At 69.2% G+C, this 57,671-nt stretch carries 48 protein-coding genes and 1 pseudogene (1 of these 49 cut by a window edge); 32 read left to right on the forward strand and 17 right to left on the reverse strand.

Features of this window, described 5'->3' with window-relative positions:
• The 6 genes and pseudogenes from AUV07_RS17795 to AUV07_RS08500 all read left to right on the forward strand — a co-directional run.
• Nucleotides 1-184: pseudogene (locus AUV07_RS17795) on the forward strand (hypothetical protein); the annotation flags it as partial.
• Nucleotides 181-4,155, forward strand: coding sequence for a type VII secretion protein EccCa (gene eccCa, locus AUV07_RS08480; RefSeq protein ID WP_062635417.1), 3,975 nt, complete (start codon nt 181-183; stop codon nt 4,153-4,155). The pseudogene AUV07_RS17795 and the gene eccCa, both read left to right, overlap by 4 nt.
• A 19-nt stretch (nt 4,156-4,174) precedes the next feature.
• Entirely contained in the window at nt 4,175-4,477 is a 303-nt protein-coding gene (locus tag AUV07_RS08485) for an SAV_915 family protein (RefSeq protein WP_062635419.1), read from the forward strand.
• Nucleotides 4,474-4,770 (forward strand): hypothetical protein, encoded by a 297-nt coding sequence (locus AUV07_RS08490; protein ID WP_062635420.1) that lies wholly within the window; start codon nt 4,474-4,476, stop codon nt 4,768-4,770. The genes AUV07_RS08485 and AUV07_RS08490 overlap by 4 nt, the downstream gene beginning before the upstream one ends.
• A complete protein-coding gene (locus AUV07_RS08495) occupies nt 4,770-5,969 on the forward strand; it encodes a hypothetical protein (protein WP_062635421.1) in 1,200 nt (399 codons plus the stop codon). The genes AUV07_RS08490 and AUV07_RS08495 overlap by 1 nt, the downstream gene beginning before the upstream one ends.
• Nucleotides 5,894-6,724, forward strand: a complete 831-nt coding sequence (locus tag AUV07_RS08500; RefSeq protein WP_157523985.1) for a hypothetical protein — start codon at nt 5,894-5,896, stop codon at nt 6,722-6,724. The genes AUV07_RS08495 and AUV07_RS08500 overlap by 76 nt, the downstream gene beginning before the upstream one ends.
• A gap of 467 nt (nt 6,725-7,191) precedes the next feature.
• Here AUV07_RS08500 and AUV07_RS08505 read toward each other — a convergent pair whose 3' ends face one another.
• The 4 genes from AUV07_RS08505 to AUV07_RS08520 all read right to left on the reverse strand — a co-directional run bounded on the left by AUV07_RS08505 (nt 7,192) and on the right by AUV07_RS08520 (nt 9,670).
• On the reverse strand, nt 7,192-7,605 hold the full coding sequence (locus tag AUV07_RS08505) for a hypothetical protein (protein WP_062635423.1): 414 nt from the start codon (nt 7,603-7,605) through the stop codon (nt 7,192-7,194).
• Entirely contained in the window at nt 7,602-8,039 is a 438-nt protein-coding gene (locus AUV07_RS08510) for a hypothetical protein (RefSeq protein WP_062635424.1), read from the reverse strand. Before AUV07_RS08510 ends, AUV07_RS08505 begins: the two co-directional genes overlap by 4 nt.
• A 111-nt stretch (nt 8,040-8,150) precedes the next feature.
• A complete protein-coding gene (locus AUV07_RS08515) occupies nt 8,151-8,627 on the reverse strand; it encodes a dehydrogenase (protein ID WP_025104632.1) in 477 nt (158 codons plus the stop codon).
• A gap of 53 nt (nt 8,628-8,680) precedes the next feature.
• Entirely contained in the window at nt 8,681-9,670 is a 990-nt protein-coding gene (locus tag AUV07_RS08520) for a malate dehydrogenase (RefSeq protein WP_062635426.1), read from the reverse strand.
• A 51-nt stretch (nt 9,671-9,721) separates the two neighbouring features.
• On the opposite strand from AUV07_RS08520, the gene ypfJ reads away from it, so the two are divergent.
• Together ypfJ and pip are read left to right on the forward strand one after the other, a co-directional pair.
• Nucleotides 9,722-10,603 (forward strand): KPN_02809 family neutral zinc metallopeptidase, encoded by an 882-nt coding sequence (gene ypfJ / locus AUV07_RS08525; RefSeq protein WP_062635427.1) that lies wholly within the window; start codon nt 9,722-9,724, stop codon nt 10,601-10,603.
• A 70-nt stretch (nt 10,604-10,673) separates the two neighbouring features.
• Nucleotides 10,674-11,645, forward strand: coding sequence for a prolyl aminopeptidase (gene pip, locus AUV07_RS08530; RefSeq protein WP_062635430.1), 972 nt, complete (start codon nt 10,674-10,676; stop codon nt 11,643-11,645).
• Between the two features lie 10 nt (nt 11,646-11,655).
• Here pip and AUV07_RS08535 read toward each other — a convergent pair whose 3' ends face one another.
• The 3 genes from AUV07_RS08535 to AUV07_RS08545 all read right to left on the reverse strand — a co-directional run bounded on the left by AUV07_RS08535 (nt 11,656) and on the right by AUV07_RS08545 (nt 14,674).
• Complete coding sequence (locus tag AUV07_RS08535) at nt 11,656-13,419, reverse strand: aldehyde dehydrogenase family protein (RefSeq protein ID WP_062635432.1); 1,764 nt, start codon at nt 13,417-13,419, stop codon at nt 11,656-11,658.
• A gap of 67 nt (nt 13,420-13,486) precedes the next feature.
• Entirely contained in the window at nt 13,487-13,750 is a 264-nt protein-coding gene (locus AUV07_RS08540; protein WP_025104627.1) for a glutaredoxin family protein, read from the reverse strand.
• A 9-nt stretch (nt 13,751-13,759) separates the two neighbouring features.
• The gene (locus AUV07_RS08545; RefSeq protein ID WP_231868226.1) at nt 13,760-14,674 is read right to left on the reverse strand and encodes an alpha/beta fold hydrolase; all 915 of its coding nucleotides are present in this window, start codon (nt 14,672-14,674) and stop codon (nt 13,760-13,762) included.
• Nucleotides 14,675-14,781: 107 nt separating this feature from the next.
• Here AUV07_RS08545 and AUV07_RS08550 point away from each other — a divergent pair, with 107 nt between their 5' ends.
• Nucleotides 14,782-15,174: an SIP domain-containing protein gene (locus AUV07_RS08550; protein ID WP_062635434.1), complete on the forward strand. Its 393-nt coding sequence runs from the start codon at nt 14,782-14,784 to the stop codon at nt 15,172-15,174.
• A 7-nt stretch (nt 15,175-15,181) separates the two neighbouring features.
• Here the strand turns inward: AUV07_RS08550 and AUV07_RS08555 are convergent, their stop codons facing one another.
• On the reverse strand, nt 15,182-15,637 hold the full coding sequence (locus AUV07_RS08555) for an adenylyltransferase/cytidyltransferase family protein (protein ID WP_060922253.1): 456 nt from the start codon (nt 15,635-15,637) through the stop codon (nt 15,182-15,184).
• 169 nt (nt 15,638-15,806) lie between these two features.
• Here AUV07_RS08555 and AUV07_RS08560 point away from each other — a divergent pair, with 169 nt between their 5' ends.
• Nucleotides 15,807-16,985, forward strand: a complete 1,179-nt coding sequence (locus AUV07_RS08560; protein ID WP_062635436.1) for a glycosyltransferase — start codon at nt 15,807-15,809, stop codon at nt 16,983-16,985.
• Nucleotides 16,986-17,033: 48 nt separating this feature from the next.
• Nucleotides 17,034-18,053, forward strand: coding sequence for a glycosyltransferase family 4 protein (locus AUV07_RS08565; RefSeq protein ID WP_062636033.1), 1,020 nt, complete (start codon nt 17,034-17,036; stop codon nt 18,051-18,053).
• A gap of 15 nt (nt 18,054-18,068) precedes the next feature.
• Here the strand turns inward: AUV07_RS08565 and AUV07_RS17985 are convergent, their stop codons facing one another.
• Nucleotides 18,069-20,066, reverse strand: a complete 1,998-nt coding sequence (locus AUV07_RS17985; RefSeq protein ID WP_231868227.1) for a glycosyltransferase — start codon at nt 20,064-20,066, stop codon at nt 18,069-18,071.
• Between the two features lie 190 nt (nt 20,067-20,256).
• On the opposite strand from AUV07_RS17985, the gene AUV07_RS08580 reads away from it, so the two are divergent.
• The 9 genes from AUV07_RS08580 to AUV07_RS08620 all read left to right on the forward strand — a co-directional run bounded on the left by AUV07_RS08580 (nt 20,257) and on the right by AUV07_RS08620 (nt 34,911).
• Entirely contained in the window at nt 20,257-21,210 is a 954-nt protein-coding gene (locus AUV07_RS08580) for a glycosyltransferase family 2 protein (RefSeq protein ID WP_231868228.1), read from the forward strand.
• The gene (locus AUV07_RS08585; RefSeq protein WP_062635438.1) at nt 21,201-21,920 is read left to right on the forward strand and encodes a CDP-alcohol phosphatidyltransferase family protein; all 720 of its coding nucleotides are present in this window, start codon (nt 21,201-21,203) and stop codon (nt 21,918-21,920) included. Before AUV07_RS08580 ends, AUV07_RS08585 begins: the two co-directional genes overlap by 10 nt.
• Nucleotides 21,917-22,531 (forward strand): arsenate reductase/protein-tyrosine-phosphatase family protein, encoded by a 615-nt coding sequence (locus tag AUV07_RS08590; RefSeq protein WP_062635440.1) that lies wholly within the window; start codon nt 21,917-21,919, stop codon nt 22,529-22,531. The genes AUV07_RS08585 and AUV07_RS08590 overlap by 4 nt, the downstream gene beginning before the upstream one ends.
• Before the next feature lie 178 nt (nt 22,532-22,709).
• A complete protein-coding gene (locus AUV07_RS08595; RefSeq protein ID WP_231868229.1) occupies nt 22,710-23,261 on the forward strand; it encodes a DUF4352 domain-containing protein in 552 nt (183 codons plus the stop codon).
• Between the two features lie 75 nt (nt 23,262-23,336).
• The gene (locus tag AUV07_RS08600; protein ID WP_062635441.1) at nt 23,337-28,058 is read left to right on the forward strand and encodes a PKD domain-containing protein; all 4,722 of its coding nucleotides are present in this window, start codon (nt 23,337-23,339) and stop codon (nt 28,056-28,058) included.
• 11 nt (nt 28,059-28,069) lie between these two features.
• The gene (locus tag AUV07_RS08605) at nt 28,070-29,380 is read left to right on the forward strand and encodes a hypothetical protein (RefSeq protein WP_062635443.1); all 1,311 of its coding nucleotides are present in this window, start codon (nt 28,070-28,072) and stop codon (nt 29,378-29,380) included.
• Nucleotides 29,381-29,435: 55 nt separating this feature from the next.
• Nucleotides 29,436-30,788, forward strand: a complete 1,353-nt coding sequence (locus AUV07_RS08610) for a polysaccharide biosynthesis tyrosine autokinase (RefSeq protein WP_062635445.1) — start codon at nt 29,436-29,438, stop codon at nt 30,786-30,788.
• 192 nt (nt 30,789-30,980) lie between these two features.
• The gene (locus AUV07_RS08615; protein WP_269454384.1) at nt 30,981-33,590 is read left to right on the forward strand and encodes a right-handed parallel beta-helix repeat-containing protein; all 2,610 of its coding nucleotides are present in this window, start codon (nt 30,981-30,983) and stop codon (nt 33,588-33,590) included.
• Nucleotides 33,591-33,600: 10 nt separating this feature from the next.
• A complete protein-coding gene (locus AUV07_RS08620; protein WP_062635452.1) occupies nt 33,601-34,911 on the forward strand; it encodes a hypothetical protein in 1,311 nt (436 codons plus the stop codon).
• Nucleotides 34,912-34,932: 21 nt separating this feature from the next.
• Here AUV07_RS08620 and AUV07_RS08625 read toward each other — a convergent pair whose 3' ends face one another.
• The 3 genes from AUV07_RS08625 to AUV07_RS08635 are packed head-to-tail and all read right to left on the reverse strand — an operon-like array spanning nt 34,933 to nt 38,790.
• On the reverse strand, nt 34,933-36,069 hold the full coding sequence (locus tag AUV07_RS08625) for a glycosyltransferase (protein WP_062635454.1): 1,137 nt from the start codon (nt 36,067-36,069) through the stop codon (nt 34,933-34,935).
• Complete coding sequence (locus AUV07_RS08630; protein ID WP_062635456.1) at nt 36,066-37,259, reverse strand: DUF1972 domain-containing protein; 1,194 nt, start codon at nt 37,257-37,259, stop codon at nt 36,066-36,068. The genes AUV07_RS08625 and AUV07_RS08630 overlap by 4 nt, the downstream gene beginning before the upstream one ends.
• 4 nt (nt 37,260-37,263) lie before the next feature.
• On the reverse strand, nt 37,264-38,790 hold the full coding sequence (locus AUV07_RS08635) for a sugar transferase (protein ID WP_062635462.1): 1,527 nt from the start codon (nt 38,788-38,790) through the stop codon (nt 37,264-37,266).
• A gap of 354 nt (nt 38,791-39,144) precedes the next feature.
• On the opposite strand from AUV07_RS08635, the gene AUV07_RS08640 reads away from it, so the two are divergent.
• Nucleotides 39,145-40,290, forward strand: coding sequence for a low temperature requirement protein A (locus tag AUV07_RS08640; protein ID WP_062635465.1), 1,146 nt, complete (start codon nt 39,145-39,147; stop codon nt 40,288-40,290).
• 9 nt (nt 40,291-40,299) lie between these two features.
• Here the strand turns inward: AUV07_RS08640 and AUV07_RS08645 are convergent, their stop codons facing one another.
• Entirely contained in the window at nt 40,300-40,914 is a 615-nt protein-coding gene (locus tag AUV07_RS08645) for a TetR/AcrR family transcriptional regulator (RefSeq protein ID WP_062635467.1), read from the reverse strand.
• Between the two features lie 367 nt (nt 40,915-41,281).
• Here AUV07_RS08645 and AUV07_RS08650 point away from each other — a divergent pair, with 367 nt between their 5' ends.
• From AUV07_RS08650 to AUV07_RS08660, 3 genes are all read left to right on the forward strand, one after another.
• Nucleotides 41,282-42,232: an intradiol ring-cleavage dioxygenase gene (locus AUV07_RS08650; RefSeq protein ID WP_062635469.1), complete on the forward strand. Its 951-nt coding sequence runs from the start codon at nt 41,282-41,284 to the stop codon at nt 42,230-42,232.
• Between the two features lie 191 nt (nt 42,233-42,423).
• Nucleotides 42,424-42,702 (forward strand): hypothetical protein, encoded by a 279-nt coding sequence (locus AUV07_RS08655; protein WP_157523989.1) that lies wholly within the window; start codon nt 42,424-42,426, stop codon nt 42,700-42,702.
• Nucleotides 42,703-42,721: 19 nt separating this feature from the next.
• Nucleotides 42,722-43,921 (forward strand): fatty acid desaturase family protein, encoded by a 1,200-nt coding sequence (locus AUV07_RS08660; protein WP_082802892.1) that lies wholly within the window; start codon nt 42,722-42,724, stop codon nt 43,919-43,921.
• Between the two features lie 64 nt (nt 43,922-43,985).
• On the opposite strand, the gene AUV07_RS08665 is transcribed toward AUV07_RS08660, so the two are convergent.
• Nucleotides 43,986-45,392, reverse strand: coding sequence for a hypothetical protein (locus tag AUV07_RS08665; RefSeq protein WP_062635473.1), 1,407 nt, complete (start codon nt 45,390-45,392; stop codon nt 43,986-43,988).
• A 201-nt stretch (nt 45,393-45,593) separates the two neighbouring features.
• The gene (locus AUV07_RS08670; RefSeq protein WP_062635475.1) at nt 45,594-46,112 is read right to left on the reverse strand and encodes a hypothetical protein; all 519 of its coding nucleotides are present in this window, start codon (nt 46,110-46,112) and stop codon (nt 45,594-45,596) included.
• Between the two features lie 81 nt (nt 46,113-46,193).
• Between AUV07_RS08670 and AUV07_RS08675 the strand changes: the two genes are divergently transcribed.
• From AUV07_RS08675 to AUV07_RS08705, 8 genes are all read left to right on the forward strand, one after another.
• On the forward strand, nt 46,194-47,180 hold the full coding sequence (locus tag AUV07_RS08675) for a hypothetical protein (protein WP_062635477.1): 987 nt from the start codon (nt 46,194-46,196) through the stop codon (nt 47,178-47,180).
• 855 nt (nt 47,181-48,035) lie between these two features.
• Entirely contained in the window at nt 48,036-48,641 is a 606-nt protein-coding gene (locus AUV07_RS08680; RefSeq protein ID WP_029266251.1) for an HAD domain-containing protein, read from the forward strand.
• Between the two features lie 1,001 nt (nt 48,642-49,642).
• Entirely contained in the window at nt 49,643-50,293 is a 651-nt protein-coding gene (locus AUV07_RS08685) for a TlpA family protein disulfide reductase (protein WP_029266249.1), read from the forward strand.
• Nucleotides 50,294-50,309: 16 nt separating this feature from the next.
• Nucleotides 50,310-51,089, forward strand: a complete 780-nt coding sequence (locus AUV07_RS08690) for a cytochrome c biogenesis CcdA family protein (protein WP_029266247.1) — start codon at nt 50,310-50,312, stop codon at nt 51,087-51,089.
• Between the two features lie 267 nt (nt 51,090-51,356).
• On the forward strand, nt 51,357-51,716 hold the full coding sequence (gene cmtR / locus AUV07_RS17300; protein WP_081859720.1) for a Cd(II)/Pb(II)-sensing metalloregulatory transcriptional regulator CmtR: 360 nt from the start codon (nt 51,357-51,359) through the stop codon (nt 51,714-51,716).
• On the forward strand, nt 51,713-53,629 hold the full coding sequence (locus tag AUV07_RS08695; RefSeq protein ID WP_062635479.1) for a heavy metal translocating P-type ATPase: 1,917 nt from the start codon (nt 51,713-51,715) through the stop codon (nt 53,627-53,629). Before cmtR ends, AUV07_RS08695 begins: the two co-directional genes overlap by 4 nt.
• Nucleotides 53,629-54,237: a cadmium resistance transporter gene (locus tag AUV07_RS08700; RefSeq protein WP_029266243.1), complete on the forward strand. Its 609-nt coding sequence runs from the start codon at nt 53,629-53,631 to the stop codon at nt 54,235-54,237. The genes AUV07_RS08695 and AUV07_RS08700 overlap by 1 nt, the downstream gene beginning before the upstream one ends.
• The gene (locus AUV07_RS08705) at nt 54,234-54,701 is read left to right on the forward strand and encodes a signal peptidase II (protein ID WP_231868230.1); all 468 of its coding nucleotides are present in this window, start codon (nt 54,234-54,236) and stop codon (nt 54,699-54,701) included. The genes AUV07_RS08700 and AUV07_RS08705 overlap by 4 nt, the downstream gene beginning before the upstream one ends.
• A gap of 501 nt (nt 54,702-55,202) precedes the next feature.
• Here AUV07_RS08705 and AUV07_RS08710 read toward each other — a convergent pair.
• The gene (locus AUV07_RS08710) at nt 55,203-55,865 is read right to left on the reverse strand and encodes a copper resistance CopC family protein (RefSeq protein ID WP_051667920.1); all 663 of its coding nucleotides are present in this window, start codon (nt 55,863-55,865) and stop codon (nt 55,203-55,205) included.
• Nucleotides 55,862-57,671, reverse strand: partial view of a cytochrome c oxidase assembly protein gene (locus tag AUV07_RS08715; RefSeq protein ID WP_062635481.1) — the 3' portion only. 95 nt of this gene lie beyond the right edge of the window; 1,810 of the gene's 1,905 nt are visible here — the last part of the coding sequence; the start codon falls outside the window, past its right edge; it ends in the stop codon at nt 55,862-55,864. The genes AUV07_RS08710 and AUV07_RS08715 overlap by 4 nt, the downstream gene beginning before the upstream one ends.

Consider the following 57,671-nt stretch of genomic DNA (forward strand, 5'->3'; position numbering starts at 1 on the left):
CTGGGTCACCGACTTCGGTTCCACGAACGGCTCCGACGTCCGCAGCGACGACGGCCAGACGACCGAGCTGGTCGCCGGCGAGCGCGTGCTCCTCGACGACGCCGACCGCGTCCGCATGGGCAACCGCAGCTTCACCATCAGCCTCCTGCTAGGTACAGACAGCAGCGCCGGAGAGAGAGCATGACAGGACCCCGTCTCGCCCCGCCCCGTGTCCCCTCCGGAAGGCTCCCGGTCCAGGCCCCGCCGGAGCTGCAGCCGAACGACGGCGGCATCGGGATTCTCGGGTCGCTGCTGCCCATGCTCGGCAGCGTCGGCGCGATCGTCATGGTCACCATGTCGAACCAGTCCGTCACGGGTCTGCTCACCGGCGGCATGTTCCTGCTGTCCTCGCTCGGCTTCGTCGCCGTCAACGGCTGGCGCCAGCGCTCCCAGCGGCAGGCGGCCACGCTCGGTGCCCGGCGTGAGTACCTGGCGTACCTGACCGAGCTGCGGCAGACCGTCCGCGTCGCCGCCCGCCAGCAGCGCCGCTCCGCGAACTGGCATCTGCCGGCGCCGTCGACCCTGCCGTACCTCGCGGAGGAGCGCACCCGCGTCTGGGAGCGCGGCGTCAACGACCCCGACTTCCTGTCTGTCCGCGTAGGGGTCACCGATCAGCCGCTGTGCGTCACGCTCGAAGCTCCGGAGCTCCCGCCGCTGGCGCAGCTCGACCCCGTCGCCGCCTCGGCCGCGCACCGCTTCATGCTGACGCACGAGGTCCAGAAGAACCTCCCGCTCGGCGTCACCCTCCGCGACTACGCCCGCATCGAGATCACCGGTGATGAGGACGAGACGCGAGCGCTCGCGAGGGCCATGCTGCTGCACGCGGCCACCATGCACGACCCCGACGTGCTGCAGATCATCATCGCCGCGGACACCGGCGTGCTCCCGCAGTGGGAGTGGGCCAAGTGGCTGCCGCACACGCACTCGCGCACCGTGCGGGACGGCCTCGGCGCCGCCCGCATGATCGGCTCGCAGCTGTCCGAGCTCGAGGACATGCTGCCTCCCGAGGTGCGCGAGCGCTCGCGCTTCGCCCGCGACGGCTCCGGACCGAAGACGCCGCACATCGTCATCGTCACGGACGGCGCCACGACGTCGTTCAACGACGCCCTCGTCACCGGCGACGGCGTCCAGGGTGTGACCGTGATCGACCTGCCCGCCCGGTGGGGTGACCTCGACGACCCGAACGCCCTGCGCATCGCGTTCGAGACCGGCGGTGCCGGCACGCGCGCCGAGCTCGTCAGCCTGCAGGTGCCCGCACGCCCGTTCGAGGCCGACGCGATCACCATCGTCGAAGCCGAGGCGACCGCCCGCCGGCTCATCGCCCTGTACTCGGGCGGCACCGCGATCGCGAGCAAGAAGAGCGCGACCGGCCAGGCCGAGCTCGTCGAACTCCTCGGTCTTCCCGACGTGCGCGACCTCGACCTCGACGCCGCGTGGGCACCGCGCCTGGAGCGCGACCGGCTCCGCGTGCCGATCGGCCAGACCGAGGACGGCAGCCCGCTCATCCTCGACATCAAGGAATCGGCGCAGCAGGGTATGGGCCCGCACGGCCTCATCATCGGTGCCACCGGCTCGGGGAAGTCGGAGGTGCTCCGCACGCTCGTGCTCGCGCTCGCGATGACCCACTCGCCGGAGCAGCTCAACTTCGTGCTCGTCGACTTCAAGGGTGGCGCGACGTTCGCCGGCATGGCCGACATGCCGCACGTCTCGGCCATCATCACGAACCTCGGCGAGGAGATCTCCCTCGTCGACCGCATGCAGGACGCGCTCCAGGGCGAGATGGTGCGCCGCCAGGAGCTGCTGCGGGCCACCGGTCCGTTCGCCAACGTGGCCGACTACGAGAAGGCGCGTCGCGGCGGCCGCACCGACCTGGCGCCGCTGCCGGCCCTGCTCATCGTCGCCGACGAGTTCTCCGAGCTCCTGTCGGCCAAGCCGGAGTTCGTCGACACGTTCGTCAACATCGGCCGGCTCGGCCGCTCGCTGCAGGTGCACCTGCTGCTGTCCTCCCAGCGGCTGGAGGAGGGCAAGCTGCGCGGCCTCGACACGCACCTCTCCTACCGCATCGGTCTTCGGACGTTCTCGGCGGCCGAGTCCCGCACGGTCCTCGGCGTGCCGGACGCCTATCACCTGCCCACGCAGCCGGGCGCCGGCATCCTGAAGTCCGACACCGAGACGATGACCCAGTTCCGCGCCGCGTACGTGTCCGGACCACCGCCGCGTCGTCGTCGGCGGGCCTCGTCCGGCTCCGGCCAGAGCACGGGTTCGACCGCGGTCGAGCTGTTCACCGCAGCGCCGGTGTGGCGGGCGGAGGCGCCGGTGGACGAGCCGGAGGTCGTGGTCGACGCCGAACCGGAGGAGAAGCGCAACACCTTCGAGATCGCGGTCGAGTCCATGAAGGGACGTGGCCCCGCGGCGCACCAGGTGTGGCTGCCGCCGCTGGTGACACCGGCCACCCTCGACCAGCTCTTCGGCGACCTCGTCGAGGACCCGGCGCTCGGTCTCGTCTCCCCGCGCTGGCGGAAGGCGGGAGCGCTCACGGTCCCGCTCGGCATCGTCGACGTGCCGCTGGAGCAGCGCCGCGAGAACCTCGCGGTCTCCCTCGGCGGTGCGGCCGGCCACATGGCCATCGTCGGCGCGCCTCTGAGCGGCAAGAGCACGCTCGCGCGGACGACGGTCGCCGCCCTGGCGCTCACGCACACGCCGCAGGAGGTGCAGTTCTTCGTCATCGACTTCGGCGGCGGCAGCTTCACCGGCATGCAGGACTTCACGCACATCAGCGGCGTCGCGACCCGGTCCGAGCCGGACGTCGTCCGCCGCACGGTGGCTGAGGTCACCAGCCTGCTGAACGCCCGCGAGGTGTACTTCCGGCAGCACGGCATCGACTCGATCGACGCCTACCGGCAGCGCCGCGGGCAGGGACTGGCCGACGACGGCTACGGCGACATCTTCCTCATCGTGGACGGCTGGGGCACGCTCCGCGCCGAGTTCGAGATGCTCGAGCCGCAGATCCAGGCGATCGCCGCCCGCGGTCTGACCTACGGCGTCCACGTCGTGATCACGGCGGCGCGCTGGATGGAGATCCGGGCCAACATCAAGGACCTCATCGGCACCCGCATCGAGCTGCGTCTGGGCGACCCGACGGACTCCGAGGTCAACCGCAAGGCGGCGGAGAACGTCACGGCCATCCCCGGCCGTGGCCTCAACGACCGCGGTCTGCAGATGCTCACGGCGCTGCCGCGTGTCGACGGCGTGGACGACGCGTCGAGCCTGCCGGACGGGATCGACGACCTCGTGGCCCGCGTCGCGGCGGCGTGGCACGGACCCGCCGGGCCCAAGCTGCGCCTGCTGCCCTCGCGCATCAGCCATGCCGATCTGCGCGCCGTCGCGGCCGCGCAGTCGCCGGACGGCGCGGAGCCCCGCGAACTCCTGCTGGGCATCGACGAGGCGAACCTCGCCCCGTTCTCGATCGATCCGGTCGCCGAGCCGCTGCTGTATCTGTACGGCGACGCGGACTCCGGCAAGTCGTCGATGCTCCGCGGCGTCGTGCACGAGATCACGCGTCTGTACGGGCCGACCGAGGCGAAGATCTTCGTCGTCGACTACCGTCGTGCCCTGCTGGGAGAGATCCCGCAGGAGTACCTCGGCGCCTACCTCACGTCGCACGAGATGACCGAGGGCGGGATGAACGAGCTCGCGCAGTTCTTCCGGAGCCGCATCCCCGGACCCGACGTCACCCCCGACCAGCTCCGCAGCCGTTCGTGGTGGAAGGGGGCGGAGGGATTCGTCCTCGTCGACGACTACGATCTCGTGGCGACCTCGCAGGGCAACCCGGTCGCGGTCCTCGCGCCGCTGCTTGCGCAGGCGGCCGACCTCGGCCTTCACGTGATCCTCACCCGCCGCACCGGCGGGGCGAGCCGCGCCGCGTACGATCCGATCATCCAGCGCATGACCGACCTGGGCGCGACCGGCATCCTGCTCTCGGGCAGCCCCGAGGAGGGCCAGCTCATCGGCAAGGTGAAGGCTGTTCCCGCGATCCCGGGCCGTGCGCAGATCGTCAGCCGCGATCGGGGCTTGGTCTCCGCGCAGCTGCTGTGGGTGCCGCCGAGCTACGAGTGACAACCGAGGAGAGACCGAGATGACCTTCGAACCGATGCCGGCCGCAGCGCCGATGGTCCCGCCCGTGCTGTACCTGCCCCTGAGCGTGACGTCGACGCCCGAGGAGCAGCTCGTCGAGATCCGCGAGTTGAAGGACGGCCGGCGTGCACTGCTCGCCTACACCGCGCTCGACCGGCTGCTGGAGCTCGCCGGCGAGCGGCAGCCCTGGGTGCTGGTGCGCACGGAGGACCTCGGTCAGATCAAGGAGGCGCAGCCCTACGACGTCGTGATCTTCGACCTCGACGTGCCCGCGTCCTACCGCCGGAACGGAGCCATCGCATGAGCCGCATCGCGATGGACCCGGAGGTGATGGCCGTCCATGCGGACATGCACGAGGAGGCGGTCGAGCTCATCGAGACGAAGCTCTCCGGCATTCCGACGGCCGTCGACGGCGGGCTCGCCTCCGATACGGTCGCCGCGATCATGCAGCGGGTGGGGGAGGGCGTCGACGCCCTCTACCGGATCAACGGCACCCTCGGAGAGATCGTGCGCGCCATCGCCGACGACGCGGAGACGAACGAGCAGGACGTCATCGACCAGCTCGACCCGGTCGCGGCCATCGTCGAGGACCTCTGATGACGATCGACACGACCACGTACGGCGACGCCGACCAGGTGCAGGCGGCCGCGGACTGGCTCGACCCCGACCTGAAGGACGCCGCAGACGCCTCCTCGAACGTCACGACGTTCATCCCGACCGGCGTGCGCGGGCACTGGTACGGCGAGTCGGCGGACGACTACATCACGATCCTCTCGCGCACCACCGACGCCGCGAAGGAGATCAAGGACCTCGCCCGTGACGCCGCCGAGAAGCTCCGGTCGTACGCGGGGCAGCTGAGCCGGATGCGGGACGACTTCGAGAAGCACCGCAACAATGCGCGGGCGGCGGGGCTTCCGGTCAACGGCATGATCATCGGCCGGCCGGTGTCTCTGATCCCGGTATGCCCCACGTCGCGGGACGACCCTTACTGGGACGAGTGGCAGGAGCACCTCGACCGCATCGAGCTGTACAACGAGATCGCCGCCGACGTCGGCTCCTGGTGGGGCGAGCTCGAGGTCTGGATCAGCGAGAACCTCGACGGCTTCCTCGGGACCATGCCGAGCCAGTCCACGGCGGACCAGATCCTCGCGGGACTCGGGAAGGCGGGCGGGGAGCTGCCGAAGGCCTACCTCGAAGGACAGAAGCTCGCCTGGGAGGGAACGGCGGCTGACTTGGTGACTCACGCGGGAGAATTGCGTGAAGGCGCTTCGGACTTCGTTCGTGAGCTGCGCTCCGGTAACCCCGCGGTGAAAGCGGCCGCTGAGGCGGCCAATCCGAGCGGTATGCGCTGGGCGGCGGATGAAGCTGAAGACCTGGCGCGGGGCTTCTCTCGAGCGAGCAGGGCCCTTCCGCTGGTGGGATGGGGCATCGACGCCTGGAGCTTCGGGTCCGCGATGTCATCCGGGGACGACCCGTCGGCCACGGGCATCCAGATACTCGCCGGTGCCGGAGCCGCCGCAGGAGTCGGGGCGCTCGCAACGGCCGGGGTCATCACCGCCCCGGTGTGGGGTACGGCGCTGCTGGCCACAGGTGCGGCGTTCGCGGTCGGAGCCGGTGCGGTTTGGGCGTACGAGAGCTGGGTGCCGCAGGACGTTCGGGAGGCGATCGACGCCGGGCTGGCGGATTGCTGGGATGCGACCGCCGACTTCGCCGAAGACGCGTGGGAGAACACCAGCGATTTCGTCGGCGACGTCGGACACAACATCGGCAAGGCGTGGAAGGGTCTGTTCGGGTGATACCGCAGGAGAAGACGAACTCGGAGACCATCTGGGTCCGCGGTCATGCTGGCTGGCAAGGTCAGCAACGTGCGACGACGGGTCTGGTCGTCTTTGCAGTAGTGTTCAGCCTCTTCGCGCTCCTGTTCAGCATGATCCTGTTCGCTGACCCGGCACCAGCGCTGAAGCTGGTGGGTGTCGGCGTTCTCGCCGCGGTCGCTGTGGGAATCTGGTTGCTGGTGGCCCACATCCGAGTACCTCGCACGCGGATCGTCCGGGTCTCGGTGGCCGGTCCGGAGGTCGTCTTCGCCGGTGTCGGTGCGATCATCTGGCCACTGCGCGCCTTCGCTCCCGTCGGAGCGATCCTCCTCGCGAGCGGGGTATGGAGTGTCTTCACGTCGTCACCGGACACGGTCACGCTGCGCACCCTCCTGGGCATTCTCCTGATCGGCCTGATCATGTCGATCGCCGGTACATGGTTCTGGTTTCGCGCCCCTGCGGCACATCGTCTGATACTCCGCCCCGAGGGGCTGGACCTGCGAATCCCGCGCAACAATGCGAGCTTGAAATGGGAAGACGTGACCGGTGCTTCCCTTGAACGCAACCGTGTCTTCCTGCGGACGGCGACCGTGCGGCCCTCATCTTGGGCGGTCACGGACCTCGCCAGCGACCCGGTCCTCTTGGCTGAGCTCGTCACGTTCTACGCGAAACGACCCGAGGCCCGTGCGGAGATCGGTGCGGGCACGCTCGCCCGTCTGCGGTCCGGGGAGTTCTAGGAACCGCTTTCCGCGCTTCAGGGTTCGCCGGTGTGATCCTCGCGGGTTCGTCGCCAGGGCGTCAGTCCGTGAGGCGGAACGCGATGCTCGCGGTCTGTTCCGGGTCCTCGAACCGAATTGTTCCGGAGGTGAAGTTCGGACGACGTGCGCAAATACGGCATTCGGAAATGAGCCTCGGAGGTGAGCCATGAGGTGTCAGTTCGCGAGACGGAACTCGATGTTCACGGTTTGTTCCGGGTCCTCGAACCGGATCGTGCCCGACGTGAAGTCGACTTGCAGTCCCGCGGGGTCAACGGCGAAGCCGTCGTTGGTGGCTTCGTCGAATCGTAGGACAAGCGGTGGGTCGTCGGAGAACGTCTGCCAGGTTCCTCGTCCGTGGAACTCGGCCGAATCAGTACGCCAGATGAGGACAAGTGCGGCTGATCGTAGGGTGCGTGGCGTTGAGCCTTGGCGGTGAGTCATAAGCGTCAGTCCGTGAGGCGGAATTCGATGCTCGCGGTCTGTTCCGGGTCCTCGAAGCGAGTTGTTCCGGAGGTGAAGTTCGGACGACGTGCGCTGGGTTCGACAACGAATCCAGCGTTTGTTGCTTCGAGGAAGCGCAAGATGACCTCTTCACCGTCGCTGGAGAGGCGCCAGGAACCGGAGCCGCGGAAGTCGTTTTGCGTGTCTCGGTACTGGAGGGGGTTGAAGGAGGCATCGGTCATCGTGAATGTGCCGTCGCGGTTGATCGTGAGGGTGCCGTTGTCGTCGCCGACCGCTTCCCAGACGCCGACGGGAGAGGTGATGTGTGGGGCGTGGGTGCAGCCGGCGAAGCCGAGCATCCCGATCAGGACAAGTGAAACGGCCGCGATCATGCGGGGCGGCCTGATCTTGAAGGTCATGGGTACACCGTTTCGGTCCAGACGATGGTCTGATGCTGGGGCGCGAACCCCCCGTTGCTAGCGTAGGCCGACGTCATGGCGGCCTCCACGAAGGGCACGTGGGCGCCGCCTGTGCCGGGAATGCGCGTTGCGGAGTCGATGGTCGTGTCGTTGTTGATGACATACGTGACCGGCACGCCCCCGTCTGGTTGGGACTCTCCGGCATGCACCTCCAGCTCATATGAGCCGAGGAAGGACTCGGGGAGGTTTTGGCGATCGAGCAGCGGACTGGGGAACCCGCTCGTGACGGCATTGAAGCCGTCTTGGACGAGGACCGCTGGGTTGTGGCTGATGACACGGTTGAGGTCGAGGGGTTCCCCGTCGGCTGCGAGATCACCGCTTCGGAGCGCATCGAGTACGCGCACGCGAGCGCCGTTGATGTGGTCGCTGTGCATCAGGGCGGTGACGAAGGGATCGTCGGGTCCCCCGGAGACCCCCGCCCCGAATCCACGCTAACGAGGAGGAGGACGACGGTGAAGAGAACGGGGACGCTGTATACCGGTGGCTCAGCGGGCGCCGGCGGCGTCGGCGAGATGACGCGCCTCGTGGCCGAGGACCTTCACGATGATCCCGTGGCGCCGGAGTTCAGCGACGGTGCGCGCGCCCTCTTCGGCGTCGAGTCCCAGGGCCCGGATGTTCGCCACCACGACCACGTCTCCGGTCCGGAGCGTCGAGATGAGCCGCGCGAGGCGGTCGTTCCAGCTCTCCAGGATGTCCGGCGCCGGGTGACGGAAGCCCTCGATGGGCACGCCGAAGCGGGTGAGGTCGGCGCGCTGCTCGACGACCGACGGCATGCCCTCACGAGCGACGACGAGGCCGACCAGGCGGGAGCCCGCGGGACGCGCCGTCCAGAAGTTGCGGTTCTGCTGCAGCTCGGTGAAGCACTTCGGGCACTTCGCTGCGTCGTGCGGGAGATGGAGCGGGCTCGTCAGCGCATCGTCGAGAGACGGCGTCGTGCCAGCCGGGTCAATCGTGTCGCTCATCCCGCACCTCCGCCCTCTATTCTGCCCTGCCGAGGCGTCCCGCGGCGACCGGATCAGAGCAGTCCGAGGGCACGGACCGCCTCCCGCTCCTCCACGAGCTCCGCGACCGAGGCGTCGATGCGCGCGCGGGCCCGGTTGTCGATCTCCAGGCCTTCCACGATGTGCCACTCGCCGTCGACGGACTGCACGGGGAACGAGGAGACGAGGCCCTCCGGGACACCGTACTCCCCGCGCGAGACGACGGCGGCGGAGGTCCAGTCCTCGGTCCCGCGGACCCAGTCGCGCACATGGTCGATCGTCGCGCTCGCGGCGGAGGCGACGGAGGACGACCCGCGGACCTCGATGATCTCCGCGCCGCGCTTGGCGACCCGGGGGATGAACGTCTGGTCCAGCCACGCCGGGACGTCGCCGACGATCCGCTCCAGGGCATCCTGCACGGGCTTCCGACCGACGGTCGCATGCGACACGTCGGGGAACTGCGTGGCCGAGTGATTGCCCCAGATGGGCACCCGCCGCACCGTGTGCACGGGGGCGCCGAGCGTCTGGGCGAGCTGGGCCCGTGCGCGGTTCTCGTCCAGCCGCGTGAGGGCGGTGAAGCGGTCGGCGGGCACGCCGTCGGCCGCCGCGGAGGCGATCAGGGCGTTCGTGTTGGCGGGGTTGCCCACCACGGTCACGCGGACGCCGGGGGCGGCGTTCGCGGCGATGGCGGCGCCCTGCGGCCCGAAGATGCCGCCGTTCGCGGCCAGGAGGTCGCCGCGCTCCATGCCGGGACCGCGGGGGCGGGCGCCCACGAGCAGGGCGAGGTCGCAGCCGTCGAAGCCGACCGCGGCGTCATCGGTCACCTCCACGTGCTCGAGCAGGTCGAATGCGCCGTCCTGGAGCTCCAGCGCCGCGCCCTCCGCTGCGCCGAGCCCCTGCGGGATCTCCAGCAGCCGCAGCCGCACCTTCTCATCCGGACCGAGCATGTCGCCGGCGGCGATGCGGAAGAGGAGCGCGTAGCCGATCTGTCCGCCCGCGCCGGTGATGGTGATCGTGGTGGCCATGTCACGAGCCTACGTCCGTCGCGGTGTCGGCGCGCGGAGTACCCTCGACGCATGACGTTCAATCCCGACGCCGACCTCTCCCGCAACACCACGCGCCGTCGCGGACGCACGGCCGCGATCGCGGGCGGCTCCGGCGTCGGCGTGCTCGCCCTCCTCGCCCTCATCGCCGGCCCTCTGCTGGGCATCGACCTGAGCGGTCTCGTCGGCGGCGCGCCCGGGGGTGGGAGCGAGCCCGCCGGCGGTTCGGCCATCCAGAACTGCGACAGCGGTGCCGACGCGAACGCGAACGTCGACTGCCGCATGGCGGGGGCACAGCTCGCGCTCGACGCCTTCTGGGAGGACAACATGGAGGGGTACCAGGCTCCGCAGCTCATCGTCGTCGACGGAGCCACCTCCACGCAGTGCGGCACCGCGTCCAACGCGGTCGGACCGTTCTACTGCCCGCCGGAGGAGACCGTCTACATCGACCCCACGTTCTTCCAGCTCATGCAGCAGCAGTTCGGGGCCTCGGCCGGGAACCTCGCGCAGCTCTACATCGTCGGGCACGAGTGGGGTCATCACATCCAGAACCTCCTCGGGGCGATGGAGCGGTACCCGAACAACGGGACGGGTCCCGGCAGCAACGGCGTGCGCATGGAGCTGCAGGCCGACTGCTACGCCGGCGGCTGGCTCGGCCGCGCGACCGAGCAGACCGACGCCGACGGCGATCCGTACCTCGAGAAGCCGACGGAGGAGCAGATCCGCGACGCCCTGAACGCGGCGTCGACCGTCGGCGACGACCACATCCAGGAGCAGTCCGGGCAGGTGAACCCGGAGACCTGGACCCACGGCTCCAGCGAGCAGCGTCAGCGCTGGTTCGCGGAGGGATACCAGAACGGGCTCGAGGCGTGCGAGCAGGTGTTCACCCTCCCCGCCGATCAGCTCGACCCGTAGACCCGGCGCTCCCGCCGTTGTCAGATAACGTGGACTCGGCAGGACCGCACGACCGGTTGGGGGACCGAACATGACGAACGCCGAGGGGCTCTATCCGCCCATCGAGCCGCACGAGACCGGAGTGCTGCTCGTCGGCGACGGGCATCGCGTGGCCTGGGAGATCAGCGGCAACCCCGAGGGTAAACCCGTCGTGTTCCTCCACGGAGGTCCCGGCAGCGGCACCTCGCCGTGGCAGCGGCAGTTCTTCGACCCCGAGGTCTACCGCATCGTCCTCCTCGACCAGCGCGGCTGCGGCCGCAGCACGCCGTCCGCCGCGGAGCCGGAGGCCGATCTCCGGCACATCACGACCGCGCACCTCATCGCCGACCTCGAGCTCCTGCGCAAGAATCTCGGCATCGAGACGTGGCAGGTGTTCGGCGGGTCCTGGGGGAGCGCCCTCGCGCTCGCCTACGCCCAGACGCACCCCGATGTGGTCTCCGAGCTGATCCTGCGCGGGATCTTCACGCTCCGTCGCGCCGAGCTCGAGTGGTTCTACGAGGGCGGGGCGGCGGCGCTGTTCCCCGACCTGTGGGAGGACTTCATCGCGCCGATCCCGGTCCTGGAGCGCTCCCGGATGATCGAGGCGTACCACCGGCGGCTGTTCGACCCGGACCCGGCGGTCCATGAACCGGCGGCCCTCGCGTGGGCGGCGTGGGAGGCGGCGACCGTCACGCTGCGCCCCGACCCGGAGCAGATCGCGGCGATGGCTGATCCCCGTCGGGCCGTCGCTTTCGCACGCATCGAGAACCACTTCTTCGTGCACCGCGGCTGGTGGGCCGAGGGACAGCTGCTCGCGGGGATCGACGCCATCCGGCACATCCCGACCGTGATCGTGCAGGGCCGCCACGACGTGGTCACGCCGATGATGACGGCGTGGGACCTGCACCGTGCCTGGCCGGAAGCCGACTTCCAGGTGATCGATGACGCGGGGCACTCGGCCGCCGAACCCGGCATCCGCGCGGCTCTCCGCGCCGCGACCGATCGGTTCCGCCCCGAGGGCTGACGCGTTCCCCTCAGGCGCGGAGCGCGCGCAGCAGTGTCTTCACGAGGCCGAGGGTGCCGCCGTTCGCACGATGGCGGGTGAGACCCTCGCTCACAGCGGCACCGGTGCGGGAGGAGGCGAACCACGGCGGCTTCGGGAGGATGGTCATCCGCCCTCCGCCGTTCGCGACGGGAAGCGAGCGCGGGAACGGCCGGAACGGGCCGCGCAGCACGGAGCGCTCCACCCGATCCAGGAGCAGGGCGTTGTGGACGACGCCGATGCCGCTGCCGACGTCATCGATCGTGCCGCCGGGGAACGCGCCCCAGGTGAGCGTCGGCGTGATGAATCCGAAGGCGGTCCAGCCGTTGATCGCGATCGAGCCGTAGTGCAGGGCGGTGAGTGCGCGCTCGAACCCGCTGCCGAGCGCCTTCTCGGTCGCCGGGTCGATGAGCAGGTTCGCGCCGAGCGTGCCCTGCAGCTTCTCGTTCGCGTGGGCGACCGCCGCGTCGAGGAACTCCTGGCCCGTGCCGGGCAGGGGCACCACGCCGAGGACCGGGGCGAAGTACTCCGTGTTCTCGAGGGCGGCCGCGTCGTCGTCGGCATCGATCTCGACGAGGAGCCGGTCGCCGAGCACGAGGGCGTCCGGGTAGTCGTCCGCAGCGGTCTGCATGCGGGAGGGGGCACCGGGATACCAGATGGGGCGCTCCGGAGCGGTGGCGTAGGCGCGGCGCAGTTCGGCGCGGAAGTCGTCGGCCTGGTCCCAGTCCGCGGAGAGGATGACGACCTGCCCCGCGATGCAGTTGTGGCCGCTGTTCTGCAGGCGCATGGTCGCGATGTGCTCGGCCTGGTATGCGAGGTCGGCGGCCGTCCACTTCCCCGGCACGACGATGATGGGGGAGACCCCGCCGAGCTCCGCGGTGATGGGCTTCTTCAGCAGCGGGCGGTTCTCGCGACGGCGGCGCTTCGTCGCGGCGGCCCCCTCGCCGGTCGACGGTCCCCAGACGATGGTGTCGAAGGTCGCCGCCGAGCCGGTGATGTGCACGTGGGCGAGGCCGGGGTGCTGGGTGAGGTAGGCGCCGGCGGCGGGGCCCCCGCGCACGATCCGCAGCAGGCCCGGCTCGATGAGCGGGGCGAGCGCGCGCTTGTAGACGGGGACCAGGGCGTCCTGCGTGGGGTTGACCTTCAGCAGCGCGGTGCGGTTGTGGGCGAGCAGTTCGTAGAGCACGTCCAGCACGGGGATGGAGGTCACGTTCCCGGCGCCGAGCACGAGTCCGACGCCCCCGGACACCGTCGGCGTGCGCTGCGCCAGGCCGGCGGTCGCCCTCGCGGTGTTCGGCGTGGTCCCTGGTTCGAGCCAGACCTCGCCGGTGAATCCGGACAGCAGGAACCGGTCGATGCCGGTGAGGGGGAAGGCGTGTACGCGGGCACGGCCGCCGGGCGCGCGGTCGACCCGGATGCCGTCGAGCGGATTCGCGCCGTTCGCGATGCGGGTGAGCGTGGCGATCGAGGCGTCCAGTGCTCCGAGGACGCTGTACGGACCGCTCAGCCACTCCTCGCCGCGGAGCGGATGCCGCGCGTCCAGCCCCTTGGAGGCGGCGGCGATCGTCGCCCAGTCTTCGGCAGTCGCAGCGACGCTCGTGCGGACCTGGCGCAGCAGCGTCACGCGCTGCGCCACGGTGAGCGCGGTCCATACCGCGGTCCCCGTCTGCAGGTCGGCGACGGCGGCGTCGAGTCGCTCCTTCTCGCCCTCGCCGAGGGCGGGAGCGGCAGGCGCGGTCGTGGGCGCAGAAGTCATCGGCGTCTCCTTCGAACGGGCTTTCAGCTTAGGCGTCCGCGCGGAGATCCGCCGAGTGCGAGGCTGATCAAATGATCGACAGCTCGCGCAGCTTCGATTCCACGTCGGCGTTCGACGGCTCGACGTGGTGCGAGGCGTCCGGGTAGACCACGACGGGGATGTTCGTTCGGCCGGAGATGTCCTTCGCGATGTCCGCGGCGGCAGGGTCGGCGACCAGGTCGACGTACGTGTACGCGACGCCGAGCTCGTCGAGCTGCTTCTTCGTGCGGATGCAGTCGCGGCACCAGTCGGCGCCGAACATCGTGATGGTGTCGGAGGCGGGGTTGGTCATGCCACCAGCCTACGTCCGTGGGGGAGGGTTGGCTCCGAAGAAGCCCGCCAGTGCGGCGGCGAGAGGTTCGGGCGCCTCCTCAGCCATGTGGTGCCCGCTGTCGATGCCGTGGCCGCGGACATCGTCGGCCCAGTCCCGGCAGATGCGGAGGGGGTCGCCGTAGAGCTCCTCGAGATCGTCACGTTCGGACCACAGCACGAGGGCCGGCATCCGGAGCCGACGCCCGGCGGCGCGATCGGCCTCCTCGTGCGCGCGATCGATCGTGAGCCCGGCACGGTAGTCCTCGAGCATCGCCCGGACGACCGACGGCTGCCGCACCGCCTGCAGGAACTCGGCGTGGTTCGCCGCGCCCATCGTCGCCGGGTCGGCCTTGGGGGCGTACCAGGCCTCCGGGTCCGCGCCGATGGCGCGCTCCGGGATGTCCGGCTGGGCGAAGAAGAACCAGTGCCACCAGTGCGCGGCGAAGGTCGTGTCGCAGCGTCGGAGGTGCTCCGAGATCGGCAGGCAGTCCAGCAGGGCGACCTGTTCGACGGTCTCCGGGTGATCGAGGGCGAGTCGGAGCGCGACGTAGCTGCCGCGGTCATGACCCACGAGGCGGAAGCGCTCATGGCCGAGTCGCTCGGCGACGGTGCGGATGTCGCGGGCGACGGCGCGTTTGGAATGGGCCGCATGATCGGCGGTGGGCGCCGGGCCGCGGGAACGCCCGTATCCGCGCAGGTCGGGGCAGATCACCGTGAAGCCGCGCTCTACGAGCACCGGGGCCACCCGATGCCAGGTCGCCGAGGTGCGGGGGTGACCGTGCAGGAGCACCACGGGCGGTCCCGAGCCCCCGTGACGCACGAGGATGTCGGCTTCATCGGTCGGGATCCGCGCGGTCGTGAAGCCGGGGAACAGCGCGTCGTCGTCAGTGCTTGTCCCGTCCACGGACCCAGGATGGCGCGCGGTGCCGTCCTGGTAAAGGCGTTGACGAGCGCCGTCGTCGAAGGCTAGTCGCTCTTGAAGGTAAGGGTAGCCTTACCTATAGTGGAGGCATGAGCAGCGCGTGCGAGCACCTGGAGGATCCGGACTGGGAAGCGATGGAAGGAGCGGTGCTCATCGCCGGGGATGCGGCCGATGCCGGAGCCATCGCGCGCGTCGCGTCGCGCCTCCCGTGGGATGCGCACGGCGTCATCCTCATCGAAGCGGCGGTCCGCATCCCGTTCCGGCACATCGATGTCCCCCCGGGGGTCTCGGTCCGCTGGCTCGTGCGGGCCGAGGGGACGCGCGCCCACGCGCGTGGCGAGCGCCTCGCGAACGCCGTCTACGCGTGGTGTCTGGAGTGGACGTGCAGCGAGCCCCCGGAGCACTGGACGGTGTGGCTCGGTCCGCACACGCCGCCGCACGTGGCGCGGATGGCGCGTAGCCTCCTCGGCGTCGCGAACTGACCCCGCCTCAGCGGGTCGCGCCGACCGCGGATGCCGTGGCGTTGGCGGTGATCGCGTCGAGCGCGCGGCGGAGCGCCGAGCTCGACGTGTGCGCGGTGTACGGGAAGTACACGACCTCGACGCCCACCTCCGCGAACTCGCTCTCCAGCCGGAGGCCCTTCTCGGTGCCGCGCCAGTCGTCGCCCTTGAAGAAGTGGGTGAAGCGCACGTCGCGCCACGAGTCCATCTTCGACGGCGTCGTCTCGACGTAGACGTCGTCGACGAAGGAGATGTGCCGGACGATCTCGGCACGTTCGGCGGTCGGGATGACCGGCTCGATCCCCTTGACCTGACGCAGCATCTCGTCGCTCACGACGCCGGCGATCAGGATGTCGCAGTGCTGTTTAGCGTGTCGCAGCAGATTCAGGTGCCCGACGTGAAACAGGTCGAAAGCTCCGACGGCATAGCCGATACGCGTCCCCATGATCTCCCCAGATCGATCATTCCCCAGTCGAACGGATCCCCACCCGTTCGGCGCGACTCCCACAGCCGCAGACGACACTCTAGCAGGAACGTGTCCTGCAGCCCATAGGAACCCATGGAACGATGGATGCCGGAGCCGATGGGGCTGCGGAACGACGAAGGGGACCACGTTGGGGGCAGGGGTCACGGTCATCGTGCCGACGTACAACGAGCGCGACAACGTCGCCGAGCTCGTGGAGCGCACGGCCGCAGCCTTGGCGGGACGGGACGCCGAGATCCTCTTCGTCGACGACAGCAGCGACGACACCACGGCCGAGGTGGAGCGCGTCGCGGTCGACGCCCCGATCCCGGTGCGGGTGATCCATCGCTCGGACAACATCGGAGGCCTCGGCGGAGCGGTCGTCGTCGGCCTGGGCGCCGCGGAGGCCGATGTCTGCATCGTGATGGACGGCGACCTCCAGCATCCCCCCGAGCTGCTGCCGACACTGCTGGACCGCTTCGCGGACGGCGACGCGGACGTGGTCGCGGCCTCCCGCTACGTCGGCGGCGGAGACACGAGCGGCCTGGGAACGGCCGTGCGCTTCGGCGTGTCCCGCGCCGCGACGTGGCTGACCCGCGCGATGTTCCCCCGGCGGCTCGCCCGGAGCACCGACCCGATGACCGGGTTCTTCCTCGTCGACCGGCGTCGCCTGCGGCTGGATGCGCTGCAGCCGCAGGGCTTCAAGATCCTCCTGGAGATCCTCGCCCGGACGGATCTGCGGATCGCGGAGATCCCGATGGAGTTCGCCGAGCGTCGACACGGCACCTCGAAGGCGAGCCTGCGCCAGGGGGCCACGTTCATCGCTCATCTCGCACGGCTGCGGTTCGGGAAGATGTCGCTGTTCGCGGCGATCGGCGTGCTCGGCGCCATCGCCAACCTCGCGATCATGTGGGCCCTGACGGCGGCCGGCGTCCCCTACGTCTGGGCGGCCATCATCGGCGCCGAGGTCACGATCATCGGCAACTTCCTGCTGCAGGAGCGCTTCGTCTTCGCCGACATGCGCACCGACGCCCGCAGCGCCGGAGTGCGCTTCGCGGCGTCCTTCACGTTCAACAACGTCGAGGCGGCCCTGCGCATCCCGGTGATGGCGCTCATGGTCGAGACGTGGCACATCTCCAGCGTGCTCGCCACGGCGCTCTCGCTCGTCGTGGCGTTCTTCGCCCGATTCCTCTTCCACTCCCTCGTCGTCTACGCGCCCCGTCGGCGGCGCGAGGAGAGGGCGGCGGCGGGCGAGCCGGAGCCGGACACCGCGACGCTGCGGATCATCCGCGCCATCGATGCCGAGGCCATGAAGCCGGGCGAGCTCTAGCGGAAGTCCCCCTTTACACGGCGGGGACCCGGGTCCATAGTGGGCCACGTGGGATCCGAGGACAGCCCGGCGCTGTCCGTCACCTGGGCGCATCGTGCCGAGCAATCGGTGCAGACCTGGGCGCGCGCACACGCCAGAGGAGAGGTTCCGAGCGTCTGGCCCTACGGGCTGGACGCTCTCCGCGAGCACGCCTCCGTGGAGGTGGAGGAGCTCCCCGACCCCGGCCGGATCGCCCGCCTCCGGGCGCGCGCCGGCATGGGGCCCCGTCCGCGCACCGACCTCGCGCTCGCCTGGGACGAGAACACCGCGTACCGTCTGCAGATCCTGCGGCCGCGGGCGCGTTTCGCGACCGGCGTGATCTGGCTCACCGACATGGCCACGACCGGGGCGGCGCCCGAGAGGCTCGTGGCGATGCTCCGGGCAGCGACGGCGCTCTGGGTGCTCAGTGCGGCTCAGGTCGCCCCGCTGCAGCGGCTCCTCGGCGCTCGGGGACCGCGGGTGTTCGTCGTGCCGTTCGGCATCGACCACGAGTTCTTCTCCGCACGGCCGCCGGCGCCGCGGCCGCGCATCGTGAGCGCCGGCAACGACCGCGACCGGGACCCGGCGACGCTGTACGCCGCGCTCGCGCTGGTGCTGGCCGTGCGCCCGGACGTCGACGTCGTCGTGCAGACGCCGTCCGAGCTGCCCCCTCCGGAAGGGGTGCAGGTGGTCCGTCGCCTGCCGCACACCGAACTCCGCGACCTGTACGGGACCGCCAGCGTCGTGGTGACCGCGACCCGTCCGAACCTGCACGCCTCCGGGATGACCGTCGCACTCGAGGCTCTCGCGACCGCGCGCCCGGTCGTCGTGTCGGACACCCCGGGGATGCGCGACTACGTGAGCCCGCGCACCGGCGCGCTCGTCGACCCGGGGCAACCCGCGGCGCTGGCGCGGGCGCTGCTCGCGCTGCTCGACGACCCGGACCGCGCGGCTGCGCTCGGCAGGCAGGGGCGGGTCGAGGTCGAGCAGCGGTTCACCACGAAGACGATGGTCGACGCCCTCGTGCGCGGACTGCAGGCAGCGGACTGAGACCCCTGGCCGTCGTCAGCGCCGTCGTGCTCGGCGCTTGACGCGGACGGCGGCGCGGAACGCGTCGCGGTGTGCGCGGCCCGCGTCCGCCCACTCGCGGCGAGAGAGATCCGGGGTGCCGGTGAGGCCCGAGGCGGCGCGCCACGAGGCGACGAGCGTCTCGGCGTCGAGGTCGTCGCCGTCGTACATGCGCACCCAGTCGGCGCCGACCTCGCGCGCCAGAGCCTCGTTCGCCTGGTTCCGCGGCACGAGTACCGGACGGTCCATGGACAGGGCGGCGAGCACGCTGCCCGAGTTGTGCATGAAGCGGTACGCGAGCACGATCAGCTCGGACGACGTCGCGAGATCCACGAGTTCCGCGTCGCTGAGGAAGTCGAGGTGGAGGTCGACGCCGGGGAGCGCCGCGGTGCGCGCGCGGAGGTCGTCGGCGAGCTCCGGAGTCGACGGCCGGCCGCCGATGCGCAGGCTCAATGCCGGCTCGACCGCGACCGCCTCCCCGTAGGCGTCGATGAATCCGTCGAGACCTTTGTACCGGCGGATGCCGCCGAACGAGCCGAGTCGTCCGTGCACGCGCTCCGCGGACGGGTAGACCGCGTACCAGTCCCGGTAGTGGCCGTGCAGGATCAGGCTGTGCGGAGTCCCGTCGGGCAGGGGGGTGGTCTCGTTGATGACGATGCGGTAGTCGGTGTGCCGGTCGATGAAGCGCAGCAGCCAGAGGCGCGGGGCGTTGTCGTCGGGGAGCTCCAGGTTGTGCACGGTGCGCACGACCGCGATCCGCCGCGACAGCCGGTGCCGGAAGACGAGGGCGGTCGTGAGCGCGAACTTGCCGGCGGACTTCCACCACGTCGAGCCGTGGAGCTTCGCCTCGGGCCAGTGCCAGTGGAAGGCGTCGTAGCGCCCGAAGAGGGCCGTCTTCCACGAGAACCGGAGGTGCTCGAGGCCCTCCGTCGTCCCCAGCGCCTCGTCGAGCATCTTGTTGTACGGATTCGTCGTCGGACGCGGGGCGCCCAGGGACTGCATCACGCGGATGCTCGCGGTGGATTCGGTCATCGTGGTGTCCTCCGATGGGCGACGGTATTCGTCGTAGCGGTGGCCGAGCGCGGCGGCGATGGTGCCGCGGCCGCGGTGGATCAGGCGGGTGCCGCGGGCGTGGTGGGTGATGTTCCCGGTGACGGCGCCGAAGGCCCGGCGCACGGCACCCACGGCTATGCGGGCGATGCCTCCGAGGAGGGCGCGCGCCCGGAGCAGGCCGCGGCGCAGCCTTCCGGGGGCGAGCTTCAGCGCGATGCGGGTGCCCGCGTTGGCGGAGCTGAACGCCCGCTGCGCCGCCCAGGCCCTGCTGAGCCGTGCGGCGACGACGAGGTCCTCGGTCTCCGACTCGTTGCACCAGACGATGCGCGCGCCGTGTGCGACCAGCTCGCGGGTGAACAGGGTGTCCTCCCCGCCGCCGAGGCCCAGCGACGGGTCGAACCGCACGCCCGATTCGCGCACGGCGCGCAGGTCGAGCAGGAGGTTCCCCGCAGCGGCCACCGACAGCACGGTCCCGGTGGGTCGGGGCGGGCGGCGGAAGGTGCCGGACGCGAGCAGCCACGGGTCGACATCGTCGTCGAACACCGAGATCACCCGACCCATGACGGCATCCGCGTCGGAGGCGCGCCACGTCGTGAGGAGCGCCGACAGCCAGCCGGGGCGCGGCACCTCGTCGTCGTCGATGAAGGCGAGCAGGTCGCGGTCGGCGGACTCGTCCAGAAGCCGATTGCGCGCGGCGACGATGCCCGGCGTCGGCTCGACGACGTAGCGCACGGGGAGCGCGGCGCTCGCGGCCACCTCCCGCGCGGAGCCGGCGGCGTCGTTGTCGACGACCAGCACCTCGACGTCCACACCCAGCTCCGCGCACTCCGCGATCCGCTCCGGAAGCGCACGCAGCAGCGCCGCCAGCAGCTCCGGCCTCCGGTAAGTGGGCACGCCGATCGTCACGGCGATCGCGTCGCCCGTCTCCGGTCCCCTCGTCATCCGCCTCATCCCCATGGCAGTCCCTGCGCCTGTGTCCCCGCGCCGGCTCATCGTACCGTGAACGCCGGGGTGCGCCGAGCCGGCTCTGGCGTATAGTCGGTGTCCTGGGAGTCGACGCCGGTCGCGACTCTGGGGAATTCGACCGGCGACCCGAAGCGGACCGTGAGGGCGGATCCGGGGGGAGGATCGCGTGTCAATCGTGCACGGACGGCTGGCCGTCGTCGTCGTGAACTACGCCTCGGCGCGGCTGCTCGAGCGCAACCTCGTGGTGGTGGAGCGCGAGGCCCGCGCGGTCGACGAGGAGGCGTCCGTCATCGTCGTCGACAACTTCGCAGGAGCTGCCGAGCGGCAGGCCGCCGCCGCGGTCGCGCAGACCCACGGGTGGACGCTGATCGCCTCCGAGACCAACACCGGGTTCGGCGGCGGGGTGAACCTCGGCGTCGCCCGGGCCCTCGCCGACGGCGCGACCGACGTGCTCGTGATCAACCCCGACGCCCACATCGACCGGGCCTCGCTGGCGCGCCTGGCCGCTGTCACGGAGTCCTCCCGCACGACTCTGGCGTCGCCGGTCATCACCGACTCCGACGGGCGGACCTGGTTCGCCGGCATCGATCTCCTGCTCGACGACGGCACCATGCGCGCCCGCCGCAAGCGCCGCGCGGACGACCAACGTCCCTACGAGCCGTGGCTGAGCGGCGCGTGCCTGTGGATCACCCGCGAGGTGTGGGAGCTCTCCGGCGGTTTCGACGACGCCTACTTCCTGTACTGGGAGGACGTCGACTTCTCGCGCCGTGTCGTCTCGGCCGGCGGCACCCTCGCCCTCGTCGAGGACGCACGAGCCGTGCACGACGAAGGGGGCACGCAACGCGACGAGCCCGGACTCTCGCGGGCGAAATCGGAGGGGTACTACTTCTACAACATCCGCAACAGGATGCTGTACGCCGTGCGGCACCTGGACGAGGAGACCGTGCATCGCTGGCGCCGGTCGATCCCCCGTACCGCCCGTGAGGTGATCCTCCGTGGTGGCCGCAGACAGCTGCTGCATTCCGCCGCTCCGCTCCGCGCCTACCTCCGCGGCGTGCGCGAGGCCCGGCGGATCGCCCGCGCAGCCGGCACCGACCAGAAGGAGATGACGTGGTCGTAGACGCGTACCGACAGCTCGCCCGCGCCCAGAAGGGGCACGCGCGCGGGGCCCCGGCCTACTCGGTGTACGTCAACCGCCGGCTCGGACGGGTGCTCGCCGCCGTGGCGTTCCGGCTCGGCCTCACGCCGAACCAGGTGTCGATCATCAGCGCCGTCCACTCGTTCGCGGCGATCGCCCTCATCGCGTTCGCTCCGGTGACCGTCCCCCTGGGCCTGCTCATCGCGCTCCTGCTCGTCCTCGGGTACGCATGGGACTCCGCCGACGGCCAGGTCGCCCGACTCCGCGGCGGCGGAAGCCCGCAGGGCGAGTGGCTGGATCACTTCATCGACACGCTCAAGATCGCCTCGCTGCACCTCGCCGTCCTCATCGGCCTGTACCGGGTGCTCCCCGACACCCCGGCGCTGCTGCTCATCCCGATCGTGTTCAGCATCGTCGCCTCGACCACGTTCTCCGGAATGCTCCTGAACGACCTCCTCAAGGGCAAGCACGCGGTCGCGTCCACGCACGAGCGCGGCGGCGGCACGCTGCGACGCTCGCTCGTGCTGCTCCCGACGGACTTCGGCCTGGTCTGCCTCGTGTTCGTCCTGTGGGGCTGGACGCCGGGCTTCCTCGTCGCCTACGGGGCCCTCTGCGCCGCGGCGGTGCTCTTCCTCGCGCTCGCTGCGGTGAAGTGGTTCCGGGAGATCGGAAGGCTCGGTGAGGCGGCATGACCGGCGGATCGATCCTCGTCGTCTGCGCCGCGAACGTCTGCCGCTCGCCCCTGGCAGAGCTCGCTCTCCGGCGGGGCCTCGGGGAGGGCTCGTCGGTCTCGGTGCGGAGCGGCGGCGTGCGTGCCCAGGACGGGGACCCCATCTGCAGCGAGGTCGCCGCGCGGCATACCGACGGCGACTGGCAGGAGCAGGCGGGGGAGCACCGAGCCCGCGAGGTCACGCCCGAGATGCTCGCGGAGGCGGATCTCGTGCTGACGGCCTCGCGGGACATCCGGGGCGAGCTGGTGCGCTCGGCGCCCGAGCTCCGCGACCGCATGTTCACCCTCCGCGAGGCGGCCCACCTCGGCGTCGGGTTCCTGCCCGGCGGGTCCGATGCCGTGGAGGAGTACGTCGCCTCGCTCGACCGCGCCCGGACCCGGGCGACGCCGCTCGGCGGATCTCCTGCCGGAGGCTGGCTCGGACGTCTCGTCGGCCGTCGCCCGGCGGCGGATCCCGCGTCGATCGCCGATCGGCACGGCAGCCGCGGACACGCCGACACGATCCGCGAGGTGGAGCAGGCGGTCGAGGCCATCGCGGCGCAGCTCACCGGGCACCGCCGACACTCCTCCTGACGCGAGGCTTGTGGATTTTCACGGACCGCACTACGATTAGCCGACGCCGTGTTCGCACGGCTGGGGGGAAACCGGAGCCGAGGGGGCTCTGGCTGGGGAATCTGGGTTCTGGGGAGCTGCAGTGTTCACTGTTTCAGCATGCCGTTCTGGGGACGGCTCTTCGCGCGTGAGACGTGCGATGTTCATCGCGCCCGTCGTGGCGCTCACTCTCGTGTTCGCCGGATGCACGGCGGCACCGGACACAGCGGCGACGCCGGAGCCCGAGGGTACCAGCACGACCGACTGGACGCCGCCCGCCGATCCCGAGGCGGAGGGCCCCACCGAGGCGCCCGCGCTGACGGAGGAGACCGGCGCGCTGGATGCGGAGATCGCGCTGTCCACCGACATGGTGGTGACCGTCGACGACATCTCGACCACCGAGATCACCCCGGAGACGCCGGGCGAGTACGCCGGCTCCGCCGTCGTGGTGACCGTGAAGGTCGCGAACGACTCGAAGCGGGCGCAGAGCATCGACTCCGCCGTCGTCAGTCTCGTCACGGACGACGGCGACGTCGGCGTGGCCACCACCGCCGGGCCGAACGAGCCGCTCCGCGGGGAGCTGGCCGCCGGTGACGAGGCCACGGGAACGTACGTCTTCATGCTCGACCCGACCAAGGGCCGCGCCGTGAAGATCAGCGTGAACTACGCCGCCGGCGAGCCGGTGGCGACCTTCGCGGGCGAGCTCTCCTGAGCCCTGGGCGCGACGACTTTCACCGCGTCTCGTACGTGACATTTTCGAAGAAGAAATCTGGGGCTGGGGAGCAACATGGGTAAGACATCCACTTCGAGGCGGGCGCTGAGCGCACTCGCGTCGGTCGTGACGGCGGCGCTGCTGATCACGGGCATGACCACGCTGGGGACGACCGGGGCCGCGGCGGCCGATACGCCGTCGACACCGCCACCGCTGCTGCAGCGGAACGACGACGTGGTGACGTCGGACCCGATCCCGACGGTGCAGATCGACAACGGGTACGTGTGGGCGCAGACGACGATCGGCTCCACCGTGTATGCGGTCGGCAAGTTCGACAACGCGCGGGCCCCGCTCGCCACGCCGGGCACCAGCCTCACCGCGCGGTCGAACGTCCTCGCCTACGACATCAACACCGGGCAGCTGCTGCCCTTCGCTCCGCAGGTCAACGGCGTGATCAAGGCCGTCGCCGCATCGCCCGACGGGAGCCGCATCTACATCGGCGGCTCCTTCAACGCCGTCAACGGCCAGACCCGCTGGAACTTCGCGGCGCTGGACGCGGTCACCGGCCAGCTCGTGCCCGGGTTCTCGCCCTCCATCGGCGGCAGCGGGGTGTACGCCCTGGCCACCTCGGGGTCGAGCGTCTATGTGGGCGGCCTCTTCACGCAGGGCAACGCCACGCCGCGCAAGAACCTCGCCGCGTTCTCCTCGACCAACGGTGCCCTGCTCAGCTGGGCGCCGCAGAGCGACCTGCAGGTCGACGCCATGGTGATGGACCCGGCGGGTCAGAACGTCATCGCCGCCGGCCGCTTCTCCCAGGTCAACGGCGACCTCACGATGCGCGGCACCGTCGCGCTGGACAAGAGCACCGGCGCCGTGGACACCGGCTGGGCGCTCCCGCAGACCGTCAAGAACGGCTCGAACACCGGGGCGAACTCGGGCAAGGCGGGCATCTTCGGTCTCGCGGCCGACGCCAACGCCGTCTACGGCACCGGCTGGGTCTATGCGGACGCCGCCACGGGCAACCTCGAGGGCACCTTCGCGGCGGAAGCCGGAAGCGGCCAGGTCCGGTGGATCGCGGACTGCCTCGGAGACCACTACGGCGTCTACTCGACCGGCAAAACGGTCTACACGACCAGCCACACGCACGCCTGCGGCACGATGGGCCTGCACCCGGAGCAGAGCCCGCGCACACACCGCTACTCCGAGGCGTACACGGCCGATGCCCGCGGCCTGCTGGGCAACCAGCCCGCGGCCGGCGGCACGTACAAGAACTGGGCCGGTACGCCGGCGCCCTCGGCCTACGCCTGGACGCCGGACTGGGCCGTCGGCGTGACGACGGGCATGGGGCAGGCCGGACTCTCCATCACCGGCGCCGGGAACATGATCTCGATCGGCGGTGAGTTCCGCTCCGTGAACAACGGGCGCTTCGAGGGACTCGTGCGCTTCTCGACCAACCCGCCCGGCGGCGCCAAGGACGGCCCTCGGCTGTCCGGCGCGAACTGGACCGGTACCGCCCAGTCGTTCATCCCGGGTCGGGTGCGCGTGTCCATCCCGGCGAACTGGGACCGTGACGACCTCACGCTCACCTACGAGCTGCGTCGTACGGGCACCACCACGCCGATCGCGACCACCACCGCGCGCGGAACGTGGTGGGATCGTCCGTCGGTGACTCTCGAGGACAAGACAGCCGCCCCCGGATCGACGCAGGAGTACACCGTCGTCGCGAAGGACAGCGCGGGCAACACCGTCACGAGCCAGGCCATGAGCGTGACCGTGGCCGCCGGTGCCGTCTCGAACTACGTCAACGCCGTGATCGCCGACGGCCCCCAGCTCTACTACCCGCTGGGCACCGCTCCGCAGGACTGGGCCGGCTCGAACACCCCGGTCTTCGACTCGGGCGTGAGCGCGTCGACCTCGGGCGTCGAGAACACCGCGACCGGTGCCTCGACCTTCACCGGGACGAGCACGGGACGCGTCGCGTCGGGGAACAGGATCGCCGCTCCGTCCGAGTTCTCCACCGAGCTCTGGTTCAAGACGAACACCACGAACGGCGGCAAGCTGCTGGGATACGGCTCCTCGATCTCGGGCGACTCGGGAAGCTATGACCGTCATCTCTATATGACGAACAGCGGACGCCTCGTCTTCGGTACCTACAACGGCACTGCCCAGACGGTGCAGAACAGCACGGCGCTCAACGACAACACGTGGCATCACGCGGTCGCGACGCAGAGTGCCGACGGGATGAAGCTCTACATCGACGGTCAGCTCGCGTCGTCGCTCCCGGGAGCGACGACGGCGGAGAATCAACTGGGATATTGGCGTATCGGTGGCGACACCCTCTCCGGGTGGCCCTCGGCCCCGAGCTCCAAGTACTTCAAAGGCTCGATGGACGAGGTGGCCGTCTATCCGTTCGCCCTCACCCCGACGCAGGTGAAGACGCACTACGGCATCGGCAAGGGCTTCCAGGCGCCGACGGCGGACTTCACCGCCACGGCGACCGACCTCGCCGTCGCGTTCGACGCCGGTGCGTCGACGGCTGCGGGATCCGCGACCATCGCCGGCTACCGCTGGGACTTCGGCGACGACTCCGCGACCGCCACCGGGAAGACGACGAGTCACACCTACGAGAAGTCCGGCACGTACACCGCCACGCTGACCGTGACGGACAGCAACGGCCTCGCCACGTCCGTCGAGAAGCCGGTCGTCGTCACGGCGCCGAACGTGCTCCCGACCGCCTCCTTCGAGACGACGTCGACCGGCCTGACGGTCTCGGCGGACGCGTCCGCCTCGTCGGACTCCGACGGCTCCATCGCCAGCTATGCCTGGAACTGGGGCGACGGGACGACGTCGACCGGTCAGGTCGCGACGCACACGTATCCCTCGGCGGGCACCCGCACGGTGACGCTGACCGTCACGGATGACCGCGGGGGCAGCGCCTCGACCACCCGGCAGGTAACGGCCACGCACGCCGACCCGGTGGCGGCCTTCACCGCGACCGCATCGGGCCTGAACGTCGATGTGTCGGCGACCGGGTCGAGCGCGTCCGACGGCGCCACGCTGTCGTACTCGTGGAACTGGGGCGACGGTTCTCCCGCCGGTTCCGGGGCCACCGCCGGCCACACCTACGCCGAGGCCGGCGCCCGCGACATCACCCTCACCGTGACCGACAGCCTCGGCGCGACGGCCACGGCCACCAAGACGGTGACGCTGACGGCACAGGTGTTCGCCGCGTCCGACGCCTTCGGGCGGGTCGTCTCGAGCGGCTGGGGAGCGGCGGACAAGGGCGGCACCTGGGCGCCGATGAGCGGCTCCGCGACGGTGCTCTCCGTCGGCGACGGGGTGGGCAAGGTGAACCTGACGCCGGGGGAGACGCGGGAGATGCTGCTGCAGGGCACCTCCGTCCTCGACTCCTCGGCGCGGATCAGCTACACGCTCGCCTCCGGCCCCTCGACCGGGGTGGCATACGAAGGACTCGGCGCCCGACGCTCCGGCTCCTCCGGCTACCGTGCCCTCGCGTGGCACCGTGCCGACGGGACGACCTGGCTCGTGATCCACCGCAACGGCACGGCGATCGCCAGCACCGCGGTCTCCGGTCTCACCTGGAGTGCGGGCAGCTCGTTCACGCTCCTGATGGAGACCACCGGGTCCTCCACGACGACCATCCGCGCCAAGCTGTGGGCGGCAGGGTCGGCGGAGCCGGCGAACTGGCAGCTCACCACGACGGACGCGACCCCGGCCCTGCAGGTCGCCGGTGCGCCGACGGTGTTCTCGTACCGGGCGGGCAGCGCCACCGGCGCCAACCTGGCCAGCTTCGACGACTTCACGGTGAAGAACCTCGGGGCGCCTGCCCCGCAGCCGGAGCCGCAGCCCGAGCCGGAGCCCGCCAACGTCGCGCCGACCGCCGCCTTCACCGCGACCGCGACGAACCTCACGGTGGCCCTGGACGGAAGCGGGTCGACCGATTCCGACGGCACCATCGCCTCGTACGCGTGGGACTTCGGCGACGGCACCACGGGCACGGGCGCCACGAGCACTCGTACCTACACCGCGGCGGGGACCTACACCGTGAAGCTCACGGTCACGGACGACAAGGGGGCGACGCACACCACCAGCAAGCCGGTGACCGTCACGGCGCCGCCGGTCGACCCCCAGCCCGAGCCGGAGCCCGAACCGCAGCCGGCTCCGGTGGCGGACGACGGCTTCGACCGCACCGCGGGACCCGGCTGGGGCACGGCCACCGTCGGCGGGGCGTGGACGATCGCCGGCGGATCCCAGGCGGCGGCGACCGTCGCCGACGGCCAGGGCAAGCTTAACCTCATCGCCGGGGACACCCGCCACGCGACGCTCAACACGACCTCGGTCGCCGACGTGGTGCTCGAGACGCAGTTCCGGGTCGACCAGGCGCCGGCAGCCGGTGGTGCCTACATCGGCGTGATCGCGCGGCAGTCGGCGGCGGGGAAGTACTTCGTCCGCGCGTGGCTGCGCCCTGACGGCACGGTCTGGCTCGTCGTGCACCGCGAAGGGACCGTCCTGCGCACGCAGGCTGTGCCCGGGCTGGTGTGGGCGGCGAACACCTCGTACAACCTCGAGGTGGCGGTGACCGGGACGTCGACGGCGACCCTGTCGGCGAAGTTCTGGCCGACGGACACCACGAAGCCGGCCGCCTGGCAGATCACCACGACCGACGCGGCGCCGCTGGGCGCGGGTGCGGTGGGTCTGAGCGGCAACCGCTCCGGCAGCGCGACGGCGCCGCTGGGCGTGTCGTTCGATTCGTTCCGCGTCACCGCCCCGCAGTAAGATCCTGACGCATGGCCACTGCTGTACCGATCGCGCTCCTCGCCGTCGGCGGGATCGCGGCAGTGGCCATCGTCGTGTTCGCGCTCCGGCTGCTGCCGCGCACCGCCTTCGTCGTCTGGGCGTGCGTGCTGTTCTTCGTGCCGCTCTGGGTGGGCGTGAACATCAGTTTCTACTGGGCGGCGATCACCCTGCTCACGGCGGTGCTCATCCTCGTGAACTGGTCGGTCGTGCCGCTGCGCGCGGCGGACGCCTGGGTCGCCGTGTTCGTGGTGATCGTCGTCGGCCTGTACGGCTTCGGGACGGTGGACCTCCCCTCGCTGGTGGCCGCGCTGCTGGAGTGGGTCATCCCCTACATCTGGGGCCGTGTCGTGCTCGCCAGAGTGGCGCCGGAATGGGTCACCTCGACGATCGCGGTCGTGGCGATCGTGGCCGCCGCCCTCGCGATCGTGGAGTTCGTCACGTCCTTCAACCCGTTCGTCCTCATCCCGGGCTCCGGAGTCGTGTACGAGACGTGGAGTCCGCTGCAGGAGCGGGGCGGCGTGCTGCGGGCCGAGGGGGCGTGGGGTCATTCGATCGCTCTCGGCGCGGCGCTGGCGATGTCCTCCGCGTTCGTCGTGGCGACGAAGTGGCGGCTGTTCCCGAAGATCACGGGTGTCGTGCTCATCGCCGTCGCCACCGTCTTCACCTTCAGCCGCGCGGGGCTGCTCACGCTCGTGCTGACCCTCGTGCTGTCCACCTTCCTCATCGTGGGCGTCTCGACCCGTTTCCGGGTGACGGTGGCCCTGGCCGGAGCGATCGGCGCGGCCATCGCCATCCCCCTCATCGACTCGGTGTTCGGCGCGGCCGGCGATGAGGCCGGGGGCAGCGCGGACTACCGGACCGATCTGCTCGTACTCCTCGAGCAGGTGCAGCTGTTCGGGAACCCCGGCGACTGGCACTCCCTCGTCTCGGGCGACTACTACCTCGGCTACTTCGCCCGCTCGGTGGACAACGCCCTCGTGCTCACGTTGCTCCGGTACGGCTACGTGCCGACGCTCCTCATCATGGCGGCCGTGGTCTGCGCGGCGCTGATGGCGGTCCGACGCTCGACCCGCAGCCCGGCGGCCCTGGCGGTCGTCGGCCAGCTCCCGAGCCTGGTGGTCGTGGCGCTCATCACGCAGTACAGCATGTTCCTCTGGTTCTGCGTCGGTCTGGCGATCACCTGGGCGAAAGATGCCGGCGGCCGGGGGTCCGGGGCGGACGACGCGCTCTTCTTGGATGCGGGGACGACCGCGTTCCCCGCATCGACGGGCAGGACCGTTCCACAGGCGCGGCAGACGTGAGGGGACTCGTCAGGTGGCTCCTCTAGAATCGAGATCTCAGGGGGAATGGGGAGTCATGGCGGAAAGCCGGGTCAGCCTGCGTGTGATCGCGGGCTCGCTGCGCAAGTTCTGGTGGTTGATCGTCCTGTGCGGCGTGGTGGGCGCCGCCGGGTCGTACGGATACGCGTCGCTGCAGACGCCGCTGTTCCAAGCGACGACCTCGCTCTATTTCGCCCTCAACCAGGGGACGAGCGCCTCGGATCTCAACCAGGGCTCGGTCTACACGCAGAGCCAGATGCTCTCCTTCGCCCAGCTGGCGACCAGCTCGCGCGTGCTCGAACCGGTGATCGAGGAGCTCGACCTCGACACGACGCCGCGTGCCCTCGCCCGTGACATCGAAGTGTCGATCCCGCAGAGCACTGTGACGCTGCGGGTGACGGGGATCACGGATGATGCGGAGTCCTCCGCCGAGCTCGCGAACGCGGTCGCGGCGCAGCTCATCGAGGTCGTCAAGGACGTGGCGCCGAAGGATCCGCAGGGTGAGTCCACCATCACCGCCGAAGTCATCGACGATGCCGTCGTCCCCGAGTTCCAGTTCACTCCGAGCAAGCCCAGGGATGCGGCACTCGGCGGGTTCCTCGGCGGCGTGCTCGGCCTCGCGGCCGCCGTGCTCATCGGCGTGCTGGACACCCGCGTCCGCAACGAGGAGGCGCTCACGCAGGCCGGCGGTGACCCTGTTCTGGGAGTGGTCTCCAGGTCGCCGCTGCTCGAGGCGCGCGGGATCGCCGTGGCTCAGGAGCCCCTCGGTCACACCTCCGAGGAGTTCCGCCGTATCCGCTCGGCGCTCGCCTACGCGAACGTGTCGTCCCGCGTGAAGGTTCTGCTGGTGACCTCCGGCATGCCCGCCGAAGGCAAGTCCACCGTCTCGGTGAACCTCGCGATGACCCTCGCCGCACTGCGCAACTCTGTCCTACTGATCGACGCGGACATGCGCCGCCCGCGAGCGCACGAGCATGCCGGCATCGACGGCTCCGTTGGCCTCACGAGCGTCCTGCTCGACGAGGTCGGCTTCGAGGTGGCCAAGCACCGCGTCGCCGATACGACACTCGACATCCTCCCCGCCGGCACGATCCCGCCGAACCCGGCCGAGCTGCTGACGTCGGCGCGTATGGCGCAGCTCCTCGATTTCGCGGCCGCGGAGTACGACTACGTCGTCATCGACTCACCGCCCACCCTGAGCGTCGCGGACGCCAACCTGCTGGCGACCCAGACAGACGGCGTGATCCTCGTCGTGGATGCGACCAAGACCGGTCGCGCAGCGCTGGCGAAGAGCATCAAGTCGCTGGAATCCGGTGGCGCCCGCATCCTCGGAACGGTCCTCAACCGCGCCCGGCCCGACCGTCACCGCAGCGAGTACTACAGCGAGTGAGTCGATACGTCGTCGTGGCCGATCGCCGGGCGGCACGCAGCATATCGGCTGACGGTGCCGAAACGATTGCCTTCGCCCAGATGGGCGGTTATTCTTCATGGGTTGCGAGGGGGGCTCGCTCTTTGTCGCCGGGGTTGAAACTGCGGCGAAGCGTGGGTTGATCGTACAGTCTGCCCCAGAAACGGTGACATCGTGTCCCTTCCGTTCCTCGTCCATCGTTCGTCCGGCGTGGCCCGGCGTCGCCACCGCCTGCTCGCGGCCGCGGTCGGCGCCGCCGTCGCCGTGTCCGGCGTCGTCGTCGCCGCCCCCGCATCCGCGGCAGGCGCGCCCTCCGTCCGAGCCGCCGCTGCGGCCGCCGCACCTCTCCTGTCCGATGCCATGGATCGCACCGTCGCCTCCGGGTGGGGCGCCTCCTCGGTCGGCGCCTGGCGCGTCGTCGAGGGCACGTCGAGCGTCACGAACGGGCGCGCGATGCTCGCCAGCCGAAAGCCCGGGATCACCGCCAGGGCGACCGTTTCCGGGGTCACCGCCACGGATGTGGCGAGTCGCTTCTCGGTCTCCGTCCCGGCGCTGCCCGTCGGGGGCCCCCTGTACCTGGCCCAAGCTGTGCGCGTCGTCGGCAAGGACTCCTACGGCGTGCGCCTGCGGGTGCACCCCGACGGGTCTGCGTACGTCTCGGTTGTCCGGCTGACCGATCTCACCACGGTGCAGAGCCTGAGCGAGCGCCGCCTGCCGGCGACGGTGAAGAACGGCACGACTCTGCGTGTGGCTCTCGACGTCACGGGAACCGACCCGGTGACGCTTTCCGCGAAGGCGTGGGTCGACGGCAGTGCCGAGCCCGCCGCGTGGCAGGTCACGCACACGGACTCCTCGGCTCGCAAGATCACCGCTGCCGGTGGCTACGGGTTCGCGCTGTACACGTCCTCCGGGGCGCAGGCCGCCGTCCCGCTGGCGATCGACGACGTCCTGGTAGCCGCGCCGGCCCCCGCCACGACCCCCGCACCCACTCCGACGCCGGCTCCGACGCCAGCTCCCGCTCCGGCCCCGGCTCCGGCCCCGGCCCCCGCCCCGGCCCCGCCCGTGACGCCGACGACGCCTGCCCCGCCGACGACGCCCGCCGGGGTGCGCGGGAAGCCGGGCGCAGCCGCTCCCGGATCCTTCTCGTACCCCGTGCCCGCCACGGCCGTGTACGCGTCGCCGAGCGGGTCCGATGCCGCCGCCGGCACGAAGAGCGCCCCGGTGCGCACGATCGCCGCCGCTCTGCGGCTGGTGGCGAACGGAGGCACGATCGTCCTCCGCGGGGGGACCTACCACGAAGAGGTCATCGTCCCCGCGCAGAAGCGCGTGTCGATCCAGCCGGCCCCGAACGAGGCGGTCTGGATGGATGGCGCGAAGGCCGTCTCCGGGTGGAGGGCCTCGGGGAACACCTGGGTCGTCGACGGCTGGGGCACCGCGCTGGATTCGAGCCCCACCTACACCAAGGGCGCACCCGACAACACCAACGCGGACTGGCGGTTCATCGATCCCGCCCATCCGATGGCCGCGCACCCGGACCAGGTCTGGGTCGCCGGTGCGCAGCTGCGGGAGGTGGGCTCCGCCGCGGAGGTCGTCGCCGGCACCTTCTTCGTCGATGACCGCGCCAAGCGTCTCGTGATCGGCACCGATCCGACGGGCAAGACCGTGGAAGCCAGCGTCTTGACGCAGGCGCTGTCGATCCGCTCCGCCGGCTCGGAGGTGCGCGGCATCGGCGTCCGGCGGTACGCCACGAGCGTTCCGCAGATGGGCACGGTGATCGCCGCGGCGGACGACATCACCCTCGCTGACGTGACGATCCGCGACAACTCGACCACCGGTTTCTACTCGTGGGGGCAGCGTACGACGTTGACCCGGGTCTCGCTGATCGGCAATGGTCTCCTCGGCGGTGGCGCCTCCCAGGCGGACGGGTTGAAGGTGCGGCAGATGCTCTCCACGGGGAACAATGCAGAGCACTTCAACCATGCCCCGGTGTCGGGCGCCTTCAAGGTGACCCGAACCCGCGGCGTCACTGTCGCCGACAGCGCCTTCACCGAGAACGCCGGACGCGGACCCTGGTTCGACGAGTCCACGATCGACATCGTGTTCACCGGGAACGACGTCATCGGCAACACCGGCCACGGCGTGATGGTGGAACTCTCGGAGCGTGCGACGATCGCGGACAACATCATCGCGAGGAACGGCGAGTTCGGTCTGTTCGTGCTGAACGCGGGCACCGTGAAGATCTGGAACAACACGTTCGTCGGCAACGCCAACCGCAACATCAGCATCGGTCAGGATGAGCGCCGGGCCTCCGACCCGAACGCGGCCGGTCACGATCCCCGCACCCGCTACGCGCCCCTGGCGCCGTGGATCGTGCGCAACACCGTGATGTCCAACAACGTCATGGCGGAGAGCGCCGGGAACTGCCTCGTGTGCGTGCAAGACTTCTCCACCACCTTCACGGGCGCCCAGATGATGTCGAGCGTGAACGGCAACCTCTATCACCGCGCTGCCGCGGGCACCCCTCGCTGGTTCTCGGCGTGGTCGAAGGGGTCGGTCTCGCGGGATCCGGCGGTCGCCGACACCCTGGCCGCGTTCACGGCGGCGACGGGCCAGGATCGTCGCTCGCAGTTCGTGGAGGGCGCCTCCGTGGTGTCCGCGGCGTACGTGCTGACCCCCGCCCAGGCTCAGCAGCAGGCCGCGATCGCGGTCCCGGTTCCTGCGGATATCGCTTCGGTATCGCGACTCCCCGGCAACAGCGCGACCCTGGGGGCCCTGTCGCGGTGACGATCTAGGTATGGGTTCTCTTCTCGCTGTCGGCGCCCGCGCGCTGACGATGGTCATCGCGCTGGTCTGCGGCGTTCTCACGACACGGATGATCATCGGAGACGCGGGCGTCGGCAGCTTCGCCCTCTACACGCTGCTCACGACGATTCCGTCGCTGCTGACGTTCACCGACCTCGGCAGCGGTGCCGTGCTCGTGAACGCCGTGGCCACGAGTGACGACGTCCGGACGGACGAGAAGCTGCGCTATCAGCTGACCTCCGTCGGACGGGTGCTCCTGCTTTTCGCGGCCTCTGCGATGGCGATCAACACCGTGCTCCTCGCCACCGGAGCCTGGGAGCTCATCTTCGGCGACGCCGGGCAGCAGCCGGGGGCGTCGCTGGCGGCGTTCTTCTGCGTCACGATCTTCTGCCTGGGGATCCCGCTCGGCATCTGGGCGCGGATCATGCTCGGGCAGCGCAAGAACCACATCGTGATCCTGCTGCAGGGCCTCATCTCGCCGCTCACCCTGGCCGGCGTCTGGCTGCTCCTCACGTTCGGTGGCGACGACCTCCACTCCTATGCGGCCATGGCATCCTTCGCCGCGTCGCTCATCGTCTCGATCCTGGGCGTGCTCATCACGGCGCGCACCACGTCGCCGCTGATCCCCGAGGCCGCCCGCATGGTGCTGCGGCCGCGACGTTTCCCCGGCGTCCGGGTCATGGACGTCGGCTGGCCGATGCTGGCGCAGATGGTGACCTATCCCATCGCGGTGGGGTCGCAGCGCTACGTGATCGCCCAGCTCGGCGGCCCGACCGACGTGGCGGAGTACGGGGTGGCCGGCCAGGTGTTCTTCGCGCTCAACGGCCTCGTGATGGCCGGTGGTCTCGCCCTCTGGCCGCACTTCGCCCGCATGCGGCATCAGGGCGACCTGCGCCGCGGACCGTTCCTGCTCTCCGCGCTGTTCGCCACCGCGGTCGCGCTCGCAACGGTCATGGTGTGGCTCGTCGGCCCCTGGCTGTTCGGATTCATCACGCAGGGGGAGCTGGAGGTCCGGCCGACCACGATCTTCGCGTTCGGGCTCATGATCATGCTCACGGCGGCCGTGTACCCGCTGGGGATGTTCATCATGGACAAGCCGGGTATCCGCTTCCAGGTGATCCCGACCTTGAGCATGGCCGCCGTCGGGATCATCCTCGCGTTCGTGCTCACGCCGATCCTCGGCATCGTCGGGCCGCTGGTCGGCGTCGCGTTCGCGCTGCTGGTCTGCCAGCTGATCCCGTTCTCGATCTACATCGTGCGCAATCGGGCGCGGCTGACCGCCGACGCCCCCGCGTCGGTGTGACCCGCGGGCGGACCTCGCGGGTCAGTCCAGGACGCCGGCGGTGACGCCGGCGCGGTAGACCGCGGGAGCGTGCCGGCGCAGGGCCTCCTCCCGGCTCGCCGCGACGCCGGCGACATGGTCGTCCCAGCGCGCGCGGACATCCTCGAGCGCGGTCGCGATCGCGCCGGCATCGTCCGGAGCGACCAGCTGCGCGGTGGCGTACCCGCCCGCGGCTTCCCGCAGGCCGCTGCTGTCGCTCGCGATCACGGGACGGAGTCCGAGCACGCCCTCGACGGCCGTGTTCCCGAACGGCTCGTCCACTCGGGACGGTACGACCAGGACATCGGCCTCGGCGAGGAAGGGCCAGATGTCGGGATGGAACCCGGCGAAGGTGACGGGGACGCCGGTCTCGTCGGCGCGCGCGCGCAGGTCCCGCTCGAACCACTCGTAGCCCTCGAAGACCGCGCCGAGCAGCGTGACCTCGATCGGACCGCCCGTGGCCTGAAGCGCGGCGGCGGCGTCGATGACCAGATCGGGACCCTTCCGCGGCGAGAGCCGGCCCACGTAGAGCACGCGGAGGGGGCCGTCGAGGCGGGAGCGCGGCGGAGCAGGGTGCTCCGGTGACGCGACGCCGTTGGCGACCACGCGGGTCCGGTCGGCGAGGGCCGGGAGCGCGCGCCGGATCGTGTCCAGGCTGAAGCGGCTGTTCACCAGCGTCCGGGCGGAGGCGAGGTGCGGCGCGTAGAGAAGCCGGTTCACCAGCGTGCTGCCGGAGGCCTCGGCCTCATGCACGTGGCTGACCGCGCGCGTGCCCCGGAGTCGGGCGATGAGAGGCCACTGCGGAATGATGATCGTCGACACGTAGACGGCGTCGGGACGGACGCGTCCGATCAGCCGCCACGCGGCGCCGAGGCCGCGGAACATGTCGCGGAAGAGGCGGGGCAGCCCCCGCGGGGTGAGCAGGACCTTGCGCAACACGAGCATCGGCAGGATGACGACCTCCGCGCCGGCCTCTCGCAGCGGGGCGACGAGGAGACCGGTGCTCGGCAGGGCGACCACGACGCGGGCACCCGCCTCGACGAGGCCGGTCGCGCTCTCGAGGAGCATGCGGTCGGACCCGAACATCTCCGCGCCGGGATGCACGAGGAGGACGGTCTTGCGGTTCTCTCGCGCGGTCATCGGGCGGCGTCCGCGGGGGCGGGGGCCCAGTCTGTGCTCCGTCGGCGTGCGCGCCGGGCGGAGGAATGGATGCTCGAGCCCTCGGCGAGGCGGCGAGCGAGGTCTTCATATTCGTCGGTCACGTCGTCCCACCGGAACCGGGTCCGGGCGATCTCCTGCACCGCCGCGGCATGCGCGTCGCGTGCGGCCGCATCGCCCTCTGCGGCGGCCACATGCGCGGCGAAGTCGTCCGCATCGGCGAAGAACCACCCGTTGCCGTCGAGCACCTCGCGGTTGAAGGGCACCTCGTAGCCGATCACGGCCGTGCCCGCTCCCATGGCGCGCAGAAGCGATGGGTTGGTGCCGCCGACGGAGTGACCGTGCAGGTAGGTGGCGGCGTGCGCGTAGAGCGCGTCGAGCAGCTCCTGGTCGTACACACCGCCGACGAGGCGGATCCGCTCGTCGCCCTCGGCGGCGTTCCGGATCTCCTGGATGTACCCGGCCGCGTACGGTGCAGACCCGACGACCACGAGTGGGAGGCGCGCGGTGCTGGCCCGGTAGCCGCGGACGATCTCGAGGACGTGGTTCTCCGGCTCGAACCGCGCGACGACGAGGTGGTAGCCGCCGGGCGTGAGATCCATCTCGGCCAGACGATGCGTCGGCGGCTCGTCGAGGATCGGCGCACCGTAGCGGATCAGCTCCGTCGGCACGTCGAACTGGTGGCGGTAGTAGTCGGAGATGCCGGGGGCGTCGGCGATGAGCGCGTCGGCGGTGCGGACGCCGAACTGCTCGGCCCAGCGATAGTAGGCCTTGCCGCGCGGACCCCACTTCGAACGGCGCCACTCCAGACCGTCCATGTGCAGGGCGACCGGCGCGCGGCGCAGCCGGAGCAGGGGGAGGAACGGCGAGTTCGCGGCGTTGAAGACGAAGGTCGCGTCGGGCCGGCGGTGGACGAGCAGGTGCAGGGTCGAGAGCCCGGTGTGGCTGAGCGTCTCGATCTGCTTCACGGGGACGGCGGGCAGATGCACCACGCGCATGCCGAGGTACCGCTTCTCCCGGTGCTCGGAGCCGCGGGTGTACACGACGACGTCGTGCCCGCGGTCGGCCAGCCGGCGGCCGACCTCCTCGATGGCCGTCTCGAACCCGCCGTAGGCGGCAGGCACGCCGCGGGTCCCCACCATCGCGATCGTGAGGGGTGTCGTAGTGCTCATCCGCTCAGTATGCCCCGCTCGGCTGCGCCATGACCTTCGCGGTGCGCCACATGATCTGCAGATCGTTCATGACCGACCAGTTCTCCACGTAGCGCAGGTCCAGCCGCACGCTCTCGTCCCACGACAGGTCGCTGCGCCCGGAGACCTGCCACAGACCCGTGATGCCCGGCTTGATGTAGAGGCGGCGGAACACGGTGCCGTCGTAGGCTGTGACCTCGCTGGGCAGCGGCGGACGAGGGCCGACGACGCTCATGTCGCCGACGAGCACGTTCCAGAACTGCGGGAGCTCGTCCAGCGACAGCTTGCGCAGCACCTTCCCGACACGGGTCACGCGCGGGTCGTCCTTCATCTTGAAGAGCAGGCCGGCGCCCTCGTTCTGCTCCTTGAGCGCCGCGAGCTGCTTCTCGGCGTCGGTGCGCATCGAGCGGAACTTCACCATCTTGAACCGGCGGCCGTCCCGTCCCACGCGCTCCTGGAAGAAGAACACCGGGCCGGGCGAATCGAGCTTGATGAGCGCGCTGAGCACGGGGGTGAGCAGCGCGATCGGGATGAGCGCGACGGTGGCCACGGCGATGTCGAGCGCGCGCTTGAGAAGGTGCACCCCGCCCTCGTAGGTCGGGATCTTCACCTGGATCAGCGGGAGGCCGTCGACCTGACGGAGCGAGATGCGCGGGCCCGCGACATCCGTCAGGCGGCTCGAGAGGACGAGCTCGGCGGCGGTGCCCTCGAGCTGCCAGCTGAGCTGCTTGACGAAGTCGGGGGACCCCTCGGGGCGGCTCGCCACGATGATGGTGTCCGCCCCGAGCTGTGCCGCCGCCGCGGCGACGGTGTCCAGATCGCCCACGACCGGGTAGATGCTCTCCCCGATCCTGAGCGCGCCGGCATTGCGATCCAGCAGCGTCGTCCCCACGACGTGATAGCCGTTCTCCCCGCCCTTCTGCAGGGAGTCGATCACATACTCGACGTCCTCGGTGGCGCCGACCACCAGTGTCCTCGACGCGAAGCGACCGGACAGACGCTGCCGCTGCAGCCAGCGGCGCCAGGTCCAGCGGGCGAAGAGGAGACCGAGCATGCCGACCGGGAGGGCGATGAAGAACAGCGGCTGCAGTCCTTCCCACTCCAGGAGCACGCCCGCGATGGCGGTGATGCCGAAGGCGAGTCCCGCCGCGTGCGCGACGCGACGGTACTCCGTGGCCCCGGACCCGAAGATGGCGGCGGCTCGGCTGTTGAGCGCCGACAGCATCAGGTACCAGGCGAGACCCAGCAATGCGGCGTTGCGCACGGCCTCGATCACCGCGACGCCGGAGACCAGCTGGACCACCGCCGTCAGTGCGACCGCGATCAGGATGACAGCCGCATCCGTGATCCGCAGCCGCATCCGATAGCGACGCTCCCACTGGCGGCGTCGTTCGAGCGTCGCCGACACGCGCGGCGTGCTCGCCGCAGGCGTCACCGACGCGGTCGCTCGCGGTGCCGTGATCGGCGTGAAACCCGTACGAGCGATGCTCAGAGCATCCTCGACGGAAGTCATGCCGAGGCCCCTTGAGCCGTGAATGTACGCAGATAACCCCAGTGCGCCATCGTTTCCCCAGTTTTCCCCAGACCGTGAACCCCACGTTCACGGACACGTCTGCGTCCCGACCCCTCGGGTCCTGCTGATGCTTCGCGATCCCACATCGTGAAGGTCCTCGTCGTCCCAACCGACGAGGCGTGCAGCAGGCACTGCAGACGTCCAACACTGTAGCGGATCCGCCCGGCGGAGGGAAGCCGTTCCGCGGACTCGGTGAGATCCGTTCCGGAATACCGCCCAGCGCCGGGCGGGCGGGGCTACTCTTTCGCGGTGACCACGCACCAGACACCGAGCACTCGCTTCCACCTGCGTTCCATGGCACCGCGGGACCCGCGTCAGCCGCACCGCACGGCGAGCCCGTTGGAGCTCTTCTTCGACCTCGTCTTCGTCGTGGCCGTGAGCATCGCCTCGGCCCAGCTGCACCACGCGCTGAGCCACGGGGATTTCCTCCACGGCATCACCTCCTACGCGATGCTCTTCTTCGCGATCTGGTGGGCGTGGATGAACTTCACCTGGTTCGCGACGTCGTTCGACACCGACGACTGGCCGTACCGGATCGCCACGTTCGTCCAGATGGCGGGCGTCCTCGTCCTCGCCGCCGGAGTCCCGCAGGCGTTCGAGGAGGGGAACTTCACCCTCCCCGTCGTCGGCTACGTGGTGATGCGCGTCGCGATGGTGGCCCAGTGGCTTCGCGCCTCGCGGACCGAGGAGCCGCTCCGGGGCGTCGCGCTCCGATACGCGCTCGGGATCGCGGTGGTGCAGGTTCTGTGGATCCTGTTCCTGCTCATCCCGTCCGGTCCGGTCCAGCTCGTCGCGTTCGTCGTGTTCGCGCTCATCGAGGTCAGCGTCCCGGTGTTCGCGGAGCGCCGAGGACAGACGCCGTGGCACCCGCACCACATCACCGAGCGGTACGGTCTCTTCACCCTCATCGTGCTGGGCGAGAGCCTCCTCGCCTCCGCGAATGCGATCATCGACGCGCGAGACGAGGTGGAGGCGCTCGGTCCACTCCTCGCCATCTCGGCGCTGGCCTTCATCGTCACGGCCGCGCTGTGGTGGATCTACTTCTGGCCGCCCCACCACCGCGCCATCACGACCCTGGGGCGTTCCCTGCGCTACGGCTACACGCACTACTTCGTGTTCGCCGCGGCGGCGGCGTTCTCGGCCGGTGTCGAGGTCGAGCTGGATGTGATGACGGGGGAGAGCCACCTCGCCCCGGTGATCGCCACGTTCACCGTCTCGGTGCCGATCGCCCTCTTCCTCCTGGGGATCTGGTGGATCGCGATCCGCGACAACGCCGACCGCGTCGTCAACGCGGTCATCCCCCTCGGCGCGCTGCTCGTCCTGCTCGATCCGTTCGTGCCGGTGCCCGTGGCCCTGACGGCGACGGTCATGGTGGCGATCGTGATCGTGCTGGTGATCCGGCCGCCCGTTGCTCGGGGAACTGTCGTCACGGACGAGTGATCCGCGGCGTCACACGCTGGCTGCGAAGAGCTCCCGGCACTCGCGGCGCAGGCGCGCGATCGCCTCGCCGTCGCCGCGCAGGTGGCGGATGAGGGTGTGCTGGAGCATGCCGTCCGTGAGCGCGTACGCGAAGAGCGGCGTGAAGCGACACGGGCGTCCGCAGAGCTCGGAGTAGCGCTCGACCACGCGCCAGATGGCATCCTGCAGATCGGCCTCGACCTCGGCGATCGTGTCGCCGAAGCCCGACTCGAACAGGGACTGGTTGCGGAGGTCGTACCAGAGCCGGTGCAGGCGGGCGTCGTCGTGCACGCTCCTGGCGAGCTCCTCGGCGGCCCCGGTCGCCAGCTCCTCCGCGGTCTCGGCCCTCTCCAGCACGGCGAGGTAGCGGTCGCCGAGCCCTCCCTTGGATATCCGCACGGCCTCCGCGATGAGGTCGTTCTTGTCGGTGAAGTAGTAGTGCAGCGACCCGTGGGAGAGCTCCGAGTGCTGCGCGATCTCGCGGAGTCCCGTCCGCGCGAACCCCCGCTCGGCGATCGCCTCCAAGGCCGCTTCGGCCAGTGCCCGTCGGCGGAGCGCGAACTTGTCCACCCCTGCGCGTTCCGCGCGCTTCTCCGCTGTCGTCATGCTGTCCCCCGGTCTCGTCCCCTTCGGGATCGGTGCGGGCAATGCTATGGCATTCCGACGGATCTGGACAGGTGTCCGGGAAAAACTTGACAGGTGCCAAGTGGCATGTTCCACTGGATGCGCCACGGCCGCGCATGTCCCCTGCATGACGGCCGTCTTCGTGGCCGCGCGCGCGATTCCCCCCTCGCCCCGGCCCTGCGCTGGCCGCCGAGTTCTTCGAGCGCCAGCGCTGCAGAGCGGAGCGATGTCCCCGCATCCTCCGCTCTGCTCCTGACTCCACAGGAGCCCCAGGGATCACGCATAGCTTCTTGATTGTTCACCCGTCGAGCATGGGGGCAACGCCGCCGACGCTCGAGAGGAGCTCATCATGAGCCGCATCCCCGAACCGACCCCCACGCCGCAGGGCCCCATGTACGAAGGACGACTGCTGGACCGCGCGGACGAAGAGGTCGTCGACCAGGGCGTCGCCTTCGACCTCCGGACGCTGATGAGTCGTCGCGGGCTGCTGATCGGCGGCGGGCTCGGCCTCGGTGCCGTCGTCCTCGCCGCCTGCGCTCCCGGCGCCACCGGATCGTCGTCGACGACCGCCACCCCCACGCCCAGCGCCACCGGCACGGCGTCGGCTACGGTCACGGAGATCCCCGACGAGACCGCCGGCCCCTATCCGGGCGACGGCTCGAACGGTCCGGACGTCCTCGACAAGGCCGGGATCATCCGCCAGGACATCCGTTCGTCCATCGACGGCGGCGCCACGGCTGACGGCGTCCCGCTCTCCTTCGAGCTCCAGATCGTCGACCTCGCGAACGGCGGGGTGCCCTTCGCCGGCGTGGCGGTCTACGCGTGGCACTGCAACGCGCAGGGGGAGTACTCGCTGTACTCGTCCGGGCTCGAGGACGTCTCCTATCTGCGCGGGGTGCAGGTCGCCGACGACGACGGGAAGGTGTCCTTCACCTCCGTCTTCCCCGGGTGCTACTCGGGTCGGTGGCCCCACATCCACTTCGAGGTGTATCCGGACGCGGCCTCGATCACCGACGCGTCGAACGCGATCGCCACGTCCCAGCTCGCGCTGCCCGATGACGCGTGCAGCGCGGTGTATGCGGAGACGGCCTACTCCGGATCGGCGGACAACCTGGCGCGGATCTCTCTGACCTCTGACAATGTCTTCGGCGACGACGGCGGGGTGTCGCAGCTCGCCACGACGACGGGGAGCGTCACCGGCGGATACGCCGCGACCCTCGTCGTCGGCGTCGACACGACGACCACGCCGAGCGCCGGCGCCGCGCCTACGCGTGGCGGCGGGCGTCCGCCCGGCAGCTGACGCTCTCGGCGCGTGGTTCGTGGATCTGCTAAGCTGATCGTGCAACGTGTGCGTTTCGCCTCTCTCGGCCGCCTCGTCGCCACTGATCAGGGCCATCCACGGACCACGCACATCGACGCGCGCGGAATCCGCCCTCGGTCTCTACACGTGCGGAGCGCGAGCGCGCCCGCCCCACAGCAATGAGCATGAGCATGAGTACCACCACCGCCCCTTCCTCCATCCCTCTCACCTGGAAACAGGCCGACGTCGACGTGCACGTCGCCACCCGCAACGGTGAGTTCGCCGGATTCGTCGAGTTCGACGGATCCGCGCACCGACTGCGCGACGAGCGCGGCACCGACCTCGGGCCGTTCCCGTCGCTCGACGACGCCTTCCGCGCGCTCGCCGCCGCGCAGCAGCCCGCCCGGCCGGCGGCCTCGACGACCCTCCCTCGCACGCGCGGTCGTCGGCCGCGTCGAGCACGGGCCTGAGTCGTATGCCGCCTCGCGTATGCGCGCGGGGTTAGTGTGGCCACAGCGATCGGCAACCGCCCTTGGCTTCTTCAGCTCAAGGGCTCCCGATCGACAGGAGAGCATCATCTCCCGCACATCCTCCCCGACCGTCATCGCCGCCCTCGGGCCGGTTCGTCAGACCTACGCCGGGAACGCCGAGTTCCCCCCGCTCACCCGGGCCTACCGCGATGTGCAGCAGGTCGTGAAGGAGACCGGGCTCCTGCAGCGCACTCCTGTGTTCTACACACTGATCGGCGCGGCCCTCGTCGTCGCCTTCGCCGGCTGCGTCGCGGGCTTCCTCCTCCTCGGGGACAGCTGGTTCCAGCTCCTCATCGCCGCCGCCCTCGGTGTCGTCTTCACGCAGGTCGCCTTCCTCGCCCACGAGGCGGCGCACCGTCAGATCCTCTCCACGGGGCCGGCGAACTTCCGCCTGGCACGCGTGCTCGCCGGCATCATCGGCATGAGCTACCACTGGTGGGACTCCAAGCACACCCGTCACCACGGCAACCCGAACCAGGTCGGCAAGGACCCCGACATCCAGGTCGACACCATCTCCTTCCTGGAGGAGGATGCGGCGCAGTCGCGCGGCATCGTCCGGCTCATCACGCGCACGCAGGGGTGGCTGTTCTTCCCCCTCCTGACGCTCGAGGGGCTCAACCTGCACTTCCTGGGTCTGAAGCACCTGACGACGCGGAAGAACGTGAAGGGTCGCTGGATCGAGCTCGGACTCATCGTGCTCCGGTTCGCCGTCCTTCTCGTGCCGCTGTTCCTCCTGCTCCCCGTCGGCATGGCCTTCGCGTTCCTGGGCGTGCAGCTCGCGGTCTTCGGCGTCTACATGGGCGCGTCCTTCGCTCCCAACCACAAGGGCATGCCGGTCATCGCCCCCGACGCCAAGCTCGACTTCTTCTCGAAGCAGGTGCGCACGTCGCGCAACATCCGCGGCGGATGGTGGGTGACGGGGCTGATGGGCGGCCTCAACCACCAGGTCGAGCACCACCTGTTCCCGAACATGTCGCGGCTGCACCTGTCGAAGGCACGCGGCATCGTGCGCGACTACTGCGCCGCGAACGGCATCCCCTACACCGAGACAAGCCTCGGGCAGTCGTACGCGATCGTCATCGCCTACCTCAACCGCGTGGGCCTGGCGGCGCGCGACCCGTTCGACTGCCCGGCGGCGGCACAGCTCCGCCGCGCCTGAGCACACGGAGACGACGAAGGGGCGAGCAGACACCTGCTCGCCCCTTCGTCGTCTCTGCGCGGGATCAGCGCTTCGAGGAGTCGTCCGTCTCGATGACGTCGATCGTGATCTTCTCCAGAGGGTGGTCGTCGTCGAACTCGTCGTCGAGCACCTCATCGCCGCGGAAGGTCTCGACCGATGCCTCGACGACGTCGTCCTCGGTCTCGTCGTCGTCCTCGTCGATCGTGGCCTCGGTCACCGCGATCTCGGTGGGAAGGCCGTCGTCGCTGAAGATGCCGTCGGGGCGGATGAGCTCGCGCACCTCGGCCATGAAGCTAGTGAGCTGCTGCTGCTGCCACCGCAGCTGACGGGCGCGGTCCTCGGCATCGCGGAGAACGGTGGAGGTGTGTCCGGTGACCGCGTCGACGATCTTCTGCGACTTCACGCGGGCACGCTCGAGGATCTCCCTGGCGCGCACCTGGGCGTCGGCCTCGATCGCCTGCGCCTGCGAACGCATGAGCTTCTCATAGCCGTCCGCCTTCGCGGAGATGCGCTGCGCGTGCTCCAGCGAGGCCGTGACCTGCTCGTTCGCATCGGTTGTGATGCGCTCCGCGTGGGCGACGGCCTGGTTGTGCAGCACGAGGAACTCCTGCTGCGCGTCGTCCTGACGACGGGTGAGGGTCTCCTCGAACTCCAGCACGCGGGCGTTCATCTCACGGACCTCGCGCTCGGCGTCGGCACGCAGCTGCGTGGTCTCGCGCGTGACCAGGGAGCGGAGTGCGGCGGCGCCCTTCTCGGCCTCGGTGCGGATGGCGGTGGCCTCCTGAGAGGCCTGGCTGACCTTCTCCGCGGCGTGCGCCGCCTCGCGCTCGATGCGCGCCTCGTGGGCCGTGTACTCGGTCTCCATCTTCAGCCGCACCTGGTCGGCGTCGCGCTGCGCCTGCGAGATGATGCGCTCGGCGTCGGCCTCCGCCTCGGCGCGCTGCGCGGCCACTTCCTCGCGGGCAGAGGTCATCAGGCGGTCGGCCTGCACTGCGGCGTTCTGGATGAGCACGTTCGCCTGCTCCTCGGCCACGCGCAGGATCGCCTCGAACTGCTGACGCGACGGTGCCTCCTCGCCATCGGCCTGCGGCATGTCGACGAGCTCGGAGGTCAGGGTCGCCACCTGCTGCTCAGCCTCGGCGGCCTTGGCGTTCGCGGCCGCGAGCTCCGCCTCCAGGGCTTCGCGGGCTTCGCGCTCTTCGGCCTTGATGGCCTCGACGGACTCGGCCTCGCGCGCCTTCGTCTCGGCCAGCTCGTCGGCCGCCTGCTGGAGCTGCGTGCGCATCGACGCCAGCGCGGCGTCGACCTCGTTCTTGTCGTAGCCCCGGAAGCCGATCGTGAACGCCGAGGTGGACGAGGAGGACGACTCGCGCGGAGTGGTCTCGATCAGCTGATCGAAGAAGTCCGGCGACCGGTCGTCGTCGCGGGGGGTGCCCGAGGAATCGCTCATGGGTTCAAGCCTTTCTGGCGTGTCCGCGACACGAAGCGGTCTTCGTTTCCGTGGACGGGTTCGCAAGCACGGGGAAGGAGGCCCCGGCGTGCACCGCGTCCGGGTCCTCATCGGAGTCCCTGCGGGGCGCGGCGCGCGTCTAGCCTAATTGCGTCGCCTGTGAATCGTGACCCCTATTTGCACGGGCGGGCAGCGGCACGATCAGGCGCGACGGAACCAGCGGGCGTTGCGGTCGTCGAGCAGGTCTCCGCGCTCGAACGCCGAGACGGGTCCTTCGCTCACCTCGATCCGGCGCGCTGCCGCCTCTGCGGTCACCCGTTCCCGCAGCTCCCGCCACAGCGGCGCGGTCTGCGGGAAGCCGAGGTAGTCGCGGAACGTCTCCATGCGCAGGAGAGCCCCCTCGGCGTCGGGAACGAGCCGCACGACGGTGTCGTCCGGTTCGACGAAGCGGATGCCGACGGTGCCGTCGTCGAGGACGGTGTAGGCCTTCTCGCGGCCCGTGACCGCCGCGCGCAGAAGCGCGGCCGCGACCTCCGGCGGCGCCTGGATCCGGAGCGTCGCCCCGAGGTCGGTGAGCAGCTCCGTCATCCGGGCGGCGGTGAATCGCGCGCCGGCGCGGGCACCGGCCGCGGTGGAGCTGCGCCGCACCCATCCGGGGAGGAAGGCCGCACCGACGAGGAGAGCGATGATGACGACGACGAGAACGACGGCGAGGCCCATGGTGCCGACGGTACACCCGCGCGTGCGCACGCTGCTCCAGCGGGGGCATGGAGAAGCCGCGACGCCGCGTATCGTGGGCGCATGGTCGCATCCACGCTCGACGACATCGCGGCGACGCTGTATGCGGCTCCGCCGGAGGCGTTCACGGCCAGCCGGAATGCGCGGGTCAAGGAGATCAAAGATCCTGCGCTCGCCGCGGAGGTGAAGGCGTTGCGGAAGCCGTCGGTCGCCGCCTGGGTGGTCAACCTGTTCGCGCAGGAGAGGGCTGCCCAGCTCGGGGAGGCACTGGCGCTGGCCGCGGAACTGCGCGACGCGCAGGAAGACCTGGATGCCGCCGCGCTGTCCACGCTCAGCAGGCAGCGCCGGGCGCTGACCCGCCGGCTCGCTGAGAGTGCGGCGGACCTCGCGGGGTCCCGCGGAGAACGCGTGACGGCGGCCACGCGGGACGCCGTCGAGCAGACGATCTCCGCAGCGTTCTTCGATCAGGATGCCGCTGCGGCCGTCGCGTCCGGACGACTCGTGCGGGCCCTCGAGCCGTCGGGGACCGCTGACGACACCCGCGATGCCGTGGCCGGCACGCTCCCCACCCTGCAGCCGCAACCCCCGCGCCCGCGAGACGAACTGGAGGAGCGGCGGAAGCGGCGGGACGCGGAGCGGCAGGTGGCCGCGGCGGAGAAGGCCCTGGCCGCGGCGGAGCGGGCTCTCACGAAGGAGGACGAGGCGGTGCGGGCACTGAGCGACCGCGCCGAGGAGCTCGCGGACGGCATCGCCGAGGTGGAGGCGCAGCTGGAGAAGCTGCGTCAGGAGGCCGACCGCGTCGAGCGCGACCGTCCCGCCGCGGAGCAGAGGCGCACGGCGGCCGCGGAGAAGAAGGACGCCGCTGCCGAGGCCGTGCAGGCGGCGCTCCATTGCAGGAACGACGGAGATGAAAGCTGCCGTGTCGATCTCAAACAGCTGTGGCTCCAACAACTCGCCGCCAACCCAGATCATGACTTCGAAGCCGCGGCGAACGACGGGACTCACGAAGACTTGCACGCGTCCTGGCTTCAGCAGGCACCAACGGTCTGAGCCGTCATGGCGCAGACTACGATCCGTGCGGGCAGACCTCCAGCCGCGCGAGCTTAGAATGACGTCGAGCTCATCGTCCACTCCGTGCTCGTACTCGTCATCCGCTGAGTCATAGTCCTCGTCATCAAATCCGCATGCCTCGGGGGCCCTTTGCGGAGAGCCACTGACCAACTCTCCGGCCTCTGGCACGATCGCCGCAAGTGCTTGACTGTGCGCGATATACACAGCAGCGACGAGGTCCGATACGTTCGTTTTCGCGTCTGGAGGAAGACTGTCCCACCGTGCGTGGTCGTCGCCTGTCAGCCGGGCCTGAGTATCGCTAAACCTCTTTGCCGTTTCATCGATGATGCGAACTTGGAAGGGATCCATTTCATCTCGCCATGCGTTCCCTGTCACGAGTGCTCCTTGATCTTTGGGGTTGCCGGCCGGATCAACGCCGCCCGACGGTCTGGATAATCTTCATAACCGTCTCGACGTCGCCTCCGTCTACGAGCCATGCATTCGAGTTTGGCGTGCGACTGCGATGAGGTTCCTCCTGCGGCGTGTGCATGAACTGTGCAGAGATGAGCCATGCAGGGTCATCCGACAAGCGGACGATGGCGTCGACGAGGGCTTGCACGTCTTCGTGTGTCGGTCGTGAACCGTCGCCGTGCCCTCCGTTGGTTCGTGCCATGAGCTGAACGATATGTCATTGCCGCGGACTAAAACCACAAGTTTCGTGGAGTGCGGGATGCATTCCGAAAGGATTTCTACTCATGTATCAATGAGTCCGCCATTTTTGCACGTCGCGACTCTGCGAATTGGCAGCTTTGCCTTTTCTGCGAGTGGTATTAACGCCATGTGAGGGATGGACAAATGGACCAGCCGAGCGTCACGTCGTTGACGCCGAGCGAGCGCACGGTGACGCTGATCGCCTTGGACATCGATGGCGTGCTCAACGGCTTTAAGAACACTCGCGGAGAGCAACTGGCCGTGGCGGAAGTCGGTAGGTGGAAGATCCGCTGGAGGCCGCTGGTGGTCGGAAGGCTTCGAGCGATCCTCGCTCGCTCGGACGTCCAGGGCGCCTGGCTGACTACCTGGCTGGAGCAGCCGTGGTTACTCGACGAGTTCGAGGCTGCGCTCGGTCTCGACGGGCTGATGCCTCATCGCGCAGATCATCCCTCGGTGGATACTCGCGAGGGTAAGACGATCATCGACCAACGCTTTGACCAGAGCATCGCATTCGACTCGAACTCCGAGTGGTGGTGGAAGCGTCGGGCCGCTGAACTGCTTCTTGACCGTGTGCAGCCGGCGCGATTCGCATGGATCGACGATGAAATCGGGAACGTGGGCATCAAGGCCGACCCATGGGGACCGCAACAGAATCATCAGCGCCTGCTCCTGCGGACAAGGTCCTTGCCGGGGCTCCTGCCGCGCGATCTGCAGCGGGTCGAAAGCTGGCTGAATGAGGACGCTCCCTAATAGCGCCTTTGCCGAGGCCAGTAGCCAGTCGTGCCGCTGAGGATGCGGGGCAAAGGTGGCGCTGTCATTCGGGCGGTCAAGGTCTGCTGACTCGCGGGACGTCAGCCGCCCCGAATGCTCGGTCCGGGAGATGTGGTTGGGTGCCGCCGTAGCGCTCGTAAACACGTGCAGCGTATGCCTAACGCTCATTGTGGCCGCGTGCATGTTCCACGCGGCGCGTAGCGACGTCGCGGCCCATCAACCAGGATTCCGCAAAGGGGTGTTGCCCAACGGCTCAGGCGACTGAGCACCGCCGCTGGAGCCTGAATTGAGCTCCGCCCCTGGAACGGTCCGTACGTTTCGCTCTCAACCCCGAAAAATGGGGCTTCGCGCCGATAGTTCGGATAACTGTGAATATCGGCGGTTAGAAACACACCCCTTGAAGTGAGATGGGGCTGAGCACGAGCTTAACTGTCGGAACCGCGTTGAAGTGGCACAACCCCGCTTTGCGTGCCACGCCTGGCATTGCTGACAGCATGTGTCACCCATGCTCGGTGGCCACGCCGTTGTGCGATTCAGCCAAAACTGTTCACTTGTCGTTTCCGTGCGTATTGGGTTCGGCAGAGGGTTGCGGTGGGTTTTCGTCAGCGTGTCGTACGCTGCAGCAGTGCGCCCAGGTGACTGCCGAAGACGATCGTTTTCGGCGGGAGATGGACCCCGGAGCCTAGACCGAGGAATACCCTGAATATTGTTCGCGATGCTGCGCGGGTACTCGCTGCGGGAGCCGCGTGGCTCGGATGGGTATCCCCGGTTCTCGGGACCGTCATGTATATGTGGGGCGGGGCGCCATTCCATACCGGCGCGGTGAGTGAGCTGCGGGCGCGCACGCCCGGGCCTGTCGTCAGGATCGTCGCCTGTGCGACGCGGTCGCAGAGCGCGGCGTCATCGGGTCCGGTCAGTGGTTGTGCCGGGCGTCCTGGGCTTCGGGGTCACGCATAGGAACGCCCCGTAAATTGAAAACTGTGCCACTCGCCCCAACGGTCAATGCAACTCGTCCCGGTGGTTCTTGCCGCAACCGTGCTTCTCTCCGTGCGGTCGGAGCCGCGCTGGCCGCGGTCTTCATCGTCGGCCTGAGCGCCTGCGCGCCCGATCCGGTCAGTGAATCGTTTCTCAGCGGAGAAAACACGGGCTTTGTCTCCGGCGACGGTGCGATCGTAGAGATCCCTGAGGCTGACCGTGGAGACCCTGTCGACTTCGGCGGCATCACAGAGACCGGCGAGAAGCTTGACAGCGCTGACCTTGCAGGCGAGGTTGTGGTCGTTAATTTCTGGTACGCCGGGTGTGCACCCTGCCGTGTCGAGGCGGCCGACTTGGAGAGCGTCTGGCAGGAATACAAAGGGAACGGCGTCTCGTTTGTCGGGATCAACACCCGTGATCAGGCCGATACCGCCGCCGCATTCGCCAACGAGTTCGGTGTCACCTATCCGAGCCTGATCGATGCCGACACGGCGGAGGCCAAGCTCGCCTTCGCCAAAGTCGTTCCGATCGCCGCCACCCCGACCACTCTGGTGCTCGACAAGCAGGGCCGTGTTGCCGCGCGCATTATCGGTCCGATCGAGGGTACCTCAATCCTGTCCACACTCGTCGAGGACGCCCTCGCGGAGTCGTCGTGACGATCTCGGCGACGCTATGAATCCCGAAGCGATCATCGGATCCGGCGCGCTCTGGCTCGCAATCCCTCTCGCCATGCTCGCCGGACTCGTGTCGTTCCTGTCCCCATGCGTGCTCCCTCTCGTCCCGGGCTACCTCGGCTTCCTCGGGGGAACGGCCGCTCCGCGAGGCGCTGCGTCTCGCGGAGCTCGCTCAACAACCGGGGATGCCGGATCGCCGTCGCGAGGACGGCTACTGTTCGGAGTGCTGCTGTTCATCTTCGGGTTCAGCATCGTCTTCGTGTTCATCACGGCACTCAGCGGCACGGTGGGCGTCTTCCTGCTGCAGTGGGGTGACCTGATCACACGGATCCTCGGTGTGATCATCATCATGATGGGGCTCGTGTTCCTCGGCTTCTTCGGCTTCGCCCAACGTGAGCTGCGCTTTCACATCGATTCCAAGTACGGCATTGTCGGTGCCCCGCTCCTGGGCATCGCGCTGGGCATTGGCTGGGCACCCTGCATGGGCCCGACCCTCGCCGCCATCGTGGCGATCTCTTTCAACGCCGGCGATCCCGTGCGTGCCAGCTTCCTCGGGCTCGCGTACTCCCTGGGCCTCGGTATCCCGTTCCTGCTCGTCGCTCTCGGATTCGGATGGGCGACGAAGACAATCGGGTTCCTCCGCCGACACATCCGCGTCGTGAACGCCATCGGCGGGGTGCTGCTCCTCGCGCTGGGCGCCTTGATGGTAAGCGGAATCTGGACCGACATCATGTCCCGGCTGACGGCGGTGATGGGCACCGTCATCCTTCCGCTCTAAGACTGGCGAGGCAGCGGACAGTGAAGCGGTGAGTTCCGAGGAGAGCCTCTCGATGGCCGCCGATGCCTGCAGCCCCGATCGGTTTGGTGCAGACGATGTCAACGGCGGGATCCTGCGGTTGCAGTCATCGGGGATCGACTGGCGACCCACAACGGTCGTGGCGCCACCGAGTAGGGAATGAGATGGAAGCTTGTTCGCGCATCGCCCGCGGGGTGGGGAGTGGGCAGCCCATTAGCGATTGGTCATCCACTGCTGTACAGTCAGTGTGTGCTGACTATTACTTCCCGTATCGACGTGATGAACCGGCTTGGCCGGGCGATGGCAGATCCCACGCGCTCACGGATCTTGATGACTCTGCTCGAAGGACCCAGTTATCCTGCAGTGCTTTCGCGGGACCTGGTCCTTACCCGTTCAAACGTTTCGAACCACCTGACATGCCTACGCGATTGTGGCATCGTGGTCGCCGAGCCTGAAGGTCGCCAGACCCGCTACGAGATCGCCGACCCGCATCTTGCAGCGGCCCTCGTCGCGCTCGTCGATGTGACGCTGGCTGTCGACGCGCATGCGCCGTGCGTGGATTCAGCGTGCATGGTGGCTGGTTGCTGCGCGACGGGAGTGGACGCGTGAGCGCGGCGTGCGGCTGCGAGCACGAGCCCTCTAGTACTGCTGACGAAGAATCCGACGCGGTCGAGCAGCCCTGGTGGCGAGACCGCGGGATCATGGTGCCTGTTTTCTCCGGCATAGCGTTCCTGGTCGGACTGATTCTCGAGTGGTCGGGTCAGGAGATCCCGGCGCTGGTACTGTTCTGGATCGGCCTACTGCTGGGTGCGTCGACGTTCACGCCCGGTGCGATTCGGAAGCTCTTCAAGGGCAAACTCGGCATCGGGCTGCTGATGACAATCAGCGCCATCGGAGCAGTCGTCCTCGGCTACGTGGAGGAGGCCGCGGCCCTGGCGTTCTTGTACTCCATCGCTGAGGCACTCGAGGACAAGGCGATGGACCGCGCCCGCGGCGGGCTGCGTGCACTGCTCAAGCTCGTACCGGAGACAGCGACCGTCTTGCAGGGCGGCACTGCCGTGCACGTCCAGGCGAGAGAGTTGATGGTCGGTCAGGTCATGGTTGTCCGACCGGGCGAGAGGATCGCGACCGACGGGATCGTCCGCTCCGGTCGCTCCAGCCTGGACACATCGGCTATCACTGGCGAATCGATCCCGGTCGAGGTCGAGCCCGGCGATGTGGTCTCGGCCGGCGCGATCAACAGTGTCGGTGCACTGGAGGTCGAGACAACTGCGGCCGGCAGCGACAACTCGCTCACCACGATCGTTGAGCTGGTGGAGAAGGCGCAGACGGAGAAGGGTGAGCGTGCTCGTCTAGCCGACAAGATCGCCCGACCGCTGGTGCCAGGCGTTCTGATCCTCGCGGCGCTCGTCGCGATCATCGGTTCGGTGCTGGGCGATCCTGAGGTGTGGATCACCCGCGCGCTTGTGGTACTCGTTGCGGCGTCTCCGTGTGCGCTCGCGATCTCGGTACCGCTGACGGTCGTCGCCGCGATCGGTGCGGCGAGCAAGTTCGGTGTAATCATCAAGTCCGGTGCTGTTTTCGAGCGCTTCGGTACGGTCCGCCACGTTGCCGTCGACAAGACCGGCACACTCACCCGCAACGAACCGGCAGTCACCGCCGTCCTCACCGCGAACGGCGTGACGGAGGCTCAGGCCCTGGCGTGGGCGGCAGCGTTAGAGCAGCACAGCACGCATCCTCTGGCTGCCGCGATCACCGCAGCGGCCCCGGGTACTCTGGCGGCTGCCGATGTGACCGAGCAGCCCGGGCACGGCATCGACGGCACCGTTGACGGATCGAGAATCACCGTCGGCAGCCCCCGCTGGCTGGACGCCGACGACCTGACGGACCGGGTGGCGGGGCTCGAGGAGCAGGGCATGACCGTCGTGATCGTGCACCGTGACGGGTCCCCGGTCGCCGCGATCGGCGTTCGCGACGAGCTGCGTCCCGAAGTCCCCGACGTGGTCCGGACGCTGACAAGACAGGGCATCGGCGTGACGATGCTCACCGGCGACAACACCCGCACCGCTCGTGCACTGGCTGCGCAGGCCGGCATCACTGACGTGCGAGCCGAGATGCGCCCCGAAGACAAGGCGGCCGCGATCGGTGAGCTGTCGAAGGCAGGGGCGGTCGCGATGATCGGCGACGGCATCAACGACGCTCCGGCCCTCGCTGGCGCGGACATCGGTATCGCGATGGGCGCGACCGGCTCCGACGCGGCGATCGAATCCGCGGACGTCGCGTTCACCGGCCATGATCTCCGCCTCATCCCACGGGCGTTCGATCACGCCCGCCGAGGGCGACGGATCATCAACCAGAACATCATCCTGTCGCTGCTGATCATCACGGCACTGCTCCCGCTCGCACTCTTCGGAGTGCTGGGGCTCGCGGCCGTCGTCCTGGTCCACGAGGTCGCGGAGGTCATCGTGATCCTCAACGGGCTGCGAGCCGCCCGCGCACACACTCCGCGGCTGGAAAGCTGATGCTCGCAACCATCGGATCAGCGATCGGCTTGTTCGCAGCGACCAACATCGACGACATCGTCGTGCTCACCGTGCTGTTCCTCGCCTCAAGCCGGGGGAAGCCCCGGCCCTGGCAGATCGTCGCTGGCCAGTACCTCGGGTTCATCGCCCTCGTCGTGATCAGCGTGATCGCCGCGCTCGGCCTCACGATCGTCCCGGACGAATGGGTCGGTTTCCTCGGCCTGATCCCGCTCGGCATCGGTATCTGGACGCTTGTCGCCGGCCTGCGCCGCAACGGCGATGACGATGACGACGACGCCAAGATCACCGCGGTTGGAATGTGGGGTGTTGCGGGGATCACGATTGCCAATGGGGCGGACAATATCTCTTTGTACACGCCGATCTTCCGCACCACCGCACCCGGCGACGTCGCCGTCATGATCGTCGTGTTCCTCGTTCTCGTCGCCGTCTGGTGCGCCGCTGGACGGCTGATCGGCACCAACAAGGCTGTCACTGAGGGGCTGGAACGCGTCGAGCACTGGCTCGTCCCGGCCGTGTTCATCGGTCTGGGTCTGTTCATCCTGATCGAATCCGGCGTCATCGTTCGTCTGATTGAGGTCCTCGCATGACGTCGCCCGAGGCAGAAGCTCGCCCGTCCGCTCCGCGGAAATTGTCGCCGGCACAGCGCTGGCAACTCACTGGCGGAGCGCTGCTGATCGCCGCGGTTGTTGTTCTGATCGATCAGGGAACGAAAATGTGGGCGGAAGCAAGCCTCACCGAACGCGAGCGCATCCCCCTGATCGGGCGGCCTGGCTGGTTGCAACTTGCTTACAACCCCGGAGCGGCATTCTCCTTCGGGGAGGGCTACACCTGGGTCTTCGCGCTACTCGCCGTCGCCGCCACCATCGCAGCGATCGTATTCGCACTCCGAGTTCAGCGCCCAGGTTGGGCGATCATCGTCGGCGCGCTCGGCGGAGCTGCAGCATCACACGCAGGCGATCGTCTCTTTCGGGGCCTGGATTCGCCCGCGGACATGTCGTGGACTTCCTCGCCTATGGGAACTGGTTCATCGGGAACATCGCCGACATCGTGATCTTCGCAGCGGCGATCGCGGCGCACTCCTAGTCTCGGCGACCTTCTGCGGCAGCGACTGGACCAGCCCTCCGACGCGCGTGACCTCCGCGGCTTTGGCCGCTTCGTTGCTTTTGACTCGTTGGAAATCGTCCCAACCGAGATAGGACGCCGCGTACGGGGCGGACACGCCGGAGGTGATGCCGAAGCTGGCGAGAGCAACGGCGCTGAGGGCGCGATGTCCGAGCGCCCCGCGCCGGCTGATGCGCAGCTTCCAGAAGGAGTCGCGTTCAGCGGGGGTGGGCGCGCACCCGCAGTCCTCGGATGATGCAGCTGCTTCGTTCGCGATGTGGGCGTTCACGCTTTCCCTTCTTTCAGTCGCATGGATAACGTGTTCGCGCGTCCATCGTCTCCTGGGGGGCTGCCGCTTCCGTGGCACCTCGCCACATGTGACTGATTCGCGCTGGGTATGGTCGGCGCGTAACTGCGTCGTCGCTGCGACCCGATGGCCGGGGTCCGTACATCAGTCATGGCGCTGATCCTTCTTTCGGCGCAACTGTCGTGCGACGAGAGCTGTGGCGATGACGCCAACTCCGACCACGCCTACGGCGATGATGAGGGGAATCGCGATGGCTGTGGTTTCGTCCTGGGGTGGGGATGTCGGTGCCGACGACGGCTCTGAGTTTTCCGTTTCACCGCTCGTTGTGGGGGTAGGCGACGGAGTCGACTTACCGGGTTGAGCGCGGGACTCTTCATTTCCGCATGCTGGTTTGTCCCACCCGAATTCGGGGTCCACGCCTGTCGGTGCGTAGGTGAACGTGTAGCTCTCGGAGATGGGGTGCCCATCGCTGGAGACCGCGTTCCAGAGGACGGTGTAGACACCAGGTTTTCCGAGTCTCACCGGAGTGGTGAGGACGTTGCGGTCGATAGTCGAGCACGCGCTCTCGTAGTACAGACCATCGGGGCCTTGGACCTGCGCGAAGCTGGCCTGGCTGAAGTCGATGAGCTCTCCGCTGAAGGTGAGGGCGACGGCGTCGAGCTGTGTCACCGTCTCTTCCGGCGCGGGTACCGCGTCGAGGAGGTTATCGTGCGCCATGGCCGCGGGTGCGGGGGCGACGATGATGCTCAAGGCAATCAGGGTCATGATGCTGCCGGCGAGCCAGGTCGGGCGTCGGGTCGAGGTCACCGCGATGCGTCCTTTCGGGAGGTGTGCGTGGGGAGGGTAACTGAGTTTGTGCGCTGGGGGCGCAGCACCGAGGCTGCGATCAGGGCCGCGAGCAAAGCCGCGATTCCGACGATGATGATTCCTCCGACGCGCTGGTCCTGGAGCGGGGTGGATCCCCAGCTCCGTCCCATGGCGCCGAACCACTCGGCGACGATGAGGTCTGTTCGGGTGATGGTGGCGATGCCGATGAACACCGTCGTCAGAGTCAGAGTGATGAGTGCGGTGAAGGTCCACCGCCGAGATCGCCCGGGAGCGGGCACGGCGCCATTGCGCCGGAAGAGCGAACTGACGAAGAGGCACCCGATAACGAGGAGGTGCGTGATCATCCATTCGCTTCCGAGTTGGTCGTAAAGCGACCATCGGAAGAGGTCCGAGTATGTGATCAGCCACATCGTGGCGGTGAACAGTATGGCGGTGATGATGGGGTTGAGCGCCAGCCGAATTGTTCGGCTGGCGGCAACCCACAGAAGCCATTCGAGAGCTCCGCGGCTGTCGTCGTCCCGAGGATGTATGACGGTGAGTGCGAGCACGAGGGGCGCAGCGGAAACGAGAAGTACCGGTATGACGAGGCCGAGAAGTGCGAAAGAGAGGAAACGCATACTGATCAGAGGTTCGTCGTACACAGCGAGCGGGCCACTGGTGGTCCACACGAGCGCGCCCATCCCGATCACCCAGCCGATGGTGCGCCGCATCGGCCAAGGCTGCCCGAGACGTCTCATGCGCTCCACCCCGGCAAGGTAGAAGAACACCGCGAAACCTCCCACAATCACCCACAGCAGATCAATGCTCCACGCCGTGAACCATCGCTCCGTCGTGAATTCTGGCGGGACTGGGGCGTCGGTGAGGATCTCCGCGGCCGTGGTCTGAGGAATCGTGATCGTGTCCGCGGGTGCGGCTGTTCGGGCAAGGGCCGCGGCGGCGCCGCTTGCGATACCCATGAATGCCAGCTCGACGCACACGAACATCCAGAAGGTGTTGCGGCCCTCGCCCGCTTTTGCGATGAGTCGACCGCGGTAGGCGGCTCCGAGGATGCCCATCACCACCAGCGCGAGGATCTTTGCGAGCAGGATCAGCCCATACGGCGTGACGAGGTCGTCCCATCGTCCGAGGGCAGTGAGCGCCCGGGCATACCCCGATACGGCGACGACGACGAAGGCGATGAGTGCCAACGTCGAGTACCGTCGGAGTATGTCCTCGAGGGTGGACGATGGAAGGCCCGGACGGATCACGATGAGCAATGTGAGCCCGCCGAGCCACACCGCCGCCGAAACGATATGCAGGGTGAGAGACATGACTGCCGCGTCGTGGTTGGCCAGTTCCCCGGAGTGCCCCTGAGTGGACATCGGAATCAGGCTGATGATCGCGAGCATCGTTGTGACGAGCACGGCACCGTAGCCGCGCACCGCGAATGCGAGCACGGTCACGACCGACGCGAAGATGGCGGTGATGAGCCAAGATCTTCCAAGCTCGGTGTCGAGGAGGAAACGGCCCAGTTGTGCGCCGAACTCTGCCTCCAGGCTCACCTTCGGGTTGAACGAGGACAGGAAGGTGAGGAAGGTGACCGTCCCGCTCGCGACGGTAAGAATTGCGGCACCCGCCGAGGCAAGATTGAGCGCGGTGAGGAAGGGCTTCGTGCCGGATGCGAGAGCGAACAGAGCGAACACGAGTGGTCCTACCATTGCAGCGCCAGAGAGGTTGACGAGTAGTTTCGCGACCGGGAGGCCCCAGCGAACCACCGCGCCGGGGTCGCTGGTCAGCCTCGGTGCA

The organism is Microbacterium sp. CH1, from assembly GCF_001595495.1.
Classification (GTDB): domain Bacteria; phylum Actinomycetota; class Actinomycetes; order Actinomycetales; family Microbacteriaceae; genus Microbacterium.

What these genes read in the sequence shown, in the direction of transcription:
- eccCa (WP_062635417.1), top strand. Translation starts at nt 181, where the DNA reads ATGACAGGACCCCGTCTCGCCCCGCCCCGTGTCCCCTCCGGAAGGCTC.
- AUV07_RS08485 (WP_062635419.1), top strand. Translation starts at nt 4,175, where the DNA reads ATGACCTTCGAACCGATGCCGGCCGCAGCGCCGATGGTCCCGCCCGTG.
- AUV07_RS08490 (WP_062635420.1), top strand. Translation starts at nt 4,474, where the DNA reads ATGAGCCGCATCGCGATGGACCCGGAGGTGATGGCCGTCCATGCGGAC.
- AUV07_RS08495 (WP_062635421.1), top strand. Translation starts at nt 4,770, where the DNA reads ATGACGATCGACACGACCACGTACGGCGACGCCGACCAGGTGCAGGCG.
- AUV07_RS08505 (WP_062635423.1), bottom strand. Translation starts at nt 7,605, where the DNA reads ATGACCTTCAAGATCAGGCCGCCCCGCATGATCGCGGCCGTTTCACTT.
- AUV07_RS08510 (WP_062635424.1), bottom strand. Translation starts at nt 8,039, where the DNA reads ATGCACAGCGACCACATCAACGGCGCTCGCGTGCGCGTACTCGATGCG.
- AUV07_RS08515 (WP_025104632.1), bottom strand. Translation starts at nt 8,627, where the DNA reads ATGAGCGACACGATTGACCCGGCTGGCACGACGCCGTCTCTCGACGAT.
- AUV07_RS08520 (WP_062635426.1), bottom strand. Translation starts at nt 9,670, where the DNA reads ATGGCCACCACGATCACCATCACCGGCGCGGGCGGACAGATCGGCTAC.
- ypfJ (WP_062635427.1), top strand. Translation starts at nt 9,722, where the DNA reads ATGACGTTCAATCCCGACGCCGACCTCTCCCGCAACACCACGCGCCGT.
- pip (WP_062635430.1), top strand. Translation starts at nt 10,674, where the DNA reads ATGACGAACGCCGAGGGGCTCTATCCGCCCATCGAGCCGCACGAGACC.
- AUV07_RS08535 (WP_062635432.1), bottom strand. Translation starts at nt 13,419, where the DNA reads ATGACTTCTGCGCCCACGACCGCGCCTGCCGCTCCCGCCCTCGGCGAG.
- AUV07_RS08540 (WP_025104627.1), bottom strand. Translation starts at nt 13,750, where the DNA reads ATGACCAACCCCGCCTCCGACACCATCACGATGTTCGGCGCCGACTGG.
- AUV07_RS08550 (WP_062635434.1), top strand. Translation starts at nt 14,782, where the DNA reads ATGAGCAGCGCGTGCGAGCACCTGGAGGATCCGGACTGGGAAGCGATG.
- AUV07_RS08555 (WP_060922253.1), bottom strand. Translation starts at nt 15,637, where the DNA reads ATGGGGACGCGTATCGGCTATGCCGTCGGAGCTTTCGACCTGTTTCAC.
- AUV07_RS17985 (WP_231868227.1), bottom strand. Translation starts at nt 20,066, where the DNA reads ATGACGAGGGGACCGGAGACGGGCGACGCGATCGCCGTGACGATCGGC.
- AUV07_RS08590 (WP_062635440.1), top strand. Translation starts at nt 21,917, where the DNA reads ATGACCGGCGGATCGATCCTCGTCGTCTGCGCCGCGAACGTCTGCCGC.
- AUV07_RS08595 (WP_231868229.1), top strand. Translation starts at nt 22,710, where the DNA reads ATGTTCATCGCGCCCGTCGTGGCGCTCACTCTCGTGTTCGCCGGATGC.
- AUV07_RS08600 (WP_062635441.1), top strand. Translation starts at nt 23,337, where the DNA reads ATGGGTAAGACATCCACTTCGAGGCGGGCGCTGAGCGCACTCGCGTCG.
- AUV07_RS08605 (WP_062635443.1), top strand. Translation starts at nt 28,070, where the DNA reads ATGGCCACTGCTGTACCGATCGCGCTCCTCGCCGTCGGCGGGATCGCG.
- AUV07_RS08610 (WP_062635445.1), top strand. Translation starts at nt 29,436, where the DNA reads ATGGCGGAAAGCCGGGTCAGCCTGCGTGTGATCGCGGGCTCGCTGCGC.
- AUV07_RS08620 (WP_062635452.1), top strand. Translation starts at nt 33,601, where the DNA reads ATGGGTTCTCTTCTCGCTGTCGGCGCCCGCGCGCTGACGATGGTCATC.
- AUV07_RS08625 (WP_062635454.1), bottom strand. Translation starts at nt 36,069, where the DNA reads ATGACCGCGCGAGAGAACCGCAAGACCGTCCTCCTCGTGCATCCCGGC.
- AUV07_RS08630 (WP_062635456.1), bottom strand. Translation starts at nt 37,259, where the DNA reads ATGAGCACTACGACACCCCTCACGATCGCGATGGTGGGGACCCGCGGC.
- AUV07_RS08635 (WP_062635462.1), bottom strand. Translation starts at nt 38,790, where the DNA reads ATGACTTCCGTCGAGGATGCTCTGAGCATCGCTCGTACGGGTTTCACG.
- AUV07_RS08640 (WP_062635465.1), top strand. Translation starts at nt 39,145, where the DNA reads ATGGCACCGCGGGACCCGCGTCAGCCGCACCGCACGGCGAGCCCGTTG.
- AUV07_RS08645 (WP_062635467.1), bottom strand. Translation starts at nt 40,914, where the DNA reads ATGACGACAGCGGAGAAGCGCGCGGAACGCGCAGGGGTGGACAAGTTC.
- AUV07_RS08650 (WP_062635469.1), top strand. Translation starts at nt 41,282, where the DNA reads ATGAGCCGCATCCCCGAACCGACCCCCACGCCGCAGGGCCCCATGTAC.
- AUV07_RS08655 (WP_157523989.1), top strand. Translation starts at nt 42,424, where the DNA reads ATGAGTACCACCACCGCCCCTTCCTCCATCCCTCTCACCTGGAAACAG.
- AUV07_RS08660 (WP_082802892.1), top strand. Translation starts at nt 42,722, where the DNA reads ATGCGCGCGGGGTTAGTGTGGCCACAGCGATCGGCAACCGCCCTTGGC.
- AUV07_RS08665 (WP_062635473.1), bottom strand. Translation starts at nt 45,392, where the DNA reads ATGAGCGATTCCTCGGGCACCCCCCGCGACGACGACCGGTCGCCGGAC.
- AUV07_RS08670 (WP_062635475.1), bottom strand. Translation starts at nt 46,112, where the DNA reads ATGGGCCTCGCCGTCGTTCTCGTCGTCGTCATCATCGCTCTCCTCGTC.
- AUV07_RS08675 (WP_062635477.1), top strand. Translation starts at nt 46,194, where the DNA reads ATGGTCGCATCCACGCTCGACGACATCGCGGCGACGCTGTATGCGGCT.
- AUV07_RS08680 (WP_029266251.1), top strand. Translation starts at nt 48,036, where the DNA reads ATGGACCAGCCGAGCGTCACGTCGTTGACGCCGAGCGAGCGCACGGTG.
- AUV07_RS08690 (WP_029266247.1), top strand. Translation starts at nt 50,310, where the DNA reads ATGAATCCCGAAGCGATCATCGGATCCGGCGCGCTCTGGCTCGCAATC.
- AUV07_RS08700 (WP_029266243.1), top strand. Translation starts at nt 53,629, where the DNA reads ATGCTCGCAACCATCGGATCAGCGATCGGCTTGTTCGCAGCGACCAAC.
- AUV07_RS08705 (WP_231868230.1), top strand. Translation starts at nt 54,234, where the DNA reads ATGACGTCGCCCGAGGCAGAAGCTCGCCCGTCCGCTCCGCGGAAATTG.